General features: G+C 46.9%; 49 protein-coding genes and 1 rRNA gene (1 of these 50 cut by a window edge). 27 read left to right on the forward strand and 23 right to left on the reverse strand.

Annotation, left to right across the window (positions count from 1 at the left end; all coding sequences use genetic code 11):
* Positions 1-197, forward strand: the 3' portion of a protein-coding gene (gatC, locus tag K2Y22_12240; protein ID MBX9879220.1) for an Asp-tRNA(Asn)/Glu-tRNA(Gln) amidotransferase subunit GatC. It extends 88 nt beyond the left edge of the window; only the last 197 of its 285 coding nucleotides appear in the window; its start codon lies beyond the left edge, outside the window; it ends in the stop codon at positions 195-197.
* A 147-nt stretch (positions 198-344) separates the two neighbouring features.
* Complete coding sequence (locus K2Y22_12245; protein MBX9879221.1) at positions 345-2,015, forward strand: CTP synthase; 1,671 nt, start codon at positions 345-347, stop codon at positions 2,013-2,015.
* Here the strand turns inward: K2Y22_12245 and K2Y22_12250 are convergent.
* The 4 genes from K2Y22_12250 to K2Y22_12265 form a co-directional block, all read right to left on the reverse strand.
* A complete protein-coding gene (locus K2Y22_12250; GenBank protein ID MBX9879222.1) occupies positions 2,012-3,589 on the reverse strand; it encodes a tetratricopeptide repeat protein in 1,578 nt (525 codons plus the stop codon). The genes K2Y22_12245 and K2Y22_12250 overlap by 4 nt on opposite strands.
* Before the next feature lie 101 nt (positions 3,590-3,690).
* Complete coding sequence (locus K2Y22_12255; GenBank protein MBX9879223.1) at positions 3,691-4,359, reverse strand: diguanylate cyclase; 669 nt, start codon at positions 4,357-4,359, stop codon at positions 3,691-3,693.
* A gap of 194 nt (positions 4,360-4,553) precedes the next feature.
* On the reverse strand, positions 4,554-5,648 hold the full coding sequence (locus K2Y22_12260; protein MBX9879224.1) for a DUF4352 domain-containing protein: 1,095 nt from the start codon (positions 5,646-5,648) through the stop codon (positions 4,554-4,556).
* Between the two features lie 107 nt (positions 5,649-5,755).
* A complete protein-coding gene (locus tag K2Y22_12265; GenBank protein ID MBX9879225.1) occupies positions 5,756-6,484 on the reverse strand; it encodes a DnaJ domain-containing protein in 729 nt (242 codons plus the stop codon).
* A gap of 313 nt (positions 6,485-6,797) precedes the next feature.
* On the opposite strand from K2Y22_12265, the gene clpB reads away from it, so the two are divergent.
* Entirely contained in the window at positions 6,798-9,446 is a 2,649-nt protein-coding gene (clpB, locus tag K2Y22_12270) for an ATP-dependent chaperone ClpB (protein MBX9879226.1), read from the forward strand.
* On the opposite strand, the gene K2Y22_12275 is transcribed toward clpB, so the two are convergent.
* Entirely contained in the window at positions 9,443-10,951 is a 1,509-nt protein-coding gene (locus K2Y22_12275; protein MBX9879227.1) for an SDR family oxidoreductase, read from the reverse strand. The genes clpB and K2Y22_12275 overlap by 4 nt on opposite strands.
* Before the next feature lie 180 nt (positions 10,952-11,131).
* Between K2Y22_12275 and dusB the strand changes: the two genes are divergently transcribed.
* A complete protein-coding gene (dusB, locus tag K2Y22_12280) occupies positions 11,132-12,241 on the forward strand; it encodes a tRNA dihydrouridine synthase DusB (GenBank protein MBX9879228.1) in 1,110 nt (369 codons plus the stop codon).
* On the opposite strand, the gene K2Y22_12285 is transcribed toward dusB, so the two are convergent.
* The 3 genes from K2Y22_12285 to gmk form a co-directional block, all read right to left on the reverse strand.
* Positions 12,234-12,446 carry a hypothetical protein gene (locus K2Y22_12285; GenBank protein MBX9879229.1) on the reverse strand — a complete coding sequence of 71 codons (213 nt, stop codon included), beginning with the start codon at positions 12,444-12,446 and terminating at the stop codon, positions 12,234-12,236. The two genes, dusB and K2Y22_12285, sit on opposite strands and share 8 nt — an antisense overlap.
* 121 nt (positions 12,447-12,567) lie before the next feature.
* Positions 12,568-12,786, reverse strand: coding sequence for a DNA-directed RNA polymerase subunit omega (locus K2Y22_12290; GenBank protein MBX9879230.1), 219 nt, complete (start codon positions 12,784-12,786; stop codon positions 12,568-12,570).
* Between the two features lie 2 nt (positions 12,787-12,788).
* On the reverse strand, positions 12,789-13,382 hold the full coding sequence (gene gmk, locus K2Y22_12295; GenBank protein ID MBX9879231.1) for a guanylate kinase: 594 nt from the start codon (positions 13,380-13,382) through the stop codon (positions 12,789-12,791).
* Between the two features lie 69 nt (positions 13,383-13,451).
* On the opposite strand from gmk, the gene K2Y22_12300 reads away from it, so the two are divergent.
* Positions 13,452-15,182, forward strand: coding sequence for an NFACT family protein (locus K2Y22_12300; protein ID MBX9879232.1), 1,731 nt, complete (start codon positions 13,452-13,454; stop codon positions 15,180-15,182).
* On the opposite strand, the gene lexA is transcribed toward K2Y22_12300, so the two are convergent.
* Both lexA and rocF read right to left on the reverse strand, forming a co-directional pair.
* Positions 15,179-15,844: a transcriptional repressor LexA gene (gene lexA, locus K2Y22_12305; protein MBX9879233.1), complete on the reverse strand. Its 666-nt coding sequence runs from the start codon at positions 15,842-15,844 to the stop codon at positions 15,179-15,181. The two genes, K2Y22_12300 and lexA, sit on opposite strands and share 4 nt — an antisense overlap.
* Positions 15,845-16,069: 225 nt before the next feature.
* A complete protein-coding gene (gene rocF / locus K2Y22_12310) occupies positions 16,070-17,026 on the reverse strand; it encodes an arginase (protein MBX9879234.1) in 957 nt (318 codons plus the stop codon).
* Positions 17,027-17,227: 201 nt separating this feature from the next.
* Here rocF and K2Y22_12315 point away from each other — a divergent pair, with 201 nt between their 5' ends.
* The 10 genes from K2Y22_12315 to K2Y22_12360 all read left to right on the forward strand — a co-directional run bounded on the left by K2Y22_12315 (position 17,228) and on the right by K2Y22_12360 (position 29,016).
* Positions 17,228-17,608, forward strand: a complete 381-nt coding sequence (locus K2Y22_12315; GenBank protein MBX9879235.1) for a hypothetical protein — start codon at positions 17,228-17,230, stop codon at positions 17,606-17,608.
* Positions 17,565-18,959, forward strand: a complete 1,395-nt coding sequence (locus tag K2Y22_12320; GenBank protein ID MBX9879236.1) for a hypothetical protein — start codon at positions 17,565-17,567, stop codon at positions 18,957-18,959. The genes K2Y22_12315 and K2Y22_12320 overlap by 44 nt, the downstream gene beginning before the upstream one ends.
* A gap of 136 nt (positions 18,960-19,095) precedes the next feature.
* A complete protein-coding gene (locus tag K2Y22_12325) occupies positions 19,096-19,854 on the forward strand; it encodes a Stp1/IreP family PP2C-type Ser/Thr phosphatase (GenBank protein ID MBX9879237.1) in 759 nt (252 codons plus the stop codon).
* A gap of 147 nt (positions 19,855-20,001) precedes the next feature.
* On the forward strand, positions 20,002-20,331 hold the full coding sequence (locus K2Y22_12330; GenBank protein ID MBX9879238.1) for an FHA domain-containing protein: 330 nt from the start codon (positions 20,002-20,004) through the stop codon (positions 20,329-20,331).
* Positions 20,324-22,111 (forward strand): protein kinase, encoded by a 1,788-nt coding sequence (locus tag K2Y22_12335; protein ID MBX9879239.1) that lies wholly within the window; start codon positions 20,324-20,326, stop codon positions 22,109-22,111. The genes K2Y22_12330 and K2Y22_12335 overlap by 8 nt, the downstream gene beginning before the upstream one ends.
* 16 nt (positions 22,112-22,127) lie before the next feature.
* Complete coding sequence (locus tag K2Y22_12340) at positions 22,128-22,724, forward strand: Maf family protein (protein MBX9879240.1); 597 nt, start codon at positions 22,128-22,130, stop codon at positions 22,722-22,724.
* Entirely contained in the window at positions 22,721-23,905 is a 1,185-nt protein-coding gene (locus K2Y22_12345) for a hypothetical protein (protein MBX9879241.1), read from the forward strand. Before K2Y22_12340 ends, K2Y22_12345 begins: the two co-directional genes overlap by 4 nt.
* On the forward strand, positions 23,850-25,379 hold the full coding sequence (locus K2Y22_12350; protein MBX9879242.1) for an ARC6/PARC6 family protein: 1,530 nt from the start codon (positions 23,850-23,852) through the stop codon (positions 25,377-25,379). Before K2Y22_12345 ends, K2Y22_12350 begins: the two co-directional genes overlap by 56 nt.
* A gap of 7 nt (positions 25,380-25,386) precedes the next feature.
* Positions 25,387-26,985 carry a M23 family metallopeptidase gene (locus tag K2Y22_12355; protein MBX9879243.1) on the forward strand — a complete coding sequence of 533 codons (1,599 nt, stop codon included), beginning with the start codon at positions 25,387-25,389 and terminating at the stop codon, positions 26,983-26,985.
* Between the two features lie 21 nt (positions 26,986-27,006).
* Positions 27,007-29,016, forward strand: a complete 2,010-nt coding sequence (locus K2Y22_12360; protein MBX9879244.1) for an IPT/TIG domain-containing protein — start codon at positions 27,007-27,009, stop codon at positions 29,014-29,016.
* Positions 29,017-29,021: 5 nt separating this feature from the next.
* Here K2Y22_12360 and K2Y22_12365 read toward each other — a convergent pair whose 3' ends face one another.
* A complete protein-coding gene (locus tag K2Y22_12365; protein MBX9879245.1) occupies positions 29,022-30,254 on the reverse strand; it encodes a hypothetical protein in 1,233 nt (410 codons plus the stop codon).
* A 31-nt stretch (positions 30,255-30,285) separates the two neighbouring features.
* Between K2Y22_12365 and K2Y22_12370 the strand changes: the two genes are divergently transcribed.
* The gene (locus tag K2Y22_12370) at positions 30,286-31,230 is read left to right on the forward strand and encodes a cobalamin-binding protein (protein MBX9879246.1); all 945 of its coding nucleotides are present in this window, start codon (positions 30,286-30,288) and stop codon (positions 31,228-31,230) included.
* Here the strand turns inward: K2Y22_12370 and ruvC are convergent.
* Positions 31,185-31,712: a crossover junction endodeoxyribonuclease RuvC gene (ruvC, locus tag K2Y22_12375; protein MBX9879247.1), complete on the reverse strand. Its 528-nt coding sequence runs from the start codon at positions 31,710-31,712 to the stop codon at positions 31,185-31,187. The genes K2Y22_12370 and ruvC overlap by 46 nt on opposite strands.
* A gap of 95 nt (positions 31,713-31,807) precedes the next feature.
* On the opposite strand from ruvC, the gene lnt reads away from it, so the two are divergent.
* Together lnt and K2Y22_12385 are read left to right on the forward strand one after the other, a co-directional pair.
* Positions 31,808-33,472, forward strand: coding sequence for an apolipoprotein N-acyltransferase (gene lnt, locus K2Y22_12380; GenBank protein MBX9879248.1), 1,665 nt, complete (start codon positions 31,808-31,810; stop codon positions 33,470-33,472).
* Positions 33,469-33,942 (forward strand): DUF192 domain-containing protein, encoded by a 474-nt coding sequence (locus tag K2Y22_12385; protein ID MBX9879249.1) that lies wholly within the window; start codon positions 33,469-33,471, stop codon positions 33,940-33,942. Before lnt ends, K2Y22_12385 begins: the two co-directional genes overlap by 4 nt.
* Here K2Y22_12385 and murJ read toward each other — a convergent pair.
* The 6 genes from murJ to K2Y22_12415 form a co-directional block, all read right to left on the reverse strand.
* Positions 33,929-35,596 carry a murein biosynthesis integral membrane protein MurJ gene (gene murJ, locus K2Y22_12390; GenBank protein ID MBX9879250.1) on the reverse strand — a complete coding sequence of 556 codons (1,668 nt, stop codon included), beginning with the start codon at positions 35,594-35,596 and terminating at the stop codon, positions 33,929-33,931. The genes K2Y22_12385 and murJ overlap by 14 nt on opposite strands.
* Complete coding sequence (locus K2Y22_12395) at positions 35,580-37,481, reverse strand: penicillin-binding protein 2 (GenBank protein ID MBX9879251.1); 1,902 nt, start codon at positions 37,479-37,481, stop codon at positions 35,580-35,582. The genes murJ and K2Y22_12395 overlap by 17 nt, the downstream gene beginning before the upstream one ends.
* A gap of 11 nt (positions 37,482-37,492) precedes the next feature.
* Positions 37,493-37,975 carry a hypothetical protein gene (locus tag K2Y22_12400; GenBank protein ID MBX9879252.1) on the reverse strand — a complete coding sequence of 161 codons (483 nt, stop codon included), beginning with the start codon at positions 37,973-37,975 and terminating at the stop codon, positions 37,493-37,495.
* A 9-nt stretch (positions 37,976-37,984) separates the two neighbouring features.
* Positions 37,985-38,938: a 16S rRNA (cytosine(1402)-N(4))-methyltransferase RsmH gene (rsmH, locus tag K2Y22_12405; protein ID MBX9879253.1), complete on the reverse strand. Its 954-nt coding sequence runs from the start codon at positions 38,936-38,938 to the stop codon at positions 37,985-37,987.
* Positions 38,939-38,966: 28 nt separating this feature from the next.
* Positions 38,967-39,437 (reverse strand): hypothetical protein, encoded by a 471-nt coding sequence (locus K2Y22_12410; GenBank protein ID MBX9879254.1) that lies wholly within the window; start codon positions 39,435-39,437, stop codon positions 38,967-38,969.
* 189 nt (positions 39,438-39,626) lie between these two features.
* On the reverse strand, positions 39,627-40,463 hold the full coding sequence (locus K2Y22_12415; protein MBX9879255.1) for a M55 family metallopeptidase: 837 nt from the start codon (positions 40,461-40,463) through the stop codon (positions 39,627-39,629).
* A gap of 270 nt (positions 40,464-40,733) precedes the next feature.
* Here K2Y22_12415 and dapF point away from each other — a divergent pair, with 270 nt between their 5' ends.
* The 4 genes from dapF to K2Y22_12435 are packed head-to-tail and all read left to right on the forward strand — an operon-like array spanning position 40,734 to position 43,321.
* Positions 40,734-41,660 (forward strand): diaminopimelate epimerase, encoded by a 927-nt coding sequence (gene dapF, locus K2Y22_12420; GenBank protein MBX9879256.1) that lies wholly within the window; start codon positions 40,734-40,736, stop codon positions 41,658-41,660.
* A complete protein-coding gene (locus K2Y22_12425; GenBank protein MBX9879257.1) occupies positions 41,660-42,592 on the forward strand; it encodes an FtsQ-type POTRA domain-containing protein in 933 nt (310 codons plus the stop codon). The genes dapF and K2Y22_12425 overlap by 1 nt, the downstream gene beginning before the upstream one ends.
* A 2-nt stretch (positions 42,593-42,594) precedes the next feature.
* Complete coding sequence (crcB, locus tag K2Y22_12430) at positions 42,595-42,975, forward strand: fluoride efflux transporter CrcB (GenBank protein MBX9879258.1); 381 nt, start codon at positions 42,595-42,597, stop codon at positions 42,973-42,975.
* A 10-nt stretch (positions 42,976-42,985) separates the two neighbouring features.
* Complete coding sequence (locus K2Y22_12435; GenBank protein MBX9879259.1) at positions 42,986-43,321, forward strand: DUF190 domain-containing protein; 336 nt, start codon at positions 42,986-42,988, stop codon at positions 43,319-43,321.
* Here the strand turns inward: K2Y22_12435 and K2Y22_12440 are convergent, their stop codons facing one another.
* Both K2Y22_12440 and mazG read right to left on the reverse strand, forming a co-directional pair.
* Positions 43,322-43,750, reverse strand: a complete 429-nt coding sequence (locus K2Y22_12440; protein ID MBX9879260.1) for a hypothetical protein — start codon at positions 43,748-43,750, stop codon at positions 43,322-43,324.
* On the reverse strand, positions 43,741-44,523 hold the full coding sequence (mazG, locus tag K2Y22_12445; GenBank protein ID MBX9879261.1) for a nucleoside triphosphate pyrophosphohydrolase: 783 nt from the start codon (positions 44,521-44,523) through the stop codon (positions 43,741-43,743). The genes K2Y22_12440 and mazG overlap by 10 nt, the downstream gene beginning before the upstream one ends.
* 115 nt (positions 44,524-44,638) lie before the next feature.
* Between mazG and K2Y22_12450 the strand changes: the two genes are divergently transcribed.
* Genes K2Y22_12450 through K2Y22_12460 form a run of 3 tightly spaced genes read left to right on the forward strand, consistent with a single transcriptional unit; the run spans position 44,639 to position 47,681 of the window.
* Positions 44,639-46,045 carry a UDP-glucose/GDP-mannose dehydrogenase family protein gene (locus K2Y22_12450; protein ID MBX9879262.1) on the forward strand — a complete coding sequence of 469 codons (1,407 nt, stop codon included), beginning with the start codon at positions 44,639-44,641 and terminating at the stop codon, positions 46,043-46,045.
* Positions 46,042-46,992: an SDR family oxidoreductase gene (locus K2Y22_12455; GenBank protein ID MBX9879263.1), complete on the forward strand. Its 951-nt coding sequence runs from the start codon at positions 46,042-46,044 to the stop codon at positions 46,990-46,992. The genes K2Y22_12450 and K2Y22_12455 overlap by 4 nt, the downstream gene beginning before the upstream one ends.
* 11 nt (positions 46,993-47,003) lie before the next feature.
* Complete coding sequence (locus K2Y22_12460; GenBank protein MBX9879264.1) at positions 47,004-47,681, forward strand: HD domain-containing protein; 678 nt, start codon at positions 47,004-47,006, stop codon at positions 47,679-47,681.
* A gap of 18 nt (positions 47,682-47,699) precedes the next feature.
* On the opposite strand, the gene K2Y22_12465 is transcribed toward K2Y22_12460, so the two are convergent.
* The 3 genes from K2Y22_12465 to K2Y22_12475 form a co-directional block, all read right to left on the reverse strand.
* Positions 47,700-48,974 (reverse strand): hypothetical protein, encoded by a 1,275-nt coding sequence (locus K2Y22_12465; GenBank protein ID MBX9879265.1) that lies wholly within the window; start codon positions 48,972-48,974, stop codon positions 47,700-47,702.
* Between the two features lie 25 nt (positions 48,975-48,999).
* Entirely contained in the window at positions 49,000-49,341 is a 342-nt protein-coding gene (locus tag K2Y22_12470; protein MBX9879266.1) for a hypothetical protein, read from the reverse strand.
* Positions 49,342-49,503: 162 nt separating this feature from the next.
* Positions 49,504-50,160 carry a tetratricopeptide repeat protein gene (locus K2Y22_12475; protein MBX9879267.1) on the reverse strand — a complete coding sequence of 219 codons (657 nt, stop codon included), beginning with the start codon at positions 50,158-50,160 and terminating at the stop codon, positions 49,504-49,506.
* A 134-nt stretch (positions 50,161-50,294) separates the two neighbouring features.
* Here K2Y22_12475 and K2Y22_12480 point away from each other — a divergent pair, with 134 nt between their 5' ends.
* Both K2Y22_12480 and K2Y22_12485 read left to right on the forward strand, forming a co-directional pair.
* Positions 50,295-51,203, forward strand: a complete 909-nt coding sequence (locus tag K2Y22_12480) for a hypothetical protein (GenBank protein ID MBX9879268.1) — start codon at positions 50,295-50,297, stop codon at positions 51,201-51,203.
* Between the two features lie 343 nt (positions 51,204-51,546).
* A 16S ribosomal RNA gene (locus tag K2Y22_12485) occupies positions 51,547-52,434 on the forward strand; the annotation flags it as partial.

Below are 52,434 nucleotides of genomic sequence, written 5' to 3' on the forward strand. Positions count from 1 at the left end.
TCAGCAAAATTATTGACTACTTTGATGAACTGAAGGCAGTCAATACCGACGGCGTCGAACCGATGGCGCACGCACTTAATATTGTCAACGTTTTGCGTGAAGACGTGGTGAAAACCCCACCAGGCAGGGACTTATTACTTAAAAATGCGCCGGATCAGGAAAATGGCTATTTCAAAGTTCCTAAAATTGGTGAATAATAATTGAGTTACTGAGCTAGACCAGAAGCCGAACAAGAGCAAGCGGAGCAAGAGCGGCGATGAGCCGGTCGCCGCGAAGCTAACAGGCAGAGCCGGATGGCTAGTGAAGATGTAGCGATAGCGGAATCGGAACGTTAAAGGAGAAATATGAACACCAGATATGTTTTTATAACTGGTGGAGTAGTCTCCTCGTTGGGCAAAGGAATTATCGCCTCATCCCTGGGACGTCTACTTAGAGCCCGGGGCATTAGCTGCACAATTATCAAACTGGATCCCTATCTGAACGTCGATCCGGGCACGATGAGTCCCTATCAGCACGGTGAAGTGTACGTAACCGAAGACGGAGCAGAAACGGACTTAGACCTAGGTCACTACGAGCGCTTCATTGCTGTCGATATGAGTCGTGCCAACAACGTAACAGCCGGCACCATATACAAGAGCGTCCTTGAGAAAGAGCGTCGTGGAGATTATCTAGGCGGCACCGTGCAAATGATTCCGCATGTCACCAATGAAATCAAAAATTTCATTCGCAAAGCAGCGCAAGTCTCAGGTGCAGAAGTTGTAATTGTCGAAGTCGGCGGCACGGTCGGCGACATTGAAAGTCTAATTTTCCTCGAAGCAATTCGTCAAATGCGCAAAGATGTCGGTCGCGATCACTGCTGCTACATTCATGCAACACTAATCCCCAATCTTAGAACGACACAGGAATTAAAAACAAAACCGACGCAACACTCCGTCGATCTGCTGCGCAGTCGCGGTATTCAGCCGGATATTCTTGCTTGCCGCACGGAAGTTCCTCTTTCCACATCCATTCGCGAAAAACTTTCGCTTTTCTGCGACGTAAATATTCATGGCGTCATTCCATGCCGTGACGTCTCCCACCTCTACGAAGTACCTCTTTATCTCGAGAAAGAAGGACTTTGTAATCAGGTGCTGGAAGTCTTACATATGCCAAATCCATCACCGGATTTAACTTCCTGGACAGAACTTGTCGAACGCATTAAGCGCCCGACCAAGACAATCAAGTGTGCAATTGTAGGCAAATACGTCATGCTTTCCGATGCCTATATTTCGGTTGTGGAGGCACTTAAGCACGCCGCTACCCAGCACAACGCTCAGGTGGACATTAAATGGGTACTTTCAGAAGACATTGAAAAAGACGGTGCTGAAGCCCATCTTAAAGGCGTAGATTGCATCCTAGTGCCCGGTGGCTTCGGAGACCGCGGCATTGAGGGCAAAATCCAAGCCGGCGAATATGCCCGTGTCAACAAAATCCCTTACTTGGGACTTTGCCTCGGCATGCAGACAGCCGTTATCGAGTTTGCTCGCAACGTCGCTAAGATGACCGATGCTCATTCGACGGAATTCAATCCCAATTCGCCTTATCCGGTTATCGACCTGATGCCCGACCAGCATAATGTCGTCCACAAGGGCGGCACAATGCGTTTAGGGCGTTACCCCTGCCATCTAACGCCCGGCAGCATTGCCGAGCGCTTATACGGCATGCCGGACATCTCTGAGCGCCATCGTCATCGCTATGAAGTAAACAATGACTTCAGAGAGAAGCTTTCCGAGCACGGTTTATCCTTCTCGGGACTGTCACCTGACGGTCGCCTGGTGGAGATAGTCGAGATAAAAGACCATCCGTTCTTCGTAGCTTGCCAGTTCCACCCAGAGTTGAAGTCGCGTCCGGAGACTCCACATCCGCTCTTTGTAGGATTCATGGAAGCAGCATCTCTCAAGGGTGCAAAGAAACAAGAATCCGGACAGGGACAAAGCGTCGTTAGCTCAAAACAGTCTTTCGAACCAAAGCCCTAATCGTAGATCTCCAGGTTAAATGCCTGCTTCGGCGTGAGGTTTCTCACGACCTGTACTGTCTGCGGTTGTTCGCCGAATGCCAGCCAAGGAACACCTCTAGCCTGCGATTCCCAGAACATCAATTCCTTAGATAAAGCGTCTTTCTCAGCAGCAGTTGTAGTTTTGGCTATCTTCTCGGAAATAGTTTTTTGCATGGACTGAGAACAAGCCGTTATGCCGCCGGCGATTCTTTCGCGCTCTGCCAGACCATACAGATAAGATTCACCTTGAATGGCTCCTTCCCAATAAAGTGTGTGTGCCGTTCGCAAGTTTTCCTCACCGCCGAGTGCACGTAGCACATCAGCCAGACACGGTATGTGCTCACCAATACGGTGATCGCCTGCCGGATACTTGTCTCGTTTTAGTTCAAGAGCGCGAGATATAAAGTCTTTCGACGTTTGGAAATCACCATTTTGGTAGGCGTAACTACCTCGTCTATCAAGCGCTGTTATCAATCGGCCGTCGAAAGATCCGTGCTTATCTTCAATTATGTTGATTGCCTTGGCATAAAACTCATCTGCCTCAACATGCTTCTTTTGCAAGTGATGAAGATCAGCCATTTTTTCATAGAGTGTAGCCAGCGGAAGCTGATCCGTTTTCGGAAAGTTCTTCTCACGAATTTCCAGCGCCGCGGTATAAGCTTCATGAGCCTGTCCAAAGCGATTTTCGATCTTATACCAATTGCCCATATCAATGAGGGAATCTGTAACATCCATTTTTTCAGATGGCGCATTTTTCAAGGCATCAATAGCTTGTTTATGGTGCTTAACTGCTTCCGCTTCCAATTTTTCAGTCGGGTGCAGAATTTGCTCAACCCTGCTCAGTCCCTTAAATTGATCAATCTGCTTGAATTTGCAGCGAGCCAACTTGTCATTCAATTCACCGATGAGCAAGTGATTGTCACCTTCTCGCTTCTCTGCAAAAGCGAGAACTCCTTTTAAAGCAGAAGCTGCTTTGTCGTAGTTGCCTTTCATAAAGAGATCGTCGGCTATCCTGGTACATCCACTTGGATCGACTTTGCAGCGCTTAAGAAAGGACAATCGTCCTACTCCTTCTACTCCAAGAGGCGCCAAGCCAAGAAGTGCCGCACCGCCATCGAGAGTAGTACGAGCTATTTCTTTCTCTGCCATTTTGACGCTGTGCGAAATATTCTTACCATTCAGCCAAGTGTCATCTAATCCCTTTTGAATTGTTTTCCAACGCTGAGTGTCACGCGCCATATCAGCGGCAGTAAGACCCGAATAGGCAAACCCGCCAACATTGAGCAGTATCTTGCCCGCTGATTGGTAGCGATTAAGAAGCGAAGTTGTTATTTTAGTCACGCCGTAAGAGCCGACAAAAAAAGTGGCGAGTTTATTGGGAGAAGCTTCCAGAAATTCCTTTGTAACTTCGTCTGCTTTATCAATCATGCCGGCGCCCAGCGCTTGTCCGACAAAACCTATTTCACGAAGAACTTTTTCACCGACAAATGCGTTGTCGTCATCCAAATGAACAGTGCCGAATTTGTCTGTTATTTGGCGAGCCGGATTAGCCATTCTTCCTCCAACAATAATATTGGCCAATACTAATTGCAGAAGCCTAAGGCGTCCATTGGGGAGATCCCCACGCACGACTGATTCACTGATTAAATCTGGAATTAAATGTTGGAGTCAGCGACAACCACAATATTGCCGCCCTTATTTTTGGCGGAAACAAGTGCGTCGTAGGCAACTTCTAAAAGTTCTTGCGGTTGGTTGGAATGGCGCGGATAACTTGCCACAGCCAAAGTAGCAGTAATAGTTATCGCTTTGCCGCTTACCGGATCTTTAATATCCAACATGTTTATTTTGCGCCTGATTCTTTCAGCAACGGAGACTGCTGCTTCCACATCTGTCTCGTGCAGAACGGCAACTAATTCTTCGCCGCCCCAACGCGCAGGCATATCAATTTCTCTTACTGAATTTTGCAATGTTTTTGCTACTTCAATAAGTACTTCGTCACCTTTTTCGTAACCGGCACGGCTGTTAACTTCGCGCAAGTGATCAATATCTATAAGCAAAAGCGACAAGCTGTAGCCGAGGCGCACAGCGCGCTTTAACGAATGCGTCAAATGCTCTTTAAAGATGTGTCTATTAGGCAATGAGGTCAAATTATCTTTGCCCATCAATTCTTCCAAGCGCGCCTCAGCGTTGGCCAACTGATTTTTCAGTTGATCAATTTCCCTGTCCTTTTCACGCAAGACGCGATCAAGCTGCAAATTCTCCGACTGAAGAGAACGCACTTGTCCTTCTTGAGCTTTTGCTTGACCATGAAAACGTTGGAACATGTTATTTATTCGGACCCTCATTTGGAACCTCTCGCCACTCACAGCGCTTTTGAGGAACTTCTGAAAACGGCTTCGGGAGACGGTTTTGCGTTGCTGTCACCGACACTTATCTCGTTTGCGATTGCTATATTAGCTGCATTTAGGATTTAATGCCAGCAATGATGGGGGGTTTCACGCAACAATTAATGATATTGCTAGTTTATCGGCACTCGCATTAATTCATTACGTTTTGAGCGGTCTAGAAGCACTAGAGAATACTTGCGTTTTGCTCTACTTATAGGGAAAGAAAGCGTTGCCCGCCCCGTTGTGCCCTGGGCCACATGCTTTCCAAAAGGCAAATAATTTCCATAGAGTGTCGGGAAATTTTTCTCTTCGTAGTCATCAACTACGGCAATGTCAAAAAAGCTCACTTCTTTGTTAGAGCGATTGTCAATTGTCAAATCAATGGTCATTTGCTTTGCGTTATCGTCACCTATAGGACTTTTACCATACGTGACTTTGCCAGTCTTAATACTTACCCCCGGTATTCCCTTTGGTTTCACAGCAGAAGGAATAGCTTCCGGATTAAATCCGGGCAGAGTAATTTGTTCAGCAATAGTTAGACGAATTGGATCGCCAGGATAAATAGAGGCAATTTTTCCTTTTCGCTTTAGTGCAGCCAACATACCAACAGTTGCACCAGCAGTTGCACCAACACCGATGGAGATTCCATAGGTGGAAATTGCGAGTGGAATTGATCCTAATTCAGCAGAAAGTATTGCACCGCCCACTGCACCATAACCTACATGAGCAGCATCAACCGCCAAAATTTTGGCCACTGCTTTCAATTGATTATCACGCGTGGAAAATTTTACCGGAGTAGGCAAATCAACTTCATAGCCGTTTTCACTTAAAAGCTTATCGAAAGTTACTTCAACGTATCCACTTCGTCCTAAGCGTCGTTGTTTTTTTGAATCGGAAACTATTCCATGCAAATGCCAGCCACCAGGCATCAATACCTTTTGTCCGTCTTTTACATCCACGCAAACTTTGGCAAAAATTTCATCGCCCTTGCTGCTTAATTCAGAATTCAAATTGCAGGAAAGTCGCAGTGCAACATTTGTGCCTTTGGGCACAGTTTGAACAACACCATCAAGAAAAGGATAATCCTTCGCTGATTGTGTTTGTTCAACGCTTCCCTTGAGCTTTGTGCCTTCCGTAATAGGCTCGCTTGTATTTTCGTCTGCTTGAACAGGCAGAGCCAAAACAAAACTTACAGAAATGATTAGCCAGCTGCGAGCGCTAAGCACTGAAATTCTCCTGGTTGCAATGAGAATATATCGCCGATATCTTAACACGGTAGGTCATCTTGTTCATGACAACAATGCTTGACAACCAGCCGTTGAGGGTAAATCGTTTACAGCTTTTTGGTGAGAAGTGCTTTTAGCTGTTCCCACCATTCCATCGAGCCGCCAGAGCCCCCCGATGAAGTTGCTGCCTGCCCAGCGGCTGTTTTTTTACCGCCTTTGGTATCGGATTGGGCAGATTGAATCTTGATCTTCATTTCCAGAGCCTTGGCTTCGGTATTTTTGGGATCTACGCGCAAAGCTGCCTGAACTTCCGTCAAAGCAATAGTGCGCCAGCCTTTTGCCAAAAAGACTTCAGCCATCATCACATGGCAACGTGGATCAGTAGGCAAAAGTCTCAAGGCTTCCTTGGTTGCCGTCTCAGCGTCGGGTATGCGCCCATTTTTCAAAAGCTCTTCTGCACGAGCCAAATGCTTTTCCGCCCACTTAATATTTGAACCGACTTCGAATTTCTGGGACATTTGGGAACTACCAATAGTCGCTATTGGGCTGACAAAATTGTCCGACATAGGATTTGCAGCTTTTGCCGCCTGGCGCTCCTTAACAAGTATGCGCATGGCATCATATTCAGCCCTTCTGGTGGCGTCGCTGACGACTTCATGTGCTCTTGTTACGCGGGCGAATTGTTCTTGAGCATGCGCGCGCTTTTGAGCGTCGTTTGGAAAGCGGTCTGGGTGCAATTTCTTGGCCAGGCGAATATATGCCTTGCGAATATCTTCAGGCGAGGCTTTCTCGTCTACCTCTAAAGTTGCATAGTGGTCTTCTTCAAATTCTTGCATTGACTTGAATTAGCGGCTGGCCTTGGGGAAGCCGAACCAAGAGCAAAATTGCTCTTAATCTCAGCTACTAACCATAATACCGCTATGGACAAACAAATTCCGCTTAACGGCTGTGCTTGAAAAGTGAATGCCCTAAATATTTATGAAAAGTTAGTTGGTTGTAATAAAGAGCTGATAAGTTGTCTTTATGGGGAACAAGAAGCGTAGCAAGAGCGCCGGTGAGGCGGTCGCTGCGAAGCGAACCAGGGTTGCTGGACAGCTAACGAAAGTGAAGCGAAGCGAAACTGGCGCGTTACATCAAAGTAGGTAAGCTATGAACTTAGAGCGATTTACACATAAGGCCCAAGAAGCAGTTACTAATTGCCGCGCAATATTGTCCCGTTACGGGCAGAGTCAAGTGACTCCCGAGCACTTGCTTCTATCTCTGCTCGAACAAAACGAGGGACTTGCGCCCAAAATTTTGGAACGCCTCAAAGTAAATCCGGAAATCATCACCGAGGCAGTGACAAGATATTTGCAGAGCCAACCGAAGGGGTCCTCAATATCGCAAGCGAAAGATGAGCTCCATGTGTCCGCCCGCTTGATGTCGGTATTGGAAGACGCCAACAAAGAAGCGGAACGTCTCAAAGATCAATTTATCAGCGTAGAACACCTCATGTTGGCGCTGGCTGAGAATAAGAAAGATCAAGCTGGTGCAATTCTTGAAAAACACGGCATAACCAAAAACAAAATCCTGGAAGTCTTAAGTTCGATTCGCGGCAACCAATCCGTAACGAGCCAAGATCCTGAAGCAACTTATGAAGCGTTGCAGCGCTACGGACGAGATCTGACAAAAGCTGCCGAACAAGGCAAGCTTGATCCTGTTATCGGTCGCGATGACGAAGTAAGACGCGTCATGCAGGTTTTGTCCCGCCGCACAAAAAACAATCCGGTTTTGGTTGGCGAACCTGGCGTCGGTAAAACAGCAATTGTCGAAGGACTTGCCCAACGTATAACCAAAGGTGATGTGCCTGAGGGTCTGAAAAACAAAAAACTCGTTTCGCTGGATATGGGAGCACTCATTGCCGGAGCTAAATTCCGTGGTGAATTTGAGGAGCGCCTGAAGGCAGTTCTCAAAGAAGTTATCGACAGCAATGGTGGCATTATTCTCTTTATTGACGAATTGCACACCGTTGTGGGTGCCGGCTCATCAGGTGAAGGCTCCATGGATGCCGGCAATTTGCTGAAACCACCTTTAGCTCGTGGCGAGTTGCACTGCATAGGCGCGACAACCGTTGATGAATATCGCAAGCATATCGAGAAGGATCCCGCGCTTGAACGCCGTTTTCAGATGGTCAATGTAGACGAGCCGGGTGTCGAGGAAACAATTTCCATATTACGCGGTTTAAAACAACGTTATGAAGTGCATCACGGTGTGCGCATTAAAGACTCAGCACTAGTTGCTGCTGCAGTTCTTTCGCATCGCTACATCACCGACCGTTTCCTGCCGGATAAAGCAATCGACCTAATTGATGAATCAGCCGCAAAAATGCGCATTGAAATCGATTCTATGCCGGCTGAACTCGACGAGATGGAAAGAAGACGCATTCAGTTAGAAATTGAACGCGAAGCCCTGAAGAAAGAAAAAGACGCTCAGTCAAAAGAGCGCCTGGAAAAACTCGAGCGGGAACTTGCCGAAATGCAAGAAGAAGCGGAAGTTCTTCGCGCGCGTTGGCAATCGGAAAAAGAAGCTCTACAGCGAATTCAGACTATTAAGGCCGATATTGAATCAACGCAAATTCAAATTGAGCAAGCCGAGCGCGTGACCGATTTAGCCAAAGCTGCCGAATTGAAATACGGCAAACTGACTGAATTAGAAAAACAGCTCAAGTCTGAAGAGGAAATCTTCAACAAGAAGAAGGGTCCAAGACTTCTTTCAGAAGAAGTAACAGAAGACGACATTGCTGAAATCGTCTCTAAATGGACAGGCATTCCTGTAACCAAGTTGATGGAAGGCGAAGTGCAAAAACTTCTCAAATTAGAAGAGCATTTGCACAAGCGCGTAATTGGACAAGAAGAAGCAATTTCCGTCGTCTCCAACGCCGTTCGTCGTGCACGCGCAGGTCTGCAAGACCCTAAGCGTCCTATTGGTAGTTTCCTGTTTTTAGGACCAACAGGCGTTGGCAAAACAGAACTTGCCAAAGCACTGGCAGAGTTTCTCTTTGACGACGAACAAGCAATTGTACGCATTGATATGTCTGAATATCAGGAAAGACACACAGTGGCTCGTCTAATCGGCGCACCACCTGGATACATCGGCTTTGACGAAGGCGGTCAATTAACAGAAGCCGTGCGCCGCCGCGCGTATACTTGCGTTCTTTTCGATGAAATTGAAAAGGCTCACCCTGATGTGTTCAACGTGCTTCTGCAAGTTCTCGATGAAGGACATTTGACCGATTCCAAAGGTCGCAAGGTGGACTTCAAGAACACAATCATCATCATGACCTCCAACATAGGCAGCCAGTATATCCTCGACTATCAGGTTAGAGCAGCAGTTGACGGTGATGACCATTACCCGCAAATGAAAGAAAGGGTAATGGAAGCATTGCGCGAACATTTCCGTCCAGAATTCCTCAACCGCATAGATGAAACCGTTGTCTTCCATGCTTTAACAGCCGAGCAACTGAAGAAAATTGTCGATCTGCAATTGCATATTCTCAACAAGCGCATTGCTGATAGAAAAATTGAACTCCAGACAACAGAAACTGCTCGCGACTGGCTGGCTCGCATTGGTTACGACCCTGTGTTTGGGGCCCGTCCGCTTAAGCGCTTGATTCAAAAAGAAATTGAGAATCCGTTGGCGCTCAAGCTTCTGGAAGGTCAGTTTGCCGACGGAGATACAATTGAGGTTGATTCAGACGGCAAAAGTGAAGATCTTATCTTCCGAAAGACCTCTGAGCTTGTCTCGCAAAGCAAACACTAATTAACCCTTTCCGGTCCGGTAAGCAAAGGTTTTGCCGTAGCAGAGGCAATGCCCTTAAGCATGCCATTAAAGATCAGATTGTGTAATGGCAAAACAGAAAACCAATACAGTATTCCCTCCAGCCCGGCAGGCAGGAACTTAGCGATCTGCCTTATCCGGGTCACACCCGGCGTTGCTGTTTCCAGTTCAAATTCCAAGACGGCTTGCCCCGGCAATTTCATCTCGGCAATCAAAACAAGTGATTTATTTTTTTGCACTTGTTTCACACGCCAAAAATCAAGGGCATCGCCGGTTCTCAGATCAACTAAATCACGCCTACCGCGCCTAAGCCCAACCCCGCCGAGCAACTTATCAATCAGTCCACGCAACGCCCAGAGCCAATCAGCATAGTAGTAGCCGGTGACTCCACCCAATTGCACAATCGGCTGCCAGGCTTCCTCCGCTGTGCAACCGACCGTGACAAAACGCTCGTCGACAAGCAAGGTACCGCCGGCCCACTCAGGGTCATCCGGCATGCACCATTCTGAAGGTCTTATTGTTCCGGCATCAGTCCAATGACTTTCGATTTGTTGGTGCTGCAAACGATTGATAGCAAGATCAATAGCCTCTTTAGCGGTCAATAATCTTTGCGGCAAAAGATCGCGAATATCGTTGTTGATACAAATCGTCGGATTTCGTAAACCCTCAGCTAGCGGGCGAGCAATATAAGCCGGCACCGGTGTGACCAGGTGAATCCAATACGAAGAAAGACGCGGCGTGAAAACCGGCACAGAAATAATTATCCTGGGTCTTAGTCCTGCCCGCTCGGCATAAATACACATTAAGTCCTTGTAGGTAAGTATTTCCGGGCCACCAATATCAAAAGTCGCGCCAAAAGTCGCTTCGTTGTCCAGACAGCCAATTAAATAGTGCAGGACATTCCTGATGGAAATTGGTTGAGACCTTGTGTGCACCCAGCGAGGAGTAACCATTATGGGCAAACGATCGACCAGATAGCGCAATATTTCAAATGACGCACTTCCCGAACCAATAATCATAGCCGCTCTAAGGATCGTCACCGGCGTTGCGCCGGAACCAAGTATATGTGCGACTTCGGCCCTTGAGCTAAGGTGTTTGCTTAAGTTGTCGGACTCTTCTCCCAGTCCACCCAGATAAATAATTTGCCTGAGGTGAGACTTCCCACATGCCTCGGCCATGTTAAGAGCAGCAACCCTATCGGCATGAGCGAAATCATGATTTAACGGATTCATCGAATGCACAAGGTAATAGACATGAGTGCAATCAGCAATCGCCTTTTCCACTGCCTCCTTGTCTTTCATATCCAGCTGAACCAATTCCAAATTAGGGTGCATCGCCCATGGACGAGAAAGCAATTTATCCAATGAGCGCGACGTGGCCTTTACAAAGTATCCGGCATTTAAAAGCCTGGGCACCAGCCGGCTGCCCACATAACCGGTTGCGCCGCTCACCAAGACTTTCACTGGCGCCGCTTTCAGCTCAGACATTTAATCAACCTTTCAGCAACCCGCCTAAAACATTTACCGAGCTGCATTCAGCTTCACACTTACTTATTTTAACTGTCACCCTTTAGCAGCTTCTAAACTTTATGCGAAAGATTGCTGATTATTAGCACGGCTAAAGCCTTCATTTGCCTTATTAAGCTAATAATGCAAGACTTAACTTCTATGGCAATTAAGATTGGATCGCTAACTCTCAATAGCAGAGTCTACGTGCCGCCGATGGCCGGCGTCACGGACATTGTCTATCGTTCTGTAGTTAGATTAGTCGACCCCAATTGCCTGATGTCCACCGAAATGGTTTCCAGCCGTGCTCTAATGCACCAGAAGGACACCAGGCTGATGGACCTTGATACGGCAGAGCATCCTATAGGCATTCAGATATTTGGTCATGAGCCGGACGTAATGGCACAAGCTGCAGCGCGCGCACAGGCAAAAGGTGCTGATTTTGTGGACATCAACATGGGCTGCCCTGTCCCCAAAATCACCAAAGGCAAAGACGGTTGCGCGCTCATGAAAGAGCCTGATCTTGCTCGCGATATCATTCGCGAAGTAAGACAAGCAATTAGTATTCCTCTAAGCGTTAAATTCCGTCTTGGCTGGGACGACAACTCGCGTAATGCAGTTGAGTTTGGACGCATGGTTGAAGAAGCAGGCGGCGACGCAGTTACTGTACACGGCAGAACGCGTTCACAATTTTATTCCGGACAAGCCGATTGGCATGCCATAGGTGAAGTCAAAAAGGCGCTATCTGTCCCAGTTTTCGGTAATGGTGACGTATTTGATCCAACTGACGCAGCACGCCTATTGGAAATAACAGGTGCCGATGGAGTAGCTGTTGCACGCGGCAGCCTAGGCAATCCATGGCTCATTCCACGCATCACCAAATTCATTGATACAGGGATTCTCGAAGATACGCCAAATGACATAGATAAGTTGATTACGGCTTACATCCATTGCATTAACCTCATCATGTACAAAGGCGAGAGAGTTGGCACCAACGAGTCACGCAAGCACATGATCAATTACACGAAGGGCATCCACAAGAGTGCGTCATTCCGAAACAGACTTACGCAAATAACAACAGCAGTAGAAGCCCATCAAGTGCTTTCCGAACTTGCTTTTCAGACCGAAGGGAAAGAAGGACTGGAACGGTTTTTACGCGGCACCGAAAATCCAATGTATTTCACATACAGCGAAAATGTAGGACAACGCTATCGTGATGGTGGAAAATCTTTCCACACACCTGTGCAAGCTAATCTTGCAGTTGTTACTTAGTACCGAAAATCAGAATAATTTCGAAGATGGCGAACATGTAGGCAAACGGCACGGCGATAGTCGAAAACATTTCAACGCCCCAGTCGAGATCTGCACCATCTTTCCAATCGCAGTACCAGAGGACGCCATTCCAGAAAGGCAAACGCCACCAGCCCATCAGTCCTGCCATGGCGGCGAATAATAGAATTACGTGCCAGAAATTCATTGCCTAAAGCCTCTTTCGTGGCAGAAGTATAAGTTCAAGCTTGCTTCATAGCAAGCAAAAAGACGGGCTTAAATCAATTTAAGCCCGTCTTCAGTGGGGAAGTTACGAAAGTATTCCGTAACTAATAAGGACGATAGATGCTTCCGCTTGGAGAAATGAGAATTGTGCCATCTCCTTCAGCAGCGACCATTTGCAGAGCTTGGATAACTGCGTTTGTTACCTTTTGCTGCTCGCGTGTCTCATTCTTGATTTGCTTGGCGCGCTGAGCAACCTTGAGCACTAGCTCGTAGCGGTTCTCATGCTTATCCAAAAGTCTATCTAGGATTCTTGTTGTATTCATTTTCAGCCTAAACTGTGGGAATCAACTATTTTACTACGTTCATGCTTGACTATGCTAATAAGTTTGGCCACAGCATCTTCTAAATTGTCATTAACAACTTCATAGTGAAACTCGTGTTTTTGGGTCAATTCCTGGCTGGCTTTAGCCAAACGCAGGGCAATTTTCTCCGGCGTTTCAGTGGCGCGCCCTCTAAGACGCGACTCTAATTCTTCAAACGAAGGCGGTGACAAGAAGATGAGCAGGGCGGTCGGGCAGCATTTCTTTATTTGCATTGCCCCCTGAACTTCAATCTCCAGAATGACATCTAGTCCCGCTTTCAGCTGTTCATCAACCCATTTTTTTGGTGTTCCATAGCAGGCGCCGGCAAATTCAGCCCACTCAAGCACAGTGTTTTGCTTGACCAAATCTTCAAATTTAGCCTTGTCAACAAAGAAATAGTCGACACCTTCTACTTCGCCTGCCCGTTTTTCTCTGGTTGTAAGCGAAACTGACTTAACGACGTTAGGCACATCAGCCAAAATGCGCTGCACGACAGTACCCTTACCAACGCCCGATGGGCCGGTAATTACAACTATCTTGCCTTGGGGAACTGCCATGGAAGTCCTGTTGCGTTACTATTTGGTGAAGTCCTACCATTAAACCCGAGAGAGCCGAAGAGATCAAACATGCAAGCTGTTGATGCTCTAACACTAAAAGCTGTTGTCGAAGAATTGAAGCTTCTTCTAACCAAGGCCAGGCTCGATAAAAGCCAGCAAACTGCTCGCGACGAGCTGTGCTTAACCTTTCGTCAGACAAGTGGGCAACAGCACCTCCTTTTATCAGCCAATACGGCGATGGGTAGAATCTGCTTACTTGAGAAGGCCAAGACTTCCAAATTAAAGAGTCAATCTGCATTTGGTCTAGCTCTTAAAAAACATCTCGTCAGTGCACAATTACTTTCCATTTCGGCAGTTGACGGCGAAAGAATTGTTGATCTCGTTTTTTCTTCCGTTGATGAACTTGGCTCCAGAAGCACGAAAGTTTTAACCGTTGAAATAATGGGCAAGCACAGCAATCTTATTTTTTGGGACAAGGAATCAGAAAAGATAATTGCCGCATCTCACAATGTCACCGCAGCAATGTCCTCCAAGCGAGAGATTGCCTCAGGTCTTCGCTATGTAAGACCGCCCAAGCAAAACAAACTGAACATCTTCTGCACGAATTTTGAGGAAGTAGCAAAAGCTGTAGACAGTGCAGAGACAGTCGACGAAGATTTTCTGTTAAGCAAATTTTCTGGACTCGGGCGTCCATTAGCCGAAGAGTTAGCAAGTCAACTCAATGAATCAGAGGACAAGTCCAATCAGCTCTGGAAAATGCTTAAGCAAATTCAAAAACTGGAAAACACAAAACCAGCCATGAGACTGGACCTAACTAAGTACAGCATATTCAGCTGGTCACATAACGGCGATGACATTGACCAATGGCAGGAATTCAAAAGTGCAAACGAATTAGTCGCAACCTACTACCAACAGCTAGAAGACAGAGTCAGTTTCAATCAGGCGCGAGAAGAACTTCGCTCACTAATAAGAACTGAGGAAAAAAGACTTTCCTCAAGATTGGCAGTCTCTGTTGATCAGCGCGATTCAGCTGCTGGATACGAAACACACAAACAATACGGAGATCTGCTTTTAGCCAATATCGCCAACATCACAGTGGGGCAGGAAGAAGTAACTGTCAGCAATTTCTACGCCGATGATCAACCGACAACAATAGCACTGGATCCAAGTTTATCGCCAAGCCAAAATGCGCAAGTCAAATACAAACTTTTCTCGAAGAACAAAGCTCGGTTTGAAGCAGCAGAAAAACATATCGGTCAAACAAGTGGACGCCTAGCAGTCCTAAAGCAATGTCTTGCAGATCTCGGCGAAGCCCTAACGAGAGATGATGTAGATTTGGTCAAAGCGAATTTTGCCGGTCGGGATCCAACTCAATCGAAAATATTGAACAAAGATGCCGCCGGCGGAAAACCAATAATGTTCGGATCGTCAGATGGAGTAACTATTCTTGTTGGTCGCAACCGCAAAGAAAACGAACTTATTCTTTCGAATGCCAAGCCTCACGAGATTTGGCTGCACGTGCTTGGTTCTCCGGGAAGCCATGTTCTAATTCGTTTGACGTCGAACAAAACAGAACCTCCGGCAAACACTTTGAAAGAAGCAGCTTACGCCGCCGCCTATTTCTCCAAGGCAAAAACATCCGGAATAACTCGGGTTACTTATACTCAGTGCCGATATGTCAAAAAACTGGGACCGGCAGGTGTCGTCAGTTATGAGAAAGAAAAGACAGTAGAAGTAGACCTTGCCGACAAGATGCCGCAAGGACTAAAAGACGAAATTGTGAAAAGGCAAATGAGTTAGGACATTTTACGGAAAAGTCCGACCACTACGCCTTTGATGTTCATTTCCTGAGTGCTCGGAACATAGATTGGTTCCATGTCCTTGTTAGCCGGCTGCAAGCGATAGCGTCCTTTTTCTTTGTAGAAACGCTTCAGAGTGGCCGTGTCATCATCAAGTACTGCCACAACTATTTCGCCATTTGTCGGTGAAGGATTCGGCTTCACAATAACGAAGTCGCCATCAAAGATGCCTTCTTCAATCATCGACTCACCTTTTACCTTCAAGGCAAAACAACCACTACCGGCATAACGACTCTCTACTTCCAAATATTCATCTGTTTCCAGTGCATCAATAGGATTACCGGCGGCAATAGTTCCCGCCATCGGAAGTCCTTTAGTAATAGGCATAACTGAAGCTGGTTTCGATTGACGCTTGCTATTAATCGAAATCGGTTCTGAGGAACCACCAATAACGCGCAGCGATCTATTTAGTCCCGGCTCCCACTGCACTAGCCCCTTTTTCTTTAGGGCCGCTACATGCTGGTGAACCGTCATGCGATTTCTTAAGCCCATTGCCTGGGCCAACTCAGCCAATGTGGGTGGGTATCCTTGCTGTTCGGTCAAACTAGTAATTAATTTCAAAACCTCGCCCTGACGGGGCGGCAACTGTTCAGTGATATTCATTTTTGTCCTAACTAGTCCCTTATCTATCTGAAATTTCGAGTCGGGCTTTAAGAATCCTATAGATCCATACGTAAGTATAGTACCAAGCAGATCGGTTGTCTAGTATCCCTTTACAAGAAGCGAAGCAAGGGCGGCGATAGAGCCGTCCGCTGCGCAACATAGGTGGCAGTGCCGGAGGCAGCGGAGGCGAAGTGGAACGTAGACGACACTAAATGTGTCGTCGGGCTACAACAATGTCTTACCTAAGCAATGCTCGAGAAGTTCAACTGTTACATGAGCAGATCTGCTTCTGTCATCGAGTGCTGGGTTCAGTTCAACAACATCAATTGAGCGAATGAGTTTGGAAATGTAGAGCATCTCCAAAGCAAGGCGCATTTCGCGGAAGTTGACTCCGCCGACAGCCGGCGTGCTCACACCAGGTGCAATATCTGGGTCCATTACATCGATATCTAATGAGACGTGCAAACCTGCGACATCCTTGCCGGCAATTTGCAATGCGCGTTCCATGATATTTTCCACGCCATGACGATCAATATCACTCATCGTGAAGGCCTTGATGCCGACTTCTGCAATTATTTTGCGTTCGCCTGGATCGAGATCACGAATTCCAACAAGGACTGTTTTAGAAGGATCAAGTTTCGGCGCAAAACCAAGCAAGTCAACGAGTCTTTTATCGCCGCGACCAAGACTTACAGCCAATCCCATGCCATGGACGTTACCGCTTGGAGAAGTTTCCGGCGTATTGATATCGCCATGCGCATCAAACCAAATAAGTCCAAATGATTGCTTTTGCTCACGATAAAAACGAGATGCTCCGGCAATTGAGCCGACTGCAAGACTGTGGTCGCCGCCTAAAGCGATAGCAATGGAACCGTCTTGCAGGCTTGCTGTAACTTCGTCAGCCAAGGACAAAGACACTTGTCCAATTTCCGGCACACATTTGGCAGGCATATTCTTTTCCCACCAACAAACACTGTGAGGAACATCAATATCAACTTGGCGACTGATGTCATAGCCTAAGTCAGAAATCCGCTCGACAAGACCGGCTACTTTCAGGGCTGCCGGACCCATACTCGCTCCGCGATGCTTGCCACCCATATATAACGGGGCTGACAGTAAAGCCACGCTCTGACGATGGGGGTTCGCTTCTTTTGAAGCGTCTTGCCTCTTAGTTACCTGCACAAAATTATCCTCACAATGCGGCTTGACATGCGCCGCCCATTTCAAACGGGTACCTGGGCTTTACAAAAAGGCACACAGGCTGCCCTATTTAACCAGGTTTTGCCTATCTCCTAGTGTATAATTTGCCTAAGTTTTTGTCTTGCCAACTTTCTAATTTGGCCACGGCAAAGTGTTTGTACTATCTCAAAGAGGAAGTGAAAAGTGATGGAGGATAGACTGGTGCTCAAGCCCCTGATGAAACTATTTTTTATCGCCAAGGCAGCTGTAGAGGTCGGTCGTGAACGACTTGAAGATTGTCTCGATGCCGTCACCTCCAGAGCTACCGAATATAAGTCTTACGGTAGTGAGCACATGAAGCATTCTCGCGACATTGCTCAAGAATATGCCTACGAACTGGGTCAGCAAATCTGGCACCGTTCAGAAGTTTTGGAAAGTCAATTTCGTGAAAGAATCCGCAGACAAGTTGCCGACTTTTCGTTGGGCGCTCTGGGCGATTCAACCGAAATCAACGAGCTTAGAGCAGAGATAGCCACTCTGCGTGCTGAAATTGCAGACCTCAAGTCAATGCGCTCTGCCGTCTAATACCACGGCAATCAACAGTTACGATCCGCAAAAAGCGGATCTAGCCGTTCAGCATTTTTTGCTCGAAAAGCGCAGCTATCAACTGCTCTCTGTTTTTGCGCGCTTCTTAGCTCTATCAATGACCGATAAAGTAGCAACTGTCGACGAAGCAGCCAGAGCAAGACGCGTTCGCCAATTGCTTGCCGAACTTGGTCCATCCTTCGTAAAACTAGGGCAGTTTATGTCTTGCCGCAAAGATATATTGCCGGAAAAGCTTGCCGCTGAACTTTCTCTCTTGGAAGACAGTCTGTCTCCGATGAGTTACGAGGAGGTGAAATCTGTAATTGAATCGGAATTAGGCACATCGCCGGAATTTTTGTTTAAAACTTTTACCAAAGAGCCTTTTGCTGCCGCAAGTATCGGACAGGTCCATCATGCAGTATTGAAAAACGGCACGGAAGTAGCCGTCAAAGTGCAAAGACAAAATCTCTCCTCAGTTTTCTATCGCGATCTTGGTTATATGCGCCTATTGTCCAATTTCTTGGCCAAACTGGGACAGCTAAATAAGAGTCGTTTCTGGACAAATGTCTCCGACGAGTTCGGCAAGCATGTGTTTGCAGAAATGAATTACTTAGAAGAAGGCCGCAATGCCGATCGCCTACGTAAGGATTTCCGGCTGGATACGGAAATAATTATTCCGCGCATTTACTGGAAGTACACAAGCAAACGTGTTCTGACCCTGGATTACACCCCTGGGATAAAAATAAGTGCCGTGGACGAACTCACTCAAGCCGGCATCGACACTAACAAGCTGGCCAATTTGCTGGTGAAATTTTACGCGGGACAAATACTCAAAACAGGATTTTTCCATGCCGATCCCCATGCAGGAAATTTGGCAGCCAATTCAAATGGAGAACTAATTGTTTACGACTTTGGCATGACCAGTGAAATCAAACAGTCAGATAAGAATGCAATAGAGACATGCATTACGGCACTTGCGCAAAAAGATAGCGCCAACCTATACCGAGGTTTACACAATCTCGGTATTGCCCGCCAGAAAGAGATGACGCCTGAATTGAAACAAATTTTCGATAGTCTGCTGTCTTATTTTTCCGGTGGCGATTTAACCGACATTGACTGGCAGGCTATTGAAAAGCAACTCGATGACCTCATTGAGGGCCAGTCATTCTACCTGCCACCCAATTTGACGTATCTGATAAAAACAGTAAGCTCGTTAGAGGGCATTATTCGCAACCTCAAACCCAATTTCAATTTCCGCAGAGCTTTACAACCCTCATTACAAACCTGGTTATTCAATTTGCTGACCCAGGGGCGGATTCCAACCTCGGAAACGGCTTCTCTTTGCAAATAAATTTAAGAATTGTCCATCATCTGGAAGATTTTGATTGGAACTGCGCGCATGTGGGCAATAATTATTTGGCGGGAGTCATATTGCCTTCCTGCTTTTACAGAGGCAAGACTCGGAATTCGGGAGTGAACAAGCCGAAATGTTGAAATGGCGAGCTGCCGCTATTACTAATGCTGGTTGCCAGCGTGAACGCAACGAAGACAACTACTACGTGAGCCCCGACACGAGGGTATTCGTTGTTGCCGACGGAATGGGCGGAGCCGTAGGCGGCGCCAGAGCGTCTCAACTTGCCGTTGAAGCCATCCAAGAACTTTGGAACGAAAAACCCCCGCACGAGAACGATTTACAAGCTATCTCCAACTGGCTCGAAGAAGCCGTGGCCCGCGCCAATCATGCAGTTTTCCAAGCCGGCAAGAAAGACGCGTCTGTGCACGGTATGGGCACTACTGTGGTCGTGGGTGTGCAGTCGACAGACGATCACCTGCAAATCGCCCACGTAGGCGACTCACGCGCGTATCTCATGCGCAATAGCAAGCCGAAGCTGTTGACGACCGATCACTCGGTTGTACAAGAAATGGTACGTGCCGGTCGCTTAACCGAAGAACAAGCCCGCATCAATCCTTACAAAAATCTCATAACTCGCTGTTTGGGTCATGAACCGGAAGTAGAAGTTGACCAAACGCCAGTAGATCTGCGTCCGTCTGACTGGATTTTGCTCTGCACTGATGGTCTTTCTACCGTTTTGCGTGACGAACAGATTTCTGCCGCAATTGAAAAAGATGCTGATCCCCAAGAAGTTTGCGATCAGCTAGTGAAACTAACATTGGACGGCGGCGCTCCTGATAACGTTACTGTAGTTGCTATTCAATACATGGATAAGAACTCCAGCGGCAAATAATTGCAAAGCCGAGTAAGCGAAGGTGAAACTGAAGCTGATCAACAAAGAAGCTGAGCAAGCGTTGCGAGGAGCAATGCGCAGCGAAGCGAGCAACGAATGCCGGATGGCTAAGCGCAGGTGTAGCGAAGCGAAGCCGGAGCGTTATATATGACGCACCAGAAGACAATCCCCTTAGGCGGCGCGCAACTGGTAAACAAGGCTACCAGTGAAAGTTTCGTGCTTGAAAGATCTGTTCTAAAAATAGGTAGAGACGAAGGTAACGATCTGGCCTTGCCTGACGATACTTATGTGTCGCGTCACCATGCATGGGTACTCCATATGCGTGGCAGCTGGTGGGTAGAAGACTTGGGCTCAACCAATGGTACGACCCTAAACGGAAAATCGCTGGAAGAGCGCAAGCAATTAGCTCCAGGTGATGCGATAAAGATTGGACGAACTGAATTGTTTTTTGAGTTGAGTCAGGGATCCGATGTATAGTTCGCTGCCTACCTTATCCCATGTGCGTCAATTAGGCACTGGCCCTTATTCAAAAGTATTTTTAGCAAAAGACGAATCAGGCAAAAATCAATTTGCCTTGAAATATTTGACCGTAGAAAACTTTCCAGAAGACATGCAAGCTTTGATTGCTCACCACTTTGAGCAGAGAATAGAGAAGTCCAGCAAGCTCCAGCACGAAAACATCGTAAACACAATTGGTTTTTACGCTGACAAAAAAAGCAGCATTATGGAGTTCATACAAGGACAAAACTTGCGGCGCTACATTCTTTCAAAAGGTGGGCGCTTGCGCACTGATTCTGTTATATCGCTTATCGAATCGCTGAGTAATACTCTGAGCCTCGCTCACAAAGACGGCTATCTCCACCTTGATCTCAAGCCGGAAAACATCTTTATCGAGACAAACGGCATAATAAAATTATCCGACTTTGCCTTTGTTCCAAGACCCTTTTTCTCAGGTAGCCTGACAGGAGCCGACGAATCGTTCTATCCTCCCAGCCCATATAGCTCACCGGAGGAACTAGCCGATGAACCAGTGGGTAAAGCAAGTGATGTTTTTTCACTCGCTGTTCTTATCTATGAGGCACTAACCGGCTTTTTGCCATTCAATGTCAATCCGGCACAGTTAACATGGCAAGCATTGATTTCCGCTGAAACAAGACCTTTTCCTAACGACAACAGTGCATTCAGCAAAGCTACTCAAACGACACTTGCACGTGCTCTTCACCGCGACATCAACCAACGATGCGATTCGATTGAAGAATTTAGAAGCGATCTTATAGCCGCCCTACAAGGGGCCAAAATGGCGGCACTTGTTTCAGTGCCGAATGTTCCTGCACCAGGAACTCCTACAATAAGAGAAAACGCACGTCCGGAACAACGGATCAAACTCATTTCCGTTTTCGGCGAACGCGGCGAAGACGCCGGACAGTTTCTAGAGTTGAGTGGTATTGCCACCGGACCAGGTCAAATCATTGCCGGCGATGTACTTTCCCGACGCGTCAGCGTGTTTTCGAAGAACGGCAAATGGCTATTTAACTTAAAGAGCCGTCCTGAAAACACCGGTAAAAAGCCTACTGTTACCGCCACCGGTGGATTATTCAGTAGTCCGGCATATGTTTGTGCCGATGACAGCGGGATTATTTACGCAACCGACTCGAGCGACCACTACATTCGTCTATATGATCGTCAAGGCTTCTTTATCAAAGATGTGCTTAACCACCCGGGTAAAGATGGTGGATTGCAGGGAATTGCTTGTGATCTGAAAGGTCATCTATACGTTTGCGATGTAGATAATAATGCAGTGCAAGTACTTAGTTCGGCGACAGGCAATTGGATGCGCAGCATCGGCAGTCGCGGTAGCGGCCCGGGACAAATGCAGTATCCGGCAGGACTTACTCTAGACAAGAAAGGCAACGTCTATGTTGTCGATTATTCCTTATCCAGAGTATCCGTCTTCAGCAATGATGGACGACCATTAACGACGCTAGGGAAAAAGGGCAGTGGTCCAGGGGAATTTAATGTACCTCGAGACGTTGCCATTGATCGCCACGGCAATATATTTGTTTGTGATTCGCTTAATCACCGCATTCAAGTCTTTGCATCAGATGGTCGCTTCCTGTATTCTTTTGGTGGATCAGGTCGGGAGCAAGGACACTTTTTAGGTCCAAGCAGCTTGGCTATTGATCCTGAAAAACAGATCATGTACGTAGCTGACCGCGGCAACAACAGAATTCAAATATTTGAATTGCCACGCGAGTAAAGGGTTCAATTTATCTATGCCGCATCTAGTTCTCGCCTCAGCATCGCCAAGACGATTAGACCTGCTCAACGGTCTGAAATTGGATTTTGAAGTAATCGCCAGCAACGTCGATGAGACCATACACGACGGTGCCCATCCGCGGCAAACCGTTTTGGAATTGGCGGAAAGAAAAGCACGATTTGTAGCCGACAATATTAAAAACCACAACGACAGCTGTGTTGTTCTGGGAGCAGACACGATTGTTGTAATTGACAAAGAAATTCTGGGCAAACCGGACAACGAAGAACATGCGCGAGAAATGCTTGCCAAATTGTCTGGTAGAGAACATGAAGTTTATACAGGAGTAGCTCTTGTATGCTTACCGTCAAACAGAGTTTTAAGCGATGCGGTCAAATCTAAAGTTCGATTCAAGCAATTGGACAAAAGAGAAATCGACGCGCTGATTGCCAGTGGCGAAACCATGGATAAAGCAGGAGCCTACGCGCTGCAAGGCATGGCTGCTGCTTTTGTGGAAAAGATTGACGGCTGCGTTACCAATATAATCGGTCTTCCTTTAACGACGACGACCAATCTTTTGAGGCAAGCGGGAATCCCCGTTTTTGATTTGACGTGACCTTTCCAATTTTCGAACACCTGCATCAATACCTTTCAGAAAAAGGCACTCTTAAAGGCGCCTGTATTGGTTGGCACTGCCATCTGACGGAGTTAACTGAAATTGCTGTTTCAGCCGTAATAAGTCTGGGTGCCGAGTTGCATTTAAGTGAATGCAATGCAAGTACGACAGATTTAGCTTCCGTCGAACGCATGCGCAAAGCAGGAGCAAATGTGTATCTCGGGCAAAACTCCGCCGACAAAGTGCTGGATGCAAAACCAATTGTAATTTCGGATACGGGATTTCATCTCACCAGTCAGTATTTGGGTCTCAATGCTAACTGGCTCTATGGCGGCTGCGAGATTACCACTAGTGGTATCACTAAACTGCGCAAGCTAATTTTGCCGATTCCTGTTTTTAACCTCAATGACACTACTCTAAAGTCAACCATTGAAAATTTTCATGGTGTCGGTGACGGACTTATCGAAGCGCTCACTAAACTCGGAAAGAATTTCAAAAGCTGCAACGTTGCGGTCTTTGGCTATGGTCAAGTTGGAGCCGGCTGTGCGCACTATCTCAGAGAAGCAGGATCTCTCGTATCAGTCGTGGAAGTAGATTCCGTGCGGGCACTAAAGGCACACTATGACGGCTTCCTGCTGCAAACACAACAAGAAGCGCTTAAGGGTAGCGAGCTTATAATCACGGCATCCGGAAAACCTAGTCTTTTATCCGCGGATGACTGGCAACTAGCAAAAGACGGTGTCCTAATTGCCAATGTCGGTCACTTCGCAGACGAACTAGATTTACCCTCATTAGCAAATATTGCTGAGAAAACACTGATCTCTGCGACGCTTGCTGAATATCTCATAGACAAGGGATCGAGCGCATATAAGGGCGAACCCAAAAGGATATACGTCGCCACTGAAGGACATCCAGTCAATGTCGTGCTCTTAACAGGCTCGGAAGAGCCCACTCTCATACACTTAGCTACCGAAGTATTAGCTCTGGCACACTTGATTGAGCTTAACCAAAATGGTCAAAAGCTGGCGCCTGGCGAAAACGCCCTACCCAGGCAAATCGAAGAACTGGCAAGCCTTTTGGCGCTTAGGTCCTTAAATTTAAGCTACAATTCAGGATCGACTACTCATGAAAACAAGCAAAAGCTCGACAGAGACTTGGAAAGCAGCAGTCAAACGTGTTAAATTCTACTCTGACAAGTTTAGGACTTCATCAATGCTCATACGGATTTGGTCATTATCGACTGCCCTCGTTGTTGTCTCCGGCATTCTTACCGGCATAGCAACTCCTGTCGCCTTTGCCGACGACAGTGAAGAGTCGATGGAGAGTATTTGGGCTGATGAATCGCAGCACAACAAACCAGCTGCGCCGAAGAAAGATTTAAAAAGTGCACCAGTAGCGCCGTCCACAGCCGAACCAGAAAACAAACCGGCCGTAAAAGAAAATGTTCAAGCGATTGAACCAACAAACCCTCCGGCAATATTTGTACCGGCCATTCCGGAACAGAAAGAAGATCAACCCTCTGTAAAAGAAACGGCCGAGACTGCACCTGTACCGAGTGCGGCACCACAGCAAAATGCACCACAGCAAAATGCACAACCGACTATTCAAGGCGATCTTACCGAACCTGCAAAGCCTGCACCATCAGCAACAGCACCGCTGTCAAAACTTGACGAATTCACAGGTAGCCATTTCATCAAACAAGGTGGCTGGCCAGGCGTGGGTCCGTTTCACAGACAAGCCGGCGCTGATGATGTTTTCGTAGACGAAGCAGGCAATAATTTAGACTTGCATTTAGCCGGAGGGCGCATTGCTCAAGCAACTTTCAATTTGGTCAACAAAGGTGCTACCTATGATGACTTCTTGGATTTGCAAGTCGCTTCAGAATTTTTGCTTGAAGGTCTCAATGTAAAACCAAAAACGATTTTGGAATTCAACCAACAATTAGAAGATGCCAAAGACGGTTTGCTCAACCAATCCAATACAAGTCCAATTACAATCAATGCCGGACGCTACATCACCACTGTAAATAAACAGGGTACAGGTGACGGCAAATTTTCATATGTCATAAGCGTCGTCTCCAAAGATGCCAGTCCGGATGTGTTGAAAGAGCACTCCAAAGAAGCCAAAGAACAACCGGGTCGTTTCAGCTTCTTGAATAAGGGAAACAAATCAACCGACTTTATCATCAGACAAAACCAGGAGAAAACAGCGTCTCCATCAAATAACGAGCTGACGGAAACATTTTCCAAAACAATTCAATCGTGGCAAGACATCAAAAAAATTGCCGTGCGCCAGCGCAAAACTGAGGAGTTGTCTCAAGTACTTCACGGCAATGCCTTGATTCGTCAGACAGACGCTATTAAGTGGCTGTCTGTGAATCACAAGTATTACGATATGAATCCCAAGGGCGCAACTATTGACCATTTCAGTGAACTAGTTCCCGGACAAAAATATGCCGTGTTTGTTGAAATAAAAGAAATCAGCAAATTGATGGATGATGCTACAGGGCAAGTAATAAAGGAACAAGACGACAACTACAAGGTCAATTACACGCTCGAGAAAAAAGACGGGCAGTGGTTCATAACAGACTCTAAAATAGTGGACAAGTCCAGCACACCATCGGCATCCCATCCTCAGGGCAAGTCCAGCAGATAAGCAACCAATGAAATCTAAGTCGCGTTTAGTTTGTCTGTTAAAACCCCTTATTGCACTAAGCGCTGTTCTCGTATTTTGCCAATTGTCTTCAAGTTCGGCGACTAACACTAGCGATCCAACTCCACGCTTGAATGAAGCACAGATGGATAAGGCTTGGATAGGACCCATTGTTGATGGTGAAAACAGAACCGTTCGCCCAGAAGCAATGATCAAGGTGGATGACTCGCTGTATTTTCTTGATCCTGACTCAATCTATCAAGTAAGCATAAGCAGCCTCCATCGATCAGACAAAATTGTAGTTAACAGATTCACGCCGGCAGGCAATCGCATTGAATGGCTTCCTATTGCCGAATTCAATAATTTCGTCTATTACCCACCCCGCAAGAGCCTTGTCATTCTAGATAAATCAGGCGACTTATTTGAATTTACACTTCCTGATAAGAGGTGGCATGTTTTCCGCGCCTTTAAATCTATAGGCAGCAAACCGGATCCAGACTATGTCGACTTAGCTTGCAACGGCACAAACATTTGCTTACTTGATCCGGAGCGCAATCAAATTTGGCTGAGCAAACCAGGCAATGCACCGATGCAAACAAGCTTCCATGAAGTTTTGCCCTGGCGCGTTCAACCTGGAGACGTTTTTGTTGGCGATGGCATTGCCATGTCGATTGTTGATTATCCTTATGTGTTGAAATACAACGGCAACATCGTCAGATACTCCGGTAGCAAGGACAATCCGGAACAAAAGCTCATTTGGAAAGGCATTAAGAAAATGCGCCCGTCGCGCATGACTATGTCCAACGAGTCGCCTATCTACATTGTTGAACGAGAAAACAACCGAGTGCTTGCCGTAGATAAGGAAACGGGCAATACCAAGCAGTTTACTTTCCCAGGCAAATCGGATTTACGTGGCGTACTTGCTCAATCATATGGATTTTGGATAATCGATGGCGACAAACTTATTTACCGCAGCTTAAAAGCAGGCGCAAAACCCAGCAGTCTCTTCAACCCCAAACGCATTGATCCTCGTCTGGACGGATTGCAATTACCTATTGCCGGGGTACGCCTACCCAGACATGCCGGAGTATTTCCCGGCGCGCGCAGACTTTATAGATTCGGGGTTCACAAGGGAGTCGACTTCTTTAGCGAAACAGGCTGCTCCACACATGTTGTCTATGGCACAAAAGTCATGGCGGCCGACGGTGGCAAGGTAACGCGTGCCGACGCGCACTTCCACGATATGTCGCCGGCTAAGTATTTAAAAGTCGAACAAGAGTGCCACAAGACACACCAGAGCTCAGAAGTGAATGAAGATCTTTTCCGAGGCTGCCAAGTTTGGATAGATCATGGCGACGGACTTCTGACACGATACGCACATTTGAGTAAAATTAGGGACGGTCTGAAATCAAATGATTTCGCGGAAGCAGGAACATTACTTGGCTACGTAGGAGTATCGGGAACGGGTGAAAATCCAAGCGGCAAACTTATTCATCCTCACCTACACTTTGAAGTTTGGCTAGACGGTAAATATTTGGGTTGGGGTCTCAATCCAGCGGAAACACGGGGAGTTTACGAGGACATATTTGGAGTCGGCTGCAAGCGCTAGACACCAAAAAGGGGAGGGGTCTTGAAATACTTAGGTTCAGCACAGCGTCTTATGGCAAGTCTTTTGGCAACTTCGATCGCCATATCCGTTTTGGCAAGTCCGTGCCTTGCAGCAAAAGGACACGACAAGGACAACGCCAAAGGCAATAAAATATCCTCGTCAAAAAAAGCAAATCTCATCGCCCAAGCCGCTAAGGCAAACCAAGAATTTAGTCCTGCTTTGATAAGCGTTCTAAAAGACATTTCCAAGGCATTGCCCGAATCAAGCGATTACAACAACTTGAGTGACGCCAAACAAAAAGCCGTGGCCGGTCTGGCTATCAATGTACTGCAAACAGCACTGTCAAATCCCCAATTGACTTTCAACAGAATAATTAGCGCAGAGGACAAGGCAAAAGCAGAAAATTCGATGTCTGCTGAGACTTGGGACTCAGGCGAAATTGTTGTCCGCCAGGGAAACGATCCTCAAGGTGCGACAACTCATGCGGTGGCATCCTGCATCTGGGCGAAAAAAGCTAACGGATTACTAAACCTAACCATAGCCGGCAACTCCAACGAAATTGTTGATGGTCAAAAACTTGGCGAATTCATTTTTGTAGTATCAGGCAGATCCGGCATTGAAAGCGGATTTGATATTCAAAGCCAAACAGGCGTGAATTATTGGATTGGCAAACTATCGCAGTTTGTCGCCGATACAGCCGGTATGCCGACAAGCCAAATAAGCGCTCAACCAGAGCAAACTGTCCAAAGTACTGCAAGAGCAACCCAGGCTCCAAGTGAACCTGCAGAAAATGTAAGTACGCCTGCGGCAGAAGCAACTCCTGAGGAAAAGAAGGACACTAGTGAACCAAAGTCCGAGGCACCAATTAATAAAAGCTCAACGGCAGAAACAACCACACCAATAGCTACAAAGCCAATACAAGTTGACACAGACGGAAAAGCGCCGAGACGCAGTTACCTTTTGCTAAAAGCACCATCCCTAAAAAAAACCAAAGCTGAAACCAAACCGCAAACCAAAGCAGAGGCACCTAGTAACGAGCTAAAACAAGTTACGGAAACAACGCAAATTGCGCAAACCACAAACACTTCAACCATTCAACCTCAGGCAATTGAGACCAAGAAGGAAGAAGTAGTAGTGACAACAACCCAGGAATCTCAGTCAACGCCTACGATCCAGGAAGCAACAACAGAAACAATTGTCAAAGAAACAGTGGCAATGGCAGGGATGCAGCCAAAGCGAATTGTTCCTCAAGTAGAAGTCGGACCGTCGCTCGATGCAATTTTAGTGACACCTGACAAGGCGCAAGCCGGACAACTAATTACTATTTCCGTCGTCAATGCCAGACTCGTTCCCGAATCAGGCGTTGATGTCGAATTCAACGGAACTGTTTTGACAACAGGAGCAACTGGTCAGATTCAGTACTTGGTACCGGAAGATTCCACTCCGGGTCCGACACTAAAAGTAGCCATTGCCGGAAGGCAATTAGCGACTACAAAAGTTGTGCACATACTGCAACCACTTTCTACACCAAGTGAGCCTCAACAGCCTCATGTGGATCGTGTGACCAACAATGCATCAAAGTTTGACACAGTAACCATTCAAGGTCATAACTTCACTGGTCAAGCGGGCAATTTGATAGTAACAATTGACGGCAAATGGGATGCACAAATCCTTTCCACATCACCATTAGAATTGAAAATTCTTGTTCCGGAAGACGTTCCTGCCGGGCAACATTCCATTTCTGTTACAAATGCCGGCTTGAAAAGCAATGCCGCTCTTTTCAGTTTGATTTCATTGCAGGTTGCACCTGATGCTCGACCTGGGCAAGTGCCGACGAAATTGATTGTTAGAGCACTGGGCACAGCCAAGCCCGTTGCTGTTCATTTGCGCAATAACACGCCCAATATCATCACAATAGTGAAGGGCAATGACTTGAGAATTAAAACTCCAGGCGGCAAGGACAATTCCATTGCAGTTTCAGTTCGCCTCAAACAACGCGGCAATTACAACATTCAAGCGTCTATCGAATAATCCAACTAGATTAGTTCCATCAATTCCAGCGCCAAAATATTCCAGCTTATAAACTGCGGTGCCCAAAGAGGCTTGCCTGTTTCCGCATCGTAGTTTTCCGTAAGCGTACCAATTTGCTCGAGCGCCCTGGTCATAGTGCCCAAGACTCGGATAGAAACATCTTTTGCTTCGTCCTTTAAACCATAATGTTTTAGCCCTCTGACAGCTAAAACATTCGGCAACACCCACATTGGACCCTGCCAATTGGATACCATGGCTCGCCCATAGAGTCCTCGATAGGCTTGATTGTATAACCTATCCGAATGCGCCAGCGAGGCAATCCCTGTCGGTCTCAAGAAATGATCGCTATTGAGCATGTACTTTTCTATTACGGACATGGCTCGATCAACAGGTGCCAGTCCGGCCATTACCGGACAAAGCGATGTCCAACTAAGAATTTTTACCGGTCGTCCAAGCTTTGGATCGAGATTGAAGTAAATACCGCTTTGTTCGTCCCACAAGAATTTTTCAATGAGCTCACTCTGGTGCGCTGCTTTTTTCTCATACTCATCGCTCAAGGAAGTATCGCCCGAGTGGCGGCACAACTCGGCAAATGCCTTATATTCCAAAGTCATGTAGACATTTAGATCAACGGACAATAATCGCCCATCAGGAAAATCGACATGCGAGATATTTTCTTCCTTGGCGGCCGGTCCGGGAAATATTAGGGACAGATTGTTGTCGACGCCGCTTTCCAAAACATTACGCCAGTGAAAAAGTCCGGATTTGTCGCGTCTACGGCACTCAAAATAATCAAGGAAATGCTTTAGGGAATCAAGAGTATCAGCGCTTACGTCCGTCGATGGAAAATTTCTGCAGGCATGCGCCAATGCCTGGCAGAGAAACGGCTTACAATGATCACCCAGATCCCAAAATTTTCCAGGCGTCACTGTTCTTGGTACATGACCATCGAATGTCTTAACCGTCAGAAAGTTCCTAACAATATCTGATGCCAAATCTTTGTCGTTAAGGTATTTTGAAGCCTGGGAAAAGAAGCAAGCATCCCAATCGTACATTTGCATGTAATGTCCAATTGAGGTGCGGTTGCACTCATCGGTATGGTCATCGGCACCCGGCTCAATGCCATAAGAAGGTGTGACAAACCTGTAGGCTAATTGCCCGAAAGGCGCGTGGATACAGCCTTCCGCCCGTTCAAGAAGGAACGATTTTAACTTTTCCTGAAGAACCACCTTCATCATCCAACCCCTAATAGTGCTAGGCTAGTCTACTATGAAAGATTCATCCACCCCCCGAATTGTTTCCACTATAGCCAGCGCGACAGAAATTGTTTGCGCTATGGGACTAGGCAAATATCTAGTCGGCATTTCCCACGAATGTGACTATCCAGCGGAAATTAAAGGGCTGCCTGTGGTAACTCAACCGCGCATCAATATTCATGTCTCCAGCTTGGAAATAGACAAGCAAGTGCGCAACATAGTCAAAGACGCTTTGAGCGTCTATCAAGTAGACAGCAAAAAATTAGCGGAACTAAAACCAACTCACATTATCACTCAGGACCAATGTGATGTTTGCGCCGTTAGCATTAAGGACGTCGAATCAGCGATGTGCGAATTGACCGGAATAGACTGCCAGGTCATTTCGCTTAAACCAAATTGCTTGGCTGATTTCTTCGATGATTTGCACAAGGTGGGACACGTCCTGAATGCCGAAGACAAATCTACGCACCTAGCCAATGTCGTCACAGAACGAATGAACGCCATTAAGAATAGAGCTAGCAAATTGCCCAAGCCAACAGTAGCGACAATCGAATGGATCGAGCCACTGATGGTGTCGGGTAATTGGATGCCGGAACTAGTTGATATGGCTGGCGGTATATCCGCCTTTGGCGAAGCCGGTAAGCACTCCCCGTCTATTGAATTTCGTGAACTCATAGCAAAAGATCCGGATTTCATTCTCGTCAATCCATGTGGTTTTTCTATTGAGCGCACACTGGAAGAAATGCATTTACTACAAAACCAGCCTCGCTGGCATGAACTAAAAGCAGTGAAGGCAAACAAAGTTTTTGTACTCGACGGCAATCAATATTTCAATCGTCCAGGTCCAAGATTGGTGGAATCATTGGAAATACTGGCAGAAATAATTCATCCGGAAACTTTTCAGTTCGATCATCAAGAAACCGGTTGGCTCATACCAACTAAGCCCATGCGTGCATGACAAATAGCAATGGCTAAGGCATCGGCCGCGTCATCGGGCTTGATAACTTCTTCGTGGTTAAGCAACCTGGCAACCATTTCTTGGATTTCTCGCTTTTCCGCGCGCCCGAAGCCGGTCAGATTTAGCTTCACCTGTTGAGGAGTGTATTCCGCAAGCTTTTTCCCTGCGCTGGCAATTGCTTCCAATATGACGCCGCGGGCCTGGGAGACAGGCACTAATGTCTTGGCATTCTTAAAGAAGAAAATCGCTTCAACCGCAATCACATCGGGGTCATACTTTTCTATAAGACTAAGCAGATCCGAGCGAATCATCACCAAACGGTCGCCTGCGGACATTTGTTTGCTCGTGGAAATGACTCCAGCGGCAATACAGCGTAAGTCGTTTATGCCGAGCCAATCAATAACGCCATAACCGACGGTTGCAGTGCCTGGATCGATACCCATGATTCGCATAAGAGATGTAACCCATCGAATGTATGGCACTAGTCTACACTGCTTGATAACCTACTTTGCCCATACTTAAGCCAGACCAAAAATGCTAAGCTTGGGGGACTTCGCCCTTTATATAGATAGCGGTCATGCCTGCCTTGATTCAACAATCAGAGCCAATTGCAAACAGCGAACAAGACTACAACGAAGGGTCGGCGCAGGGGTTTCTTACGCGCTATGGACTTTTGGAAAAATGGCCTATTGCCTTTGGCTTTGGCGCGATTTTTGGACTGTCGACGCCTGGCTTTGATATTTGGTTTCTAGCCTGGGTCGGACTTGTGCCCTTGCTTTTGCTTATTCAAGGCTGCAGACAGAAACGTGAGGCGGCAATTGTCGGCTTCAGTTTCGGTATGGGCTATTACCTAACAGCGATGCGTTGGTTTCTCGGGCTGCATCCTCTCAATTGGCTTTCACTAAATGATTTGCTTTCCGTGCAAGCTGCAGCTGCTGTCTGGATAATTGCCGCTGCGCACCAAGCACTGCTAATTACAGCTTTTGCCTTTTGTGTTTTTACAATCCCCATGCGCGCAAGTTTCTTGCCCTATCACCTGCGCCCCTACTATCCATATCTTTTGTCAGTGCCGGTGCTGTGGATCTTTTTCATGTGGGTGGTCGGACATTTAGAAGCCTATTTGGGAACACCGGTTGTAGAAGTTGCGTACAGTCAGTTTCAACAATTGGAACTAATCCAAATTTGCAAATTGGGTGGCAGCCAACTCCTTGATTTCCTAATTGTCTTAACCAACTGCGCAATTGCACTTTTGATCATGGAATACACCAGGCTCGTGCCAAAACTTGGCCAGCGTATCGACAGACTGGCACCACGCGGCGGCGCCATTTTCGATTTGGTCTTAATTGTCACAGCAATTGCGATTGCTTTTTCCTGGGGCAGAAGTGAACTTGTCCGCTCGACCGACAGCACGCGCCTAGCATCAAGTGCTGCCAGTGAATACACGCCATCAGTCATAACTTGTGCATTGCAAGGCAATTTAAATATTGAAGATGAACGCATGGGCACGACAACGCCGGAAGGTGTAGCTCAACGTTATGCAGATCTGGCTCATGGCATTGGTGCCGGCTTGGTAGTGTTACCCGAAGGCGTTATCACGCCAACACAAGCACGCCAGGGAATGCTCGCCGCCAAATTATTCGATGTAGCCAAATACGAGAAGAAAGAAGTCATAACAGGTAGCGTTGAAGCGATAAAAGACAGTTATGTAAATGGTGTCCGCGTAATTTCGACAGACAAGAACACCTTGCAGTCAAGCCTCTATGTCAAACGGCGCCTGGTACCATTTGGAGAGTTTTATCCGCAAACACCTCTGGATGCATTGATTCCAAGCCAAGTCAAAAATCTAATGCTCGGTCATCAAGGCGGATTCGTGGCAGCACAAAAACTGCAGCTTCTAAATTCTCTCTGGGGCAAAATCGGTGCATCAATTTGCGTGGAAGTAATTTATCCCAAACTAATTGCTAATGAAGTGAGATCGGGAGCAAGTTTGTTGGTAAATGTCTCCAACCTTGCCTGGTTCCACAATTCGCCATTAAACAAACAAATACTTGCCGCAGCCGTTATGCGCTCCGTAGAAAACGGCAGATACATGGTGCTTGCCACAAACACCGGCATATCGGCAATTATTGATCCGGCAGGAGTTATCACTACTCAATCATTTGCCGGCAAGAAAGGCATAATTTTAAATCCAGTCCGCTTCCTGTACAACAATACCCCTTTCAGCAAAATGTGGTGGCTATGACCAGAAATATGCTCAAGTTTTCCGTTCTCTCTTTGACTATCTGTACCGTAATGGGACTTTCAGTCAGCTTTGCCAACGGAAAGGCGAAAATGCCGATGGTGGACATTGCCGGTAAAGCAAAAGTAACTCTTGAAGTTGCAGATACAGAGCCTAAAATTACGCGTGGCTTGATGTACAGAACATCACTGGCACCTGATGCTGGAATGGTATTTCTCTTTCGCCCCAATCGCGAAGTCAACTTCTGGATGTATCACACGTTAATTCCGCTAGACATGCTCTTTGTACATAACGGCAAAGTCGTGAAGCTAATTGCCGACGTGCAACCTTGCAAATCAGAAAACCCCAGCGACTGCGCAACTTACCCCGGCGGACGTGGTGTATTTGTCTCAGAGGTCATTGAACTTGCTGCCGGTTATGCCAAACAACACGACTTAAAAGAAGGCGATACAGTTACCTTTAACTTGCCTTGATAAGCTTCAGGCGTTTTGCCAGCATCATGGGCTCTTCCAGGCGGAAGGCTAAGCAAATGCCCAGGTAGGATACTAGCGCGCAGACTCCGGCAATGGATAAGCGTATAAGCAAGCCGAACCAACTTCCGGCAAGGAATTCCTGCGGAATCAAAGTCAGCGAGAACCAGGCCGCTGCGCCACAGCCGGCGGAAGCTAATAGCATTACGATAACAGGCTGAATTAATTGCATGGTGCCCACATGCCCAATTTTCTTGCGCAAGAGCCAGCTAAGCATGATGAAGTTGAATACAGTTGTGAGCGTCGTGGACAAGGCAATACCTGCTAAGCCCATAGGACCAACTAAAGCCCAATTGATCACTAGGTGGACGAAGATAGCCATTAGCCCCACGTGATAAGGAGTTTTCGAATCATGGTGGGCATAGAAGACACGCGTCATCAAATCGCGCGCAACATAGAAGAAAATTGAAGGCACCAAGTAGATAAGGGCGACTGTGACAAGCTCGGTTGATTCGCGACTAAAGTGACCGCGCTGGAAAAGCAGTTGGATGATTGGTTCAGGTATAGCTAAGAGCAATGCGGCTGCGGGTAGAGCCAAAAACCACAAGAATCGTAGCGCGCGTCTCAGTTCGACTTTTAGATCATCAACTTTTTTGGCGGCGACCTGTTCAGTAAATCGCGGCAAAATTGGAACAAGCATGGCTGTTAAAAGCACACCAAGAATAAGCTGAATCAGTCTATTCGCATTTACCAAGGCGGTAAAAGAACCTTCGGCTAATTGCGAGATGAAAAATACATCGACATAAATGTTCAATTGTCCGACTGAAGTTGAGATTACAGCCGGCCACAGCATAGAGCCGTATTTGGCTAGCTCAGGTTCAGCTTTTGTAGAAAAGGCAATTTTGGCTGACTTAAGCGTGCCGGGTAATTGAGCAATTAATTGTCCTACAGCACCAATGAGGGTACCGACTGCCAGACACAAACCACCCATGGTTGGTTGCAAGAAGTAGACGGCAAAGATTATTGCCAAACTGGCAATTGCCGGCGACAGCGAAGGCCACATGAAGCGACCATAGACATTCAATACGCCGTAGGAAATGCCAACTAGTCCGGCTATTACAATCAAAGGCACCATGATTTGCAATTGCAAAACAGTCTCGTGCCAAAGCGCTTCCCTGTAATCAGCCGAGTGACCGGCAGCAGGCGCAATGAGGGCAACCAACTGGGGAGCAAAGACAAATACCAACGCAGCAATGGCAAGCAAACCAAGAAAAGTCAAAAGAAATACTTGTCCAATTAGGACACCGATACTTTTGTCGTCTTTGCGTGGTGTAAGAATTGCGACTGTTGCGGAATGGAAAGGTCCACCCAATCCACCAAACAGGATGAGGATGTTGCCCGTAAGAATATATGCGATGTTATAGGCATCAGCAGTGAGCGATGTGCCGAATTCCTTGAGGACAACAACATCTCTCGCCAGACCGGCAAACTTTGCAGCAATAGTAAGCAAGGCAACAAGTCCAAAAACTTTTCCGAGACTTGGTCCTTTTTTCTTTTCTTGTAGCGCTGTTTCTTCTAATAGCTCGATGCCGTCGGCCATGCGACTGCTATCGCCGTCTCCGACAAAAACCTCAGGTGGATTATTGTCTTGCGGCACTTTCTTCCTTAGGCTTGGCAGACTTGGACATTTCGGCTGCTTCTTTGGCTGTTACTTCACCAGCATACTTTACAGATGGAGGAAGAGAGGCTTGTCCGGCGCTAGTTTTGCCACCAATAGTGACGTTCTTGCTTGGCGGAATACCCAAGTAACGGGCAGCTTCCATACATATCGAGTTAAATACAGGACCGGCAATTGTGTTGCCCCAACGTCCATCGGTTTGTGGGCTATCTACGACAACAAGACACAAGAGCTGAGGCGCCTCTGCAGGCAAATAACCGATAAAGGAAGCAACCGTTGCTCCTGCAACATACCCCCTGCCGCCATCAATTGATTTCTGTGCAGTACCAGTTTTGCCGGCGACGCGATAGCCCGGCACTTGGCCGGCCATCTGTGTTCCTCCGGCAATATTTTCTGCCAGCAAGTATGAAATTGTCTGTGCTGTTTCTTTGGAAATAACGCTGCGCCTATTTGGCTCAGTCCACTTTTCCGTGACACCAGTTTTTGGATCATACACGCGCCTAATTATGTGCGGTGCCACCCATGTACCGTTATTAGCAACAGCTCCAACGGCAGCAACCAATTGCAGAGGAGTTACAGCTACTGCACCTTGCCCAAAACCCGTAGCAGCAGAGTCAATGGGACGCCAGTATTTATGATCAAGCAATAGTCCGGCTGATTCAGCGGAAAGATCGACACCAGTTTTCTGCCCTATGCCGAATTCGCGAAGCTTCCTGTGAAACTGCTGCGGGCTCATTGTTAGTGCAACTTGAGCAGCAGCAATATTGCTTGAGTGTATAAAGAGGTGCAATAGATCTATTGCACCGTGTCCACCCTTTTCGTGATTGTGAATGGTGCGGTTGCCAATCTGCAATGTTCCATTATCAACAAAGGTGCTGTCCGGTCTAATTGTGCCAAGATCAAGAGCGGAAGCGACGGTTAATACCTTGAAGGTCGAACCAGGTTCATACACATCAACCATGGACCAGTTTTTTCTTACTTGGTTGGAATATTTTGAATATTCGTTGGGATCGTAATTTGGATAATTGGCCCAGGCTAAAATTTCGCCGGATTGCGGATTGGTCATGATGACAGTGCCGCGTAAAGCATGCGAGTGCGTACACATCGCACCAAGTTCCTTCTCTGCCAAATGTTGCAAGTAATTATCAATTGTAAGTTCAATTTGCCGACCTAATGGTGGTGTTATTTCCATGACCGGTTTGGAATCGGCAGCCAACATAATTGGATGTCCGTGTCCGTCCAATTGCTGTTTGTGCATGTCACCTATATTCTTCAAGGTGCCTTCACCGACTTGCTCCACACCACCTTGACCGTTGGTATCCATATTGACGAATCCCAAGACATGGGCTGCCAACTTTCCCTCAGGATAGTGACGGAAAGCTCTTGGGTGTATATCTATACCGGTCCAATTGAGCGCTTGCAGTTCATCAACTTCCTCACGTCCCAAGTGACGGGCCAATGTGATTACCGGATAGCCGGCTGTCAGCTGATGCTTGACCTTTTCCGGCTCAAGATGCGTGATTGTGGCAAGAGTTGTCGCAGCTTCATCAACACTTGCCTTAATAAGCGTGGGGTGGACATACACATCATAACGAGTGGTATCAATTGCCAAAGGCAAGCCGTGTCTATCTGTAATTGCTCCTCTATGAATGAGCAAATTACTTTGCTGGCGCTGCACTTCTGCCTTGCGAGTTAATTCCCCACCTTTAAAAATCTGCAGGTAGTACAGACGACCCATAATAGCTAAGCCGCCCAAGAGCAAAAGCACTTGCACAAAGCGCAAGCGCGACAAAGGCCAGCGTCCCTGGCGATTTGAGTTCTGGGTGCGCCTTTTTCTGGGGAAATCGCTTACTGATCCAGGCATCTGTGCCCTGTTTAATAGCCTGACATTACTGGCAGGTGGTGCTTACGTGGTTCAAACTGCACCATTGCCGGCGGTAACACTTCTTTGACGATCATCACCTGTTCAGGGACACGCAAAGCTTTGCGTGCTGAAACGGAATCGGCAATACCTTGGAATGAAATCACTCGCAAAAGTTGAGCGGAAAGTTCTGTGTTTTGCTCACTCAAGCGGCGTGCTTGTTCTTGCAACTTGCTTACTTCGGTTGAAGCAGCGACATCAAAGCCGTAACCTAAAATTGCCAATCCGCATAATGCCATGAGAGCTGTGCGCAGAGTCTTATTGATGCGCACGGGCCACGGAATCTGACGCGACTTCGGCTGACTGATAAATACCGGAGCTAAATGTGTTGGTCTAACTCGCTCTACTTGCGGAGCATGGGCCAGCGACGAGGCTGGTGCCGGATATATGTTCGCTCTCTGATTGAGGCTGATTTGCGCAGATCTTAAACTCTGCATATATATCCCCTAATGATTTTCCTGGGAGACCAATTTTTCTCCAGCCCGTAGTTTAGCACTACGTGCCCGGGGATTGGCAAGTACTTCTTTAATATCAGCCACAATCGGTTTGCGGGTGATTACAAGTAATTCGGATCGCTTGGTGCACGTACATACAGGTTGCCGAGGGGGGCATATACAATTGAGTGCGGACTCCTTGAAAATTTGCTTAACTATGCGGTCTTCAAGGCTGTGAAATGTAATGACCACAAAGCGTGCTCCGGGAGCAAGAAGCTCGATACCTTTGCGCAGGAAGGATTTCAAGTTGCCAAGCTCATCATTGACTTCAATACGCAGCGCTTGAAAAGTTCGTGTAGCTGGGTGCGATTCATCAAATTTGGATGGGCGAACACAACCACGAACAAGCTCTGCCAACTCAAGTGTATTTTTGAATGGACGGTTTTCAACAATCCTCTTGGCGATTCTTCTGCTGTGTCTTTCTTCGCCATAAATGAAAATGATCTCAGCCAATTCTTTCTCTGAATAGCTGTTGACAATCTTTTCGGCAGTCAACGTTTGAGTTTGATCCATGCGCATGTCCAACGGTCCATCGCGCAAAAAACTAAATCCACGATCCGCGTCGTCTAATTGACGAGATGAAACACCAAGGTCTGCAAGAATGCCACCGGTAATTTTTGATTCGCCGGCTTGCTCCAAAACTGATTCAATATCGCTGTAATTTGCGTGAAACAAATTCGCTTGACCGGAAATTTTTTCTTTGAGCAATGACAGAGTTTGATTGTCGCGATCAATGCCGATGAATTTGCCGTCGCCATTTAACCGTTTGATCATTTCCTGCAAATGCCCGCCATAGCCGGCCGTTGCATCCACCCAGACTTTGCCCGGATGAAGGTTGAGCTGCTCCATTGCCTGATCAAGCATGACGGGCACATGGTTAAAAACTGGCAATTTACTTTCGTTCATTGCCTAAGAATAAACCACTTAGCTGTGGTTAGTTGTGACGGTGATTTAGAAAATCAAAATCCCAACAGCAAATATAGACAATTTGCAAGCTGAGCAAAGCGGCAATGGGGCTAACCAGCCACCCATACTGGTGGCACCAGCTTAGCTCGTCCTTATAAATACCACAGGCGGTTAGTAAGTTCAGGATCAATACAGGCAACAAGGACAAAATAACAATTGTCGTCAATTGCGAAGCTGTTGCCGTAGTACCAGCCCAATGCCAACGATAGCCATCCCACCAAAATGTGGGGGCAACTTTCCAGCCGAGATCATTCGCCGGATAGAGATAGCGTCCGCCTTTTAGAGGCACAAACATGCGTTTGCAGCAGTTGCACTTGAATGTTTCTGTAAGACCATATGGCTCAACCACACCACCGGCACAACGAGGACATGGATAATTCTGGCTCAGCGTAATGATTTGCTGCCGGAAAGAAATATGCTGCGATGAGGGATGGAACATAGCCGCTGTCCAGAACGGGGAAACCAGTTGGTGCCTTTGCAAACCCAGACACTTTTTACGCTACCTGTCATAGGTTAAATACCCGGCAGACACCCCTAACCTTCGCCCTGTTGACAATCTTGACAAAATTTAATCTTCGCCCGAACCCGCAAAAGCACGATCCAGAGCCGTTTCACAGGTTTTTTACACCTAGCTGAAGTAGGGGTCTCTGCGCGAGGCAGCAATAGCACCAATAGCGAGCATCATTTTGAAAAGTTGGCTGTAGTCTTCGTGAGTTATCTCGACTTCGCGGTCAGCGACTCGTTTTACATAGGGTAAAAGCTCCGCCCCGTCAGCCATGACAGGATCAAACATCACAAGACTGAGTGTTGATGGGCTTTTCGGCTTAAACAACGTCCAGTTATTCTTGTTTTTCAAGGCTTCGCAGGATTCCGAACGAAGCTTGTCCAATACTTGTTTTACCGGCTTAAAAACAGCTGAATAACGCGATACTGCTTCTTTGACGGCAACACATGAGACATTGCCTAATAAGTCTTTGGCTTCGGTACAAACGGCATCATCGCCGGCAATCATTGCCACTGGAATGTTGAAATGACCGGCTAATGCAGCATTTAGTCCCGTTTCGCCAACGGACACTCCATTGAGTTTTACATCGAGAAAAACCTGCGATCTGTAAGTGTGGCTCAATACACCGCGTGCTGTTCCTGCTTTGCTGTGATAGCCGACAAAGATAGCCGCATCAACGCCATCATCGACACCTGAAACCATAGAATATGGCTTCTGCCAGCCGGAAATAAGCTCAGCTGATTGATGCAGCAGTTCCGGCTTTAAATTACGCATATCGAAATGCGCGTCATTGACCAAAATTGACTTAGCACCGGCAGCAATTGCCCCTTCAATTACGGCATTTGCCTCCTGGTGCATGATTTCTAATGCGCGCGGATAGCCAGGCTCGCCCGGCTGCGTTTGACTGGAGTGAACGATGCCATTACATCCTTCAAGATCAACAGACAAATAGACGCGCATTAAGAAGCCTTTCTCTTGTATGCTCCAGGCTCATTGCATTCGCCCTTCGCCAGCCATCCGGCTGTATTACGTTATTACGTTCCACTTCGGATTGCTCCTCGCAATCCTTCGCTTCACTATACTCCGTTCTTAACCCAACATAAAATCAATTTTTAGCCACGAATTAGGAACAGCATTTAACATATTCCCGCTTAGCCATTTTTTACTCAAGGCGCCATGTCAAGGATATGCGTATATAATTTGGTAACTTAAGAGTAGACTTGGGTGGAAATGTCCCCAACCAATATAGCTGCCAAGCCTCAGACCCTTCTGCCGTTCACCAAAATGCACGGCTTGGGCAACGACTTTGTTTTGGTCCGCAAGGACGACCTGGCGGCCTTACAAACGGGCAAAGAGATTCTTGCCGATTGGCAGAATCAAGGAAGCAGCCTTGCTCGCACTTTATGCGACAGACACTTCGGCATAGGTGCTGACGGTTTTATCTTGGTGAGTGAACCCAAAGACGAGAAGTGCGAAGTTGCTTGGACTTTTCTCAATAGCGACGGCTCTGCATCTGATATGTGCGGCAATGGACTTAGATGCCTGGCGCTATTTCACAAGCTAGGCGATCAGCAAGAGACTAGTGATTTCTTTGTCGAGACAAATATTGGCGCGATGCCTGTGTCATTCAATGGAGCCGACAACATCACCATTGATCTCAAAGAACCAATTTTGCAGAGCAAGCAAATACCGTTTAGCGGTTCTACCGAACAAGCAGTCAAGCAAACTATCACTGCCGGTGGAAAATCATTTGTCGTTACTTGCGTGAGCATGGGTAATCCTCATTGTGTAATTTTTGCTCCATCAATTCCGAAAAATGAATACTTCAATTACGCACCACAGATTCAAGCCCTGAAGGAATTTCCAGAAGGCGTCAATGTTGAGTTTGTCGAAGTGGTAAATCGCAAAAAAGCGATAGTAAAAGTATTTGAGCGTGGAGCCGGACCGACATTGGCTTGCGCAACAGGAGCAGCAGCAACACTGGTTGCCGGCGTTCTTGAAGATAAGCTGGATCGTCAAGCAACAATTGAACTTCCCGGTGGAAGTCTTTACGTTGAGTGGTCGACTTCCGACAATCACGTAAGGCTCACCGGACCTGCCACATTTGCCTTTAGTGGAGTCTTTGATATCGGCACAACTTCTTGGAGGAAAAGCTAATGGACGCACCTCCGGAACATAACCCGACATACGCCGAACAAAGAAGAGATTGGATGCGCAGCAGACGCGAAAGACGCAACCAAACAAGGTTGGCTCGCCTGCGCCGCCAAGTTTTACGCTATTTTCTCCTGAGCCTCTTATTGGCTGCCGGGATAAGCATATTTGCCTACGTCGGCTGGGCGCCAATGAATTTTGACAGAGACGTTGTGGTACACGGCAATCAAGTCGTTACAAGAGACCATCTGCGCACGGTGATGGCTCCTTATATAGGGGTTCCACTTTATCGTCTGAATCCACAACCAATTGAGCAGTCTATAAAATCATTGGAAGCAGTACGTTTTGTATTCGTGCGCAGGTATTTGCTGCCACGTCCGCATTTAGCAGTTGAAATTTTAGAAGAATATCCTTGGGCAAGTTTTGCCACCGCTCCCGAATCACCCAATGAGGCCGTCATTGCGCAAACTGGAAAGCTTATTCCGGTTGCGAGATTCCCACTTATTGTCCAACCGGAATTAAGAGTCTTCGGTCAACGCGATTTAAAGCTCACGACAGAAAGTGTCACCCAATGGGCAACCTGGGCATCTTATATAGCTGCTCAAACAAATCAAAAGGTTGAGTTTTTCGATCTCAGACAATCTTCGGACATTCGAGCTCAATCGGGCGATCTCTATCTTCGTTTGGGCACCGCCAACAACACTTTGACAAAGCGACTGGGCAGACTATCGTCTGTCATTCCTGAACTTGGACCAGTAAGAGACAAACTTGAATACATTGATCTAACAATAGACAACAACATTCCATTGAAAATTTGCTGCCACGGACACAATAAACTTGAGCGCATGCATCCGATGCCATCATCGGCTCTTCAAGAACAAGTTGCCGAAGAGAAGCATCAGGAAACATCCAGCCGCCCAGGAAGTCCAACACTATAGAAATGCTTACCCATTTATTGTTAATCGGTTCAGGTGGATTCATTGGCTCAGTGTGTCGCTATTTGCTGAGCCTGACCATTCAAAAAGCTTCTAACGGTCTGTTATTTCCATTAGGCACATTGTCTGTAAATCTAATCGGCTGCTTGCTAATTGGATTACTGGCAGGGCTTGCCGAATTTCGTGGATTGCTTTCACCGGAAGTACGCATGTTTCTTCTAATCGGCATTCTTGGCGGATTCACAACCTTTTCAACTTTTGGTTATGAGACCTATCAACTATTTAGAGACGGGCAAGCCCATTTCGCCGTGATAAATGTCTTCCTGTCAGTCGGATTAGGAATTTTAGGCGTATGGGCAGGATTTATTTTGGCAAGATCTATTTGAGGGACAGTACATGTTAGCCACAGAAGGTTATTTACTAAGAATATTTATCGGCGAAAGCGACAAACAAGAAGGCCGTCCCTTATACGAGTGGATATTAGTTAAGGCAAAAGAACACGGTCTAAGTGGTGGCACCGTATTTCGCGGGATAGCCGGCTTCGGTGGAAGCAGCCAAATTCACACTGCAAAACTTTTGGAATTGTCTTCGGACTTGCCTATCGTAATTGAGATAGTTGATTCTTTGGAAAAAATTGACGCGTTTTTGCCTGTCATCGACGGAGCTATTCACGGAGGACTGGCTACTGTTGAAAAAGCCAATATACGCCTCTATAGAATGGGCAAAAAATAGTCAGTTTCCAAACGGGTAGGCATGTATCTGGAAGGAGCTGCCTTTCTTGTTTTTCCCAGTATTGATCGTAATACTGGCATAAGCAATTCCTTTTTTGATTACTACCACAGCATGAGTTGAAGTTTCAACTTGCTTAGGTTCGGCCTTCCAGCCATATTTGGACACTTGCGTCTTGTAGTACTTAGTGACCTTCGCTACCGAGTCCTTCGATTCAAGGTAGGCGGTGTAATTTATCGGCGTGTTTTCGTATTGCTCGCTTTTTTCGCAAGTTTTGGAGGTTACATTGGGATAAATTGGAGCAGGAAAATCTTTGCACGAATCTTTTGCCGGAGTCAGATCGTATTTGGCATCTTCCGATAGTTTGCCTGTCTCCGAGCAAGCACAAAGCACAAGCATAACCGCAATAGAAACTGTTGCAATTAAACGCATGCTTTTGCCTGCTCCCATAAAACTGCCAACTCCTTCTTGCTCAATTCCTTCAATGGCTTTTTGGTTATCTCTTCCATTTTACGGAAACGTTGTTTGAATTTATCCATAGCCAACAACAATGATTCTTCCGGATTCAAATTTTGCCAGCGCGCCACATTTACCAATGTAAACAATACATCTCCCATTTCCAGATCGACATCTCTATCTCTCGGGCTGCCATCCGAATTGGCAATTGCTTCTTGAAGTTCAGTGAGTTCACTGTGCACTTTTGCCCAGACTTCATCAATATCATTCCACTCAAAGCCTTGTTCAACCGCCTTCTCGGATATTTTTAAGGCTTGCAATAAAGCCGGCATGGTCGCAGGCACGCCATCAATAGCCGATACATTACCGGCTGCATTTTTCCTTTCCTGACGTTTTAACTCTTCCCACTGCACCTTGACTTGCTCGGCATTTTCAACCTTGGCTTCACCAAAGACGTGTGGGTGCCTATTTACAATTTTTTCGTTTATCGACTTTGCTATATCTTGGATATCAAATTCGCCGGCGTCCTCAGCCACCTGCGCATTCAAAACGACCTGCAGCAATAAGTCACCAAGTTCTTCTTTTAGCTTTGCCGGGCTGCCTTCATGAATGGCTTCCAGCACCTCATAGGCTTCCTCCAACAGGTAACGAGCCAGCGTTCTGTGGGTCTGTTCGCGATCCCATGGACAGCCGTCGGGCGCGCGCAGCCGAGCAATAGTTTCAATAAATTCATCAATAGCTGATTTCATGGCAACCTGAGTAGATCATCAAAGTAGAAGAGATCTAGTATTGTTATATCGGAGCTGTTTGTCCATAGGGGGCAGATTTCCAAGCGAACAATGCTCTATTGGAAGGATATAACTCGTGCAAAAGGAATCTCTAAACGTCTGCGTAATAGGCGCCGGTTACGTAGGACTTGTGACAAGTTCGTGCTTAGCCTATTTCGGCAACAAGGTGACTGCTGTTGAATCAAACAGAATGCGCTTAGAGAAGTTGCAAAAAGGCATCATTCCATTTTTTGAGCCGGGCGTTGAAGAACTTGTAAAACAGTGCACACAATCAGGCACTCTTGAATTCACTTCAGATATTGAAGCTGCCGTCAAAAAGGCAGATGTAATTTTTATTGCCGTTGGAACTCCATCGCAACCAAACGGCGAACCGGATCTTTCACAAGTATCGCAAGCAGCCCGTTCAATTGGCGGGGCCCTTGATACCAATCACAAACGCTTAATCATCAATAAATCCACTGTGCCTGTCGGCTCAGGCAACTGGGTAGAGATGCTCATCACCCAAGGCATTGAATCCATGCAAGCAGTGCCGGCTCGTGGCGCTCAAAAATCCTTGCCGCCGTTTTGTGTTGTAAGCAATCCGGAATTTCTGCGTGAAGGAACAGCAATCCACGATTCTCTTTATCCGGACCGTATCGTTGTAGGCGCCAGCGACAAAGAATCGGTCGACACCATGAGACTTTTGTACAAACCAATACTTGATCAAAGTTTCACTGCACCAAAATTTGCGCCACGCCCAAAAGACTTGGCGGAAGTTCAGTTTATTTCAACGGATTTAGCAAGCGCTGAAATGATCAAGTATTCAGCCAACGCGTTTCTTGCTTTGAAAATAAGTTTCGCCAATGAAATCGCCAATATTTGCGAGAAGGTTGGAGCCGACGCCAGACAAGTGATGAAGGGAATCGGACTCGACAAACGAATCGGCAAACTCTTCCTCAATGCCGGTATTGGTTGGGGCGGCAGCTGCTTCAAAAAAGACATCAAGGCTCTTATTGAAGTTGCTCATGAATACAACAGCTCAACTTCGCTTCTGGAAGCAAGCATTTCTGTTAACGACAGGCAGCGTCATATTCCAATCAGTAAATTGCAGGAAGCGCTGAAGATTATCAAAGGACGCACAATTGGCTTGATGGGACTTGCCTTCAAACCAAATACAGACGACTTGCGTGATGCACCAAGCATAACGATTGCGCATCAGTTATTGAAAATGGGCGCTCTTGTAAAAGCATATGATCCTGTTGCCAACGACAATTGTTTTCATGAACATCCGGAACTGGACATCGTCTACTGTCATGATTTGTCCGAGCTAGCGACCGGTTGCGACGCCTTAATTCTCGTCACTGAATGGGATGAATTCCGCGATGCCGACTGGAATGAGATTGCCCACGTGATGAAAAAACCAATCATAATTGATGGGCGCAATATTTTGTCGGAAGAATTGCTTACACAAGCTGGTTTTACTTACAGGGGGATTGGTCATTGAGGATACTATTGACCGGAGCAGCCGGATTCATCGGTTCGCATTTGACGGAGCGGCTCTTAGAAGATGGTCATTATGTTCTGGCAATGGACAATTTGATCACCGGCAAATACGAAAATATTGCCCATCATTCAAGCAATCCGAAATTTGAATTTATCCATCACAACGTCTCCAATCACATTCACATCATCGGTGATTTAGATTGGGTAATTCACTTCGCCAGTCCGGCAAGCCCTATAGACTATCTAAATCTGCCGATTGAAACGCTGAAAGTAAATTCGCTAGGCGCGCACAACACATTGGGTCTTGCCCGTTCCAAAAATGCTAAGTACTTTTTGGCGAGCACATCAGAAGTTTATGGAGATCCGTTAGTACACCCACAACCGGAAACTTATTGGGGCAATGTAAACCCAATTGGTCCGCGCGGCGTTTACGATGAATCCAAACGCTTTGCCGAAGCCCTTACAATGGCCTATCAGCACAAGCACAAATTGGACTCAAGAATAATTCGCATCTTTAACTGCTACGGTCCGCGTCTCCGCTTCAACGATGGACGTGTTGTATCAAACTTCATCCATCAAGCGTTGACCGGCAAACCAATCACCATTTACGGTGAGGGCAAACAAACACGCAGCTTCCAATATGTGTCTGACTTGGTTGATGGGATTGTGGCATTAATGCCTGTCAAACATCATGAGCCGGTAAATCTCGGAAACCCCAAAGAATTCACAATGATCGAGCTTGCCAATCTGGTTAAGGAGTTAACCGGTTCCCAAAGCAAAATTGTCTACGAACCTTTGCCGGTGGATGATCCGCAACGCAGACTGCCTGACATTAGCAAAGCAAAAGCGCTTTTAAATTGGTCTCCCAAAATTGACCTTCGCTCGGGACTAGAGAAGACTATTGCCTGGTACAGAAAAGAAATGTCCGAACCGGCTCTAAAAACATAGAGGAGAAATCTGTGGATACTTGCTTGTCACTTTCGCCCACACAAGAACAAGTGATTAAGACTCTTGTTGAAAGAGTAAAAGAAAAAATGTCCGGCGACGGGTCAGGTCATGATTGGTGGCATGTTTACCGAGTCTGGCAGAACGCCATTGTCATAGGACAAGCAGAAGGCGCCGATATGTTTGTTGTACAAGCGGCAGCTTTGCTCCACGATATTGCCGACTGGAAGTTTAACAACGGTGACACAAAAGCAGGTGGACGCGTAGCTGGTCAATGGCTTAACGAGTTGGGCGTTGAAAGCGAAATCTGTGAAAAGGTCTCGGCAATTATTGACGGGCTGTCTTTCAAAGGCGCCGGAGTCGATACAACAATGCCCACCCTTGAAGGCAAGGTCGTGCAAGACGCAGACAGACTAGAAGCAATCGGCGCCATGGGGATAGCGCGCACATTTGCTTATGGCGGACATAAGGGCCGCCCAATTTACGATCCGACAATTAATCCGGAAAAGCACGAGACTTTCGAGCAGTACAAAAATAGCAATGGTCCCTCGATCAACCACTTCTATGAGAAGCTGCTACTGGTAAAAGACCTGATCAGCACCAATCACGCAAAAAAATTAGCCAAAGCAAGGCATGAGTACATGGAAAACTTCTTGAAGCAATTCCTTGCCGAATGGGATGGACAGCGGTGACGCTCATCAGAGCGTTAGTTATCTCAACATATCAATAAGCCGTCGAGCATCAACTACTCCTTGGTGAGTGTTAGCATCATTCTCAATGGCTGTAATAAGCGTTGCATTGAGCAAGGTGTTGCCGCCTCTGAAGGACTGACCCAAACTGGCAATTCCGGCACCAATAGCGCAGGAAGCAGACGTGCCTGTGAGATAGAAAAGTCCTCCATAGCGATCCATCGATAGAATTTGCTGTCCTGGTTCGTAAAACCAGACAGGGGGACCATAATTAGTAGCCATCTTGACCTTAAGATCGTTGTAAACGGAACCAACTAATATCAGCGTTCTGTCCTTCACAGCCACATCGCCCAAGTTTCTGTTCTCGTGACTAGCAGGAGCAAAGACAAGCCCGTTACGGCAATAGAAAGTACTTAGCATGGCGTGAACCAAAGGGTGGTTGAGCAGCGACCATGTACCACTAGCCGGTGCTGCACCGATGACACAAATCTTGCAATCAGGAGCAAGTGTCATCATTGTGTCCAGCCCTATCAATATATTCCAGTCGTCTGTTCCCAAACCACTACCGCGACTGATGTTGATACCAAAAGCTGAAGCATATGGATTTACTCCGGCGAACAAAATCTTGTTGTTGGGTTGAGCAACTGGAATAGATGCCAACATTGTGCCATGTCCTTTAGGACTGACATCATCATTGAGATATGAAGCACCCCCAAGATAATCGCCACCGGCAAGTTTTCCCAGCAGATCAGCAGTATTACTAAATCCAGAGTCTAAAAATGCAATTCTTACAGGAGCAGTCCGCCCCAAGCTTTTCATCTGCGACCAAGCATTTGGGACATTGACGGCAGTGAGATATGCTCCTTGCGCAGGAAAGTACTGGTCGTTGTTTAGTCCCACCGGCATGCCGTAGCCAGAATTGGGCGTTGTGGTTGTGCCGGAACTCAACTGACGCCAGCCGGCATACCAATTCGGTTGCATGCCGACGAGCCCTTTTTGAGAGAGCAAATATGAGGCGTTTGCCATCGTATTGCCGCCCACCCCGATTTTTACCAACCTGACAAAAGATAGGTCTTGATACTTGATTAGCGAGCACCCGACTGACTTCAAGGTGTTAGAAAATACCGTCATGTCGGTGCCAAGAGCCGTCACTGCCAACAAAACACCTGCCTCATACGGATAACCGAAATAGCCACCACCAAAACTTGGCGGTGTTGAGACGTATTGTTGAGCATCACCAGGCACACTTGCTGTGCTAATCAATGCTGCCAGTAAAAATGCAAATAGTTTCTTCATCGGAACCTCGATCAATTTAACGTGTCTAGAATTTTTGCTGTTTTTGCTTTAGGCGAACCAGTCCATACATATTGGCTTTGTCGGTAGCTTTGGTGGAAAGATCTGTAACCGCGGCTTTGATACTTGCATCACTAGGATTGTCCGTTTGCAATGACAAGAAAAAGTGATAAGCATTCTGGCATTTCTGCTGATCTGAATATTGCTTAAAATTTGGCGTTAGTGGACCAACTACACCTGTCGACGGAGGAGCCGACTCGATGAGATTGACCGGTGCAGATCCACCCTGGGCAAAAGCCGCCATGGATATTAGCGAAAGAATTGAAGCTGCCGCAGCTATATGATGAGTCTTCAAATGATTAGATCTCATACTTAACTCCCGAAAGTATTAGTCAGACTGTAGACATACCCTCGTAGAGAAGTACCTAACCGCATAAATACCTGTTCGACAGAGCGACGATCGCTAAAAGCCTGACAGTGAACAACTTTGAGGCTGCTGTTTAAACTTTATGTGTCTGGTTTATTAAACGGATCAAGACGTCTGCTTGTGAGCACTTATTATTCTTGCTGCCTCCTCGAGCTTCTTTCTCGCTTCTTCCTTGTTGCCCATCTTCCAAAGCATCTCCGCATAGTCATTGAGAGTGAGAACCATTTCTTTGCCTACAACTGAATCGTTATACGGATCGTTGAGCCTGTAAATGCGCAAGGCTTCCTCGTACCATTTAGCAGCTTCGGGATAATTGCCTTGCAAATTTTCCATGTGCGCTACATTCTGCACATTGAGACCAGTGTCGAATGCATTTTTGCCGTAGACAACTTGATCAACTTTCACTGCTTGCTTGTAGTATTTTTCAGCGTCAGCAAATCGGTGATCTCCCTCACAAACAAAACCAAGTTGTGTAAGAACACTTGCTACTTCTTTGCTGTTTCTTCCGTGATTGGATTCTGCAAGCTTCAAAAGTTCAAGGAATATTTTTTCTGCTTTTTTAAAATCTCCGGACGCAGCGGCTTCTGCACCCTCTTTCTGCAATTGACCTTCTGATTTTTTTGTTTTAGCTTCCGCATTCTCGTTGGCGCGAAAAGCTTCGCGGCATGCTATGGGATCGGCAAGTATTTGCGCAACGGACTCCGGAGCGGAGCCAGCACGCACGGGATTTTCGGTAAAACCTTCAAATTCTGGACTTTTCATTTCGCTAACCTCCATTTAATAAACCACCTAAGAAGCGAATATGTTGAGCTATCCAATAACTCTAAGTCCTGGACAATGATCGCTTAGTGCCGAACGCGCTAAACTATGCTGGCACGTCCTTTGGAATCATGATTTTGTTATCAAAGCACCTGGCGGTTATAACTATTGCGGCAAGCCTGACTTTTGCAGCTAACGCTGCCTGCGCGGAAATTGATTTAGATCAAGAAAGACAAGCCGTAATTCAAATTGTGCAAAGCGTCCCCGAGGGTTGGCAGATGATCAACACACCGGATAGCACACAAAAGGGATTGGTGCCGCTACTTTCCGAGTACCACATAACAGGGGCTGCTTCGTCAACATATCAGCGCGGGCAGAGACGCGTCAGCGTGCAGGTCTTCCACTTCCCCAACGCGTCTTGTTGTTACGGCGCCTACACAAGTTTGCGCAAAGGCTCTTCAACTGTCGTACCGCGAGGCGACGGGTCATCAGAAGAGGACAACAGCATTACATTCTGGCAAGGCAGTTATCTATTTCTATTGAATACAACTGCTGAAGATGATGAAGAAGCAAAAGAATTGATGCGTTCAATTGCCGACAAGCTGTCTCAGGTACTAAGCGAACATGCGCCTACGCCTTTTGTTTTTCGCAGGCTGCCTGATATCGACAAAGTAAAAGGCAGCGAACGTCTGGCGATGGGACCAATTTCCGGCAAGATGTTTCTTCCCCTACCTTATGTAAGCTTTTTGAAAATCGAAAATGGGCAAGCAGCCATTGCCGACTATCAGTTCATGAGCCCTAATAAGGAACGCATGAAGCTTACTCTAATTGAATATGCTGATGCCAAAACAGCGCTACAGGCGTATCAAGATTATGTTGGCAACCTAATGGGCTCACACAGTTGCCAGAGCACAGCCAACTCGGCAATGTTCAAGATGCCGGAATCCTATTTATATTGTTTGGTGACCGGCAACAGAATGTTGTTAGTTTCAGGCGCTCACAAAAGTACTTCAGCGCTTATGCTGGCCAAGCAAGTTAGGCTATAGATCTATATCGATTTTTGATCTGAAAAATACGCCGAAAGCCGCATGAATAGCCGCTTTCGATATGCTTTGATGATCAGCTCAGATATGAATACTAAACAAAAAACGAACATTCAGCTTAGCTAAGAATCACCAAAACCCTGACTGTATGGGCACTTTGGGAAGTTGACAGAGTTGTTGATTGGTTGCTATTATTCAATTCTGTGCCGGTCATGGAACTGGCGGCATCCCATCTGCGGATGTATTGAACCCTGATAACTGAATAGCCATATAAGGCGCCTGTCAAAACTTTTGAGCAAAATAGGCAAACTTAAAGCTAACAAACTCCAGTACTCCTGGAGTTCTGACAACGGAGAGTTTGATCCTGGCTCAGGACGAACGCTGGCGGTGTGCTTCACACATGCAAGTCGAACGAGTGACTGCTTTGTAGCAATACAAAGTAGAAGCTAGTGGCGGACGGGTGAGTAACGCGTAGGAATCTGCCTTGAAGTGGGGGATAGCAGACCGAAAGGTCTATTAATACCGCATACGTATATACTTCGACAGTTGTATATATGAAAGGAGCAATTCGCTTCAAGATGAGCCTGCGTCCGATTAGCTAGTTGGTAGGGTAACGGCCTACCAAGGCGACGATCGGTAGGTGGTCTGAGAGGATGATCACCCACAATGGAACTGAGACACGGTCCATACTCCTACGGGAGGCAGCAGTGGGGAATTTTACACAATGGGGGAAACCCTGATGTAGCGACACCGCGTGAGCGAAGAAGCCCTTCGGGGTGTAAAGCTCTGTCAGCTGGGACGAAACAAATGACGGTACCAGCAGAGGAAGCATCGGCTAACTACGTGCCAGCAGCCGCGGTAAGACGTAGGATGCAAGCGTTGTCCGGATTTATTGGGCGTAAAGAGTTCGTAGGTGGTTTGTTAAGTCTGATGTTAAAGACCGAGGCTCAACCTCGGGAGTGCATTGGATACTGGCAGACTAGAGTATGGTAGAGGCAAGCGGAATTCCCAGTGTAGCGGTGAAATGCGTAGATATTGGGAAGAACACCGGTGGCGTAGGCGGCTTGCTGGGCCATAACTGACGCTGAGGAACGAAAGCCAGGGGAGCGAATGGGATTAGATACCCCAGTAGTCCTGGCTGTAAACGATGGATACTAGGCGTATCGGGTATCGACCCCTGATGTGCCGCAGCTAACGCGATAAGTATCCCGCCTGAGTAGTACGGCCGCAAGGT

It is taken from the genome of Candidatus Obscuribacterales bacterium (assembly GCA_019744775.1).
Taxonomy (GTDB): Bacteria; Cyanobacteriota; Vampirovibrionia; order Obscuribacterales; family Obscuribacteraceae; genus SBAT01.

Bases quoted from the DNA above. Each gene is read 5' to 3' on its own strand.
- K2Y22_12245 (MBX9879221.1), top strand. From the start codon at position 345: ATGAACACCAGATATGTTTTTATAACTGGTGGAGTAGTCTCCTCGTTG.
- K2Y22_12250 (MBX9879222.1), bottom strand. From the start codon at position 3,589: ATGGCTAATCCGGCTCGCCAAATAACAGACAAATTCGGCACTGTTCAT.
- K2Y22_12255 (MBX9879223.1), bottom strand. From the start codon at position 4,359: ATGTTCCAACGTTTTCATGGTCAAGCAAAAGCTCAAGAAGGACAAGTG.
- K2Y22_12265 (MBX9879225.1), bottom strand. From the start codon at position 6,484: ATGCAAGAATTTGAAGAAGACCACTATGCAACTTTAGAGGTAGACGAG.
- clpB (MBX9879226.1), top strand. From the start codon at position 6,798: ATGAACTTAGAGCGATTTACACATAAGGCCCAAGAAGCAGTTACTAAT.
- K2Y22_12275 (MBX9879227.1), bottom strand. From the start codon at position 10,951: ATGTCTGAGCTGAAAGCGGCGCCAGTGAAAGTCTTGGTGAGCGGCGCA.
- dusB (MBX9879228.1), top strand. From the start codon at position 11,132: ATGGCAATTAAGATTGGATCGCTAACTCTCAATAGCAGAGTCTACGTG.
- K2Y22_12285 (MBX9879229.1), bottom strand. From the start codon at position 12,446: ATGAATTTCTGGCACGTAATTCTATTATTCGCCGCCATGGCAGGACTG.
- K2Y22_12290 (MBX9879230.1), bottom strand. From the start codon at position 12,786: ATGAATACAACAAGAATCCTAGATAGACTTTTGGATAAGCATGAGAAC.
- gmk (MBX9879231.1), bottom strand. From the start codon at position 13,382: ATGGCAGTTCCCCAAGGCAAGATAGTTGTAATTACCGGCCCATCGGGC.
- K2Y22_12300 (MBX9879232.1), top strand. From the start codon at position 13,452: ATGCAAGCTGTTGATGCTCTAACACTAAAAGCTGTTGTCGAAGAATTG.
- lexA (MBX9879233.1), bottom strand. From the start codon at position 15,844: ATGAATATCACTGAACAGTTGCCGCCCCGTCAGGGCGAGGTTTTGAAA.
- K2Y22_12325 (MBX9879237.1), top strand. From the start codon at position 19,096: ATGTTGAAATGGCGAGCTGCCGCTATTACTAATGCTGGTTGCCAGCGT.
- K2Y22_12330 (MBX9879238.1), top strand. From the start codon at position 20,002: ATGACGCACCAGAAGACAATCCCCTTAGGCGGCGCGCAACTGGTAAAC.
- K2Y22_12335 (MBX9879239.1), top strand. From the start codon at position 20,324: ATGTATAGTTCGCTGCCTACCTTATCCCATGTGCGTCAATTAGGCACT.
- K2Y22_12340 (MBX9879240.1), top strand. From the start codon at position 22,128: ATGCCGCATCTAGTTCTCGCCTCAGCATCGCCAAGACGATTAGACCTG.
- K2Y22_12350 (MBX9879242.1), top strand. From the start codon at position 23,850: ATGAAAACAAGCAAAAGCTCGACAGAGACTTGGAAAGCAGCAGTCAAA.
- K2Y22_12355 (MBX9879243.1), top strand. From the start codon at position 25,387: ATGAAATCTAAGTCGCGTTTAGTTTGTCTGTTAAAACCCCTTATTGCA.
- K2Y22_12365 (MBX9879245.1), bottom strand. From the start codon at position 30,254: ATGATGAAGGTGGTTCTTCAGGAAAAGTTAAAATCGTTCCTTCTTGAA.
- K2Y22_12370 (MBX9879246.1), top strand. From the start codon at position 30,286: ATGAAAGATTCATCCACCCCCCGAATTGTTTCCACTATAGCCAGCGCG.
- lnt (MBX9879248.1), top strand. From the start codon at position 31,808: ATGCCTGCCTTGATTCAACAATCAGAGCCAATTGCAAACAGCGAACAA.
- K2Y22_12385 (MBX9879249.1), top strand. From the start codon at position 33,469: ATGACCAGAAATATGCTCAAGTTTTCCGTTCTCTCTTTGACTATCTGT.
- K2Y22_12395 (MBX9879251.1), bottom strand. From the start codon at position 37,481: ATGCCTGGATCAGTAAGCGATTTCCCCAGAAAAAGGCGCACCCAGAAC.
- K2Y22_12400 (MBX9879252.1), bottom strand. From the start codon at position 37,975: ATGCAGAGTTTAAGATCTGCGCAAATCAGCCTCAATCAGAGAGCGAAC.
- rsmH (MBX9879253.1), bottom strand. From the start codon at position 38,938: ATGAACGAAAGTAAATTGCCAGTTTTTAACCATGTGCCCGTCATGCTT.
- K2Y22_12410 (MBX9879254.1), bottom strand. From the start codon at position 39,437: ATGTTCCATCCCTCATCGCAGCATATTTCTTTCCGGCAGCAAATCATT.
- K2Y22_12415 (MBX9879255.1), bottom strand. From the start codon at position 40,463: ATGCGCGTCTATTTGTCTGTTGATCTTGAAGGATGTAATGGCATCGTT.
- dapF (MBX9879256.1), top strand. From the start codon at position 40,734: ATGTCCCCAACCAATATAGCTGCCAAGCCTCAGACCCTTCTGCCGTTC.
- K2Y22_12425 (MBX9879257.1), top strand. From the start codon at position 41,660: ATGGACGCACCTCCGGAACATAACCCGACATACGCCGAACAAAGAAGA.
- crcB (MBX9879258.1), top strand. From the start codon at position 42,595: ATGCTTACCCATTTATTGTTAATCGGTTCAGGTGGATTCATTGGCTCA.
- K2Y22_12435 (MBX9879259.1), top strand. From the start codon at position 42,986: ATGTTAGCCACAGAAGGTTATTTACTAAGAATATTTATCGGCGAAAGC.
- K2Y22_12440 (MBX9879260.1), bottom strand. From the start codon at position 43,750: ATGCGTTTAATTGCAACAGTTTCTATTGCGGTTATGCTTGTGCTTTGT.
- mazG (MBX9879261.1), bottom strand. From the start codon at position 44,523: ATGAAATCAGCTATTGATGAATTTATTGAAACTATTGCTCGGCTGCGC.
- K2Y22_12465 (MBX9879265.1), bottom strand. From the start codon at position 48,974: ATGAAGAAACTATTTGCATTTTTACTGGCAGCATTGATTAGCACAGCA.
- K2Y22_12470 (MBX9879266.1), bottom strand. From the start codon at position 49,341: ATGAGATCTAATCATTTGAAGACTCATCATATAGCTGCGGCAGCTTCA.
- K2Y22_12475 (MBX9879267.1), bottom strand. From the start codon at position 50,160: ATGAAAAGTCCAGAATTTGAAGGTTTTACCGAAAATCCCGTGCGTGCT.